This window comes from Rhodococcus sp. IEGM 1302, from assembly GCF_030056935.1.
GTDB classification, from domain to species: domain Bacteria; phylum Actinomycetota; class Actinomycetes; order Mycobacteriales; family Mycobacteriaceae; genus Rhodococcus_F; species Rhodococcus_F qingshengii.
This window is the reverse complement of sequence record NZ_JASHKY010000005.1, coordinates 42,619-100,289: the sequence shown is the minus strand read 5'-3', so window position 1 is coordinate 100,289 and position 57,671 is coordinate 42,619. Positions and strand designations below refer to the sequence as shown.

The 57,671-nt window shown below is 63.1% G+C and carries 51 protein-coding genes and 1 riboswitch (1 of these 52 running past the window's edge); of the genes, 20 read left to right on the top strand and 31 right to left on the bottom strand.

Translation table 11 applies throughout. The annotated features are described in order from the left end of the window. The 5 genes from QM609_RS11330 to dacB all read right to left on the bottom strand — a co-directional run. On the bottom strand, positions 1-595 hold the 5' portion of the coding sequence (locus QM609_RS11330) for a DUF4190 domain-containing protein (protein ID WP_020968343.1). 71 nt of this gene lie to the left of the window's left edge; only the first 595 of its 666 coding nucleotides appear in the window; it begins with the start codon at positions 593-595; its stop codon lies off the left edge, out of view. A gap of 122 nt (positions 596-717) precedes the next feature. Beyond that, positions 718-1,272: a hypoxanthine phosphoribosyltransferase gene (gene hpt, locus QM609_RS11325; protein ID WP_003941159.1), complete on the bottom strand. Its 555-nt coding sequence runs from the start codon at positions 1,270-1,272 to the stop codon at positions 718-720. A gap of 3 nt (positions 1,273-1,275) precedes the next feature. Beyond that, positions 1,276-2,253, bottom strand: a complete 978-nt coding sequence (gene tilS / locus QM609_RS11320; RefSeq protein ID WP_050656872.1) for a tRNA lysidine(34) synthetase TilS — start codon at positions 2,251-2,253, stop codon at positions 1,276-1,278. After that, positions 2,254-3,327 (bottom strand): Rv3626c family coenzyme F420 biosynthesis-associated protein, encoded by a 1,074-nt coding sequence (locus QM609_RS11315; protein WP_054187886.1) that lies wholly within the window; start codon positions 3,325-3,327, stop codon positions 2,254-2,256. Further along, positions 3,327-4,736 carry a D-alanyl-D-alanine carboxypeptidase/D-alanyl-D-alanine endopeptidase gene (gene dacB, locus QM609_RS11310; protein WP_054187885.1) on the bottom strand — a complete coding sequence of 470 codons (1,410 nt, stop codon included), beginning with the start codon at positions 4,734-4,736 and terminating at the stop codon, positions 3,327-3,329. The genes QM609_RS11315 and dacB overlap by 1 nt, the downstream gene beginning before the upstream one ends. Before the next feature lie 103 nt (positions 4,737-4,839). Between dacB and QM609_RS11305 the strand changes: the two genes are divergently transcribed. Next, positions 4,840-5,331, top strand: a complete 492-nt coding sequence (locus QM609_RS11305; protein WP_054187884.1) for an inorganic diphosphatase — start codon at positions 4,840-4,842, stop codon at positions 5,329-5,331. A gap of 106 nt (positions 5,332-5,437) precedes the next feature. Here QM609_RS11305 and QM609_RS11300 read toward each other — a convergent pair whose 3' ends face one another. The 3 genes from QM609_RS11300 to QM609_RS11290 all read right to left on the bottom strand — a co-directional run bounded on the left by QM609_RS11300 (position 5,438) and on the right by QM609_RS11290 (position 8,184). Continuing rightward, the gene (locus QM609_RS11300) at positions 5,438-6,268 is read right to left on the bottom strand and encodes a crotonase/enoyl-CoA hydratase family protein (protein ID WP_003941098.1); all 831 of its coding nucleotides are present in this window, start codon (positions 6,266-6,268) and stop codon (positions 5,438-5,440) included. A 46-nt stretch (positions 6,269-6,314) separates the two neighbouring features. Next, entirely contained in the window at positions 6,315-6,521 is a 207-nt protein-coding gene (locus QM609_RS11295) for a hypothetical protein (RefSeq protein WP_124568973.1), read from the bottom strand. A gap of 133 nt (positions 6,522-6,654) precedes the next feature. Continuing rightward, the gene (locus QM609_RS11290) at positions 6,655-8,184 is read right to left on the bottom strand and encodes an LCP family protein (RefSeq protein ID WP_228232425.1); all 1,530 of its coding nucleotides are present in this window, start codon (positions 8,182-8,184) and stop codon (positions 6,655-6,657) included. Positions 8,185-8,306: 122 nt separating this feature from the next. Here QM609_RS11290 and QM609_RS11285 point away from each other — a divergent pair, with 122 nt between their 5' ends. The 5 genes from QM609_RS11285 to QM609_RS11265 all read left to right on the top strand — a co-directional run bounded on the left by QM609_RS11285 (position 8,307) and on the right by QM609_RS11265 (position 14,498). Further along, positions 8,307-9,125, top strand: a complete 819-nt coding sequence (locus tag QM609_RS11285; protein WP_003941121.1) for a polysaccharide deacetylase family protein — start codon at positions 8,307-8,309, stop codon at positions 9,123-9,125. 4 nt (positions 9,126-9,129) lie between these two features. After that, positions 9,130-11,109 carry an amino acid permease gene (locus QM609_RS11280; protein ID WP_078377438.1) on the top strand — a complete coding sequence of 660 codons (1,980 nt, stop codon included), beginning with the start codon at positions 9,130-9,132 and terminating at the stop codon, positions 11,107-11,109. Positions 11,110-11,543: 434 nt separating this feature from the next. Further along, positions 11,544-11,966 (top strand): hypothetical protein, encoded by a 423-nt coding sequence (locus QM609_RS11275; RefSeq protein ID WP_228232423.1) that lies wholly within the window; start codon positions 11,544-11,546, stop codon positions 11,964-11,966. Positions 11,967-12,108: 142 nt separating this feature from the next. After that, positions 12,109-12,708 carry a TetR/AcrR family transcriptional regulator gene (locus QM609_RS11270; protein WP_039972767.1) on the top strand — a complete coding sequence of 200 codons (600 nt, stop codon included), beginning with the start codon at positions 12,109-12,111 and terminating at the stop codon, positions 12,706-12,708. Beyond that, positions 12,705-14,498 carry an alpha/beta fold hydrolase gene (locus tag QM609_RS11265; RefSeq protein ID WP_054187882.1) on the top strand — a complete coding sequence of 598 codons (1,794 nt, stop codon included), beginning with the start codon at positions 12,705-12,707 and terminating at the stop codon, positions 14,496-14,498. The genes QM609_RS11270 and QM609_RS11265 overlap by 4 nt, the downstream gene beginning before the upstream one ends. 948 nt (positions 14,499-15,446) lie before the next feature. Here QM609_RS11265 and QM609_RS11260 read toward each other — a convergent pair. Then, entirely contained in the window at positions 15,447-15,911 is a 465-nt protein-coding gene (locus tag QM609_RS11260; RefSeq protein WP_136472130.1) for a hypothetical protein, read from the bottom strand. Between the two features lie 496 nt (positions 15,912-16,407). On the opposite strand from QM609_RS11260, the gene QM609_RS11255 reads away from it, so the two are divergent. Further along, a complete protein-coding gene (locus tag QM609_RS11255; RefSeq protein ID WP_007727034.1) occupies positions 16,408-16,929 on the top strand; it encodes a 2-oxo-4-hydroxy-4-carboxy-5-ureidoimidazoline decarboxylase in 522 nt (173 codons plus the stop codon). A gap of 56 nt (positions 16,930-16,985) precedes the next feature. Here QM609_RS11255 and QM609_RS11250 read toward each other — a convergent pair whose 3' ends face one another. The 9 genes from QM609_RS11250 to QM609_RS11210 all read right to left on the bottom strand — a co-directional run bounded on the left by QM609_RS11250 (position 16,986) and on the right by QM609_RS11210 (position 27,252). Continuing rightward, entirely contained in the window at positions 16,986-17,441 is a 456-nt protein-coding gene (locus tag QM609_RS11250; protein WP_003941110.1) for a tellurite resistance TerB family protein, read from the bottom strand. 84 nt (positions 17,442-17,525) lie between these two features. After that, positions 17,526-19,082, bottom strand: a complete 1,557-nt coding sequence (locus tag QM609_RS11245; RefSeq protein ID WP_083745009.1) for a TerD family protein — start codon at positions 19,080-19,082, stop codon at positions 17,526-17,528. Positions 19,083-19,122: 40 nt separating this feature from the next. Further along, positions 19,123-20,016, bottom strand: coding sequence for an SGNH/GDSL hydrolase family protein (locus QM609_RS11240; protein ID WP_042922710.1), 894 nt, complete (start codon positions 20,014-20,016; stop codon positions 19,123-19,125). A 157-nt stretch (positions 20,017-20,173) separates the two neighbouring features. Then, the gene (locus QM609_RS11235) at positions 20,174-21,583 is read right to left on the bottom strand and encodes a TerD family protein (protein ID WP_050655989.1); all 1,410 of its coding nucleotides are present in this window, start codon (positions 21,581-21,583) and stop codon (positions 20,174-20,176) included. 27 nt (positions 21,584-21,610) lie between these two features. After that, on the bottom strand, positions 21,611-22,468 hold the full coding sequence (locus QM609_RS11230) for a hypothetical protein (protein WP_007727039.1): 858 nt from the start codon (positions 22,466-22,468) through the stop codon (positions 21,611-21,613). Then, on the bottom strand, positions 22,465-23,574 hold the full coding sequence (locus tag QM609_RS11225; protein ID WP_003941082.1) for a cysteine protease StiP family protein: 1,110 nt from the start codon (positions 23,572-23,574) through the stop codon (positions 22,465-22,467). The genes QM609_RS11230 and QM609_RS11225 overlap by 4 nt, the downstream gene beginning before the upstream one ends. After that, on the bottom strand, positions 23,571-24,860 hold the full coding sequence (locus QM609_RS11220) for a phosphoribosyltransferase family protein (RefSeq protein ID WP_050655990.1): 1,290 nt from the start codon (positions 24,858-24,860) through the stop codon (positions 23,571-23,573). The genes QM609_RS11225 and QM609_RS11220 overlap by 4 nt, the downstream gene beginning before the upstream one ends. Further along, positions 24,857-26,014: an HpcH/HpaI aldolase/citrate lyase family protein gene (locus QM609_RS11215; RefSeq protein WP_042950575.1), complete on the bottom strand. Its 1,158-nt coding sequence runs from the start codon at positions 26,012-26,014 to the stop codon at positions 24,857-24,859. Before QM609_RS11215 ends, QM609_RS11220 begins: the two co-directional genes overlap by 4 nt. A gap of 92 nt (positions 26,015-26,106) precedes the next feature. Further along, the gene (locus QM609_RS11210) at positions 26,107-27,252 is read right to left on the bottom strand and encodes a hypothetical protein (RefSeq protein WP_082239047.1); all 1,146 of its coding nucleotides are present in this window, start codon (positions 27,250-27,252) and stop codon (positions 26,107-26,109) included. Between the two features lie 243 nt (positions 27,253-27,495). On the opposite strand from QM609_RS11210, the gene QM609_RS11205 reads away from it, so the two are divergent. From QM609_RS11205 to QM609_RS11185, 5 genes are all read left to right on the top strand, one after another. Beyond that, a complete protein-coding gene (locus QM609_RS11205) occupies positions 27,496-28,071 on the top strand; it encodes a TerD family protein (RefSeq protein WP_003941199.1) in 576 nt (191 codons plus the stop codon). A gap of 137 nt (positions 28,072-28,208) precedes the next feature. Then, positions 28,209-29,333 (top strand): DUF475 domain-containing protein, encoded by a 1,125-nt coding sequence (locus QM609_RS11200; protein ID WP_029254390.1) that lies wholly within the window; start codon positions 28,209-28,211, stop codon positions 29,331-29,333. A gap of 175 nt (positions 29,334-29,508) precedes the next feature. Beyond that, positions 29,509-29,985, top strand: a complete 477-nt coding sequence (locus tag QM609_RS11195; RefSeq protein WP_050655991.1) for a GNAT family N-acetyltransferase — start codon at positions 29,509-29,511, stop codon at positions 29,983-29,985. Between the two features lie 18 nt (positions 29,986-30,003). Next, positions 30,004-30,453 carry a GNAT family N-acetyltransferase gene (locus tag QM609_RS11190; protein ID WP_050655992.1) on the top strand — a complete coding sequence of 150 codons (450 nt, stop codon included), beginning with the start codon at positions 30,004-30,006 and terminating at the stop codon, positions 30,451-30,453. A 64-nt stretch (positions 30,454-30,517) separates the two neighbouring features. Beyond that, complete coding sequence (locus tag QM609_RS11185) at positions 30,518-31,879, top strand: lipase family protein (RefSeq protein ID WP_050656002.1); 1,362 nt, start codon at positions 30,518-30,520, stop codon at positions 31,877-31,879. Positions 31,880-31,897: 18 nt separating this feature from the next. On the opposite strand, the gene QM609_RS11180 is transcribed toward QM609_RS11185, so the two are convergent. The 3 genes from QM609_RS11180 to QM609_RS11170 form a co-directional block, all read right to left on the bottom strand. Then, positions 31,898-32,602 (bottom strand): MgtC/SapB family protein, encoded by a 705-nt coding sequence (locus QM609_RS11180; protein WP_003941187.1) that lies wholly within the window; start codon positions 32,600-32,602, stop codon positions 31,898-31,900. 9 nt (positions 32,603-32,611) lie between these two features. Continuing rightward, the gene (mgtA, locus tag QM609_RS11175; protein ID WP_003941089.1) at positions 32,612-35,305 is read right to left on the bottom strand and encodes a magnesium-translocating P-type ATPase; all 2,694 of its coding nucleotides are present in this window, start codon (positions 35,303-35,305) and stop codon (positions 32,612-32,614) included. A gap of 348 nt (positions 35,306-35,653) precedes the next feature. Next, positions 35,654-35,827: riboswitch (M-box (ykoK) riboswitch) on the bottom strand. 45 nt (positions 35,828-35,872) lie between these two features. Continuing rightward, positions 35,873-36,457: a TetR/AcrR family transcriptional regulator gene (locus tag QM609_RS11170; protein ID WP_050656003.1), complete on the bottom strand. Its 585-nt coding sequence runs from the start codon at positions 36,455-36,457 to the stop codon at positions 35,873-35,875. A gap of 126 nt (positions 36,458-36,583) precedes the next feature. On the opposite strand from QM609_RS11170, the gene QM609_RS11165 reads away from it, so the two are divergent. The 3 genes from QM609_RS11165 to dszD all read left to right on the top strand — a co-directional run bounded on the left by QM609_RS11165 (position 36,584) and on the right by dszD (position 38,963). After that, positions 36,584-37,687, top strand: coding sequence for a hypothetical protein (locus tag QM609_RS11165; protein WP_050655993.1), 1,104 nt, complete (start codon positions 36,584-36,586; stop codon positions 37,685-37,687). A 15-nt stretch (positions 37,688-37,702) separates the two neighbouring features. Then, complete coding sequence (locus QM609_RS11160; RefSeq protein WP_003941167.1) at positions 37,703-38,176, top strand: YbaK/EbsC family protein; 474 nt, start codon at positions 37,703-37,705, stop codon at positions 38,174-38,176. Between the two features lie 208 nt (positions 38,177-38,384). Continuing rightward, positions 38,385-38,963, top strand: coding sequence for an NADH:FMN oxidoreductase DszD (dszD, locus tag QM609_RS11155; RefSeq protein ID WP_003941189.1), 579 nt, complete (start codon positions 38,385-38,387; stop codon positions 38,961-38,963). Between the two features lie 52 nt (positions 38,964-39,015). Here dszD and QM609_RS11150 read toward each other — a convergent pair whose 3' ends face one another. Continuing rightward, the gene (locus QM609_RS11150) at positions 39,016-40,461 is read right to left on the bottom strand and encodes an NAD-dependent succinate-semialdehyde dehydrogenase (protein ID WP_042922728.1); all 1,446 of its coding nucleotides are present in this window, start codon (positions 40,459-40,461) and stop codon (positions 39,016-39,018) included. A gap of 1 nt (position 40,462) precedes the next feature. Beyond that, positions 40,463-41,827, bottom strand: coding sequence for a 4-aminobutyrate--2-oxoglutarate transaminase (gene gabT / locus QM609_RS11145; protein WP_283337279.1), 1,365 nt, complete (start codon positions 41,825-41,827; stop codon positions 40,463-40,465). A 128-nt stretch (positions 41,828-41,955) separates the two neighbouring features. Here gabT and QM609_RS11140 point away from each other — a divergent pair, with 128 nt between their 5' ends. Then, a complete protein-coding gene (locus QM609_RS11140; protein WP_007727079.1) occupies positions 41,956-43,473 on the top strand; it encodes a PucR family transcriptional regulator in 1,518 nt (505 codons plus the stop codon). Here QM609_RS11140 and QM609_RS11135 read toward each other — a convergent pair. The 4 genes from QM609_RS11135 to QM609_RS11120 form a co-directional block, all read right to left on the bottom strand. Continuing rightward, positions 43,450-46,641 carry an NAD-glutamate dehydrogenase domain-containing protein gene (locus tag QM609_RS11135; protein ID WP_050655994.1) on the bottom strand — a complete coding sequence of 1,064 codons (3,192 nt, stop codon included), beginning with the start codon at positions 46,639-46,641 and terminating at the stop codon, positions 43,450-43,452. The genes QM609_RS11140 and QM609_RS11135 overlap by 24 nt on opposite strands. Before the next feature lie 127 nt (positions 46,642-46,768). Beyond that, positions 46,769-48,457, bottom strand: a complete 1,689-nt coding sequence (locus QM609_RS11130; RefSeq protein ID WP_007727084.1) for a flavin monoamine oxidase family protein — start codon at positions 48,455-48,457, stop codon at positions 46,769-46,771. Further along, the gene (locus QM609_RS11125) at positions 48,454-49,299 is read right to left on the bottom strand and encodes a carbon-nitrogen hydrolase family protein (RefSeq protein WP_050655995.1); all 846 of its coding nucleotides are present in this window, start codon (positions 49,297-49,299) and stop codon (positions 48,454-48,456) included. The genes QM609_RS11130 and QM609_RS11125 overlap by 4 nt, the downstream gene beginning before the upstream one ends. Before the next feature lie 133 nt (positions 49,300-49,432). After that, positions 49,433-50,068 (bottom strand): helix-turn-helix domain-containing protein, encoded by a 636-nt coding sequence (locus tag QM609_RS11120; RefSeq protein ID WP_082239046.1) that lies wholly within the window; start codon positions 50,066-50,068, stop codon positions 49,433-49,435. A gap of 146 nt (positions 50,069-50,214) precedes the next feature. On the opposite strand from QM609_RS11120, the gene speB reads away from it, so the two are divergent. Next, the gene (speB, locus tag QM609_RS11115) at positions 50,215-51,171 is read left to right on the top strand and encodes an agmatinase (RefSeq protein ID WP_003941134.1); all 957 of its coding nucleotides are present in this window, start codon (positions 50,215-50,217) and stop codon (positions 51,169-51,171) included. Here the strand turns inward: speB and QM609_RS11110 are convergent. Beyond that, entirely contained in the window at positions 51,135-51,809 is a 675-nt protein-coding gene (locus QM609_RS11110) for a class I SAM-dependent methyltransferase (RefSeq protein WP_007727092.1), read from the bottom strand. The two genes, speB and QM609_RS11110, sit on opposite strands and share 37 nt — an antisense overlap. A gap of 91 nt (positions 51,810-51,900) precedes the next feature. Here QM609_RS11110 and QM609_RS11105 point away from each other — a divergent pair, with 91 nt between their 5' ends. Both QM609_RS11105 and QM609_RS11100 read left to right on the top strand, forming a co-directional pair. Beyond that, the gene (locus QM609_RS11105; RefSeq protein WP_283337278.1) at positions 51,901-52,356 is read left to right on the top strand and encodes a hypothetical protein; all 456 of its coding nucleotides are present in this window, start codon (positions 51,901-51,903) and stop codon (positions 52,354-52,356) included. A gap of 163 nt (positions 52,357-52,519) precedes the next feature. Beyond that, positions 52,520-54,121 carry an ABC transporter substrate-binding protein gene (locus QM609_RS11100; RefSeq protein WP_050655997.1) on the top strand — a complete coding sequence of 534 codons (1,602 nt, stop codon included), beginning with the start codon at positions 52,520-52,522 and terminating at the stop codon, positions 54,119-54,121. A gap of 129 nt (positions 54,122-54,250) precedes the next feature. Here the strand turns inward: QM609_RS11100 and QM609_RS11095 are convergent, their stop codons facing one another. The 3 genes from QM609_RS11095 to QM609_RS11085 form a co-directional block, all read right to left on the bottom strand. Next, positions 54,251-54,505 carry a hypothetical protein gene (locus QM609_RS11095; RefSeq protein ID WP_228232418.1) on the bottom strand — a complete coding sequence of 85 codons (255 nt, stop codon included), beginning with the start codon at positions 54,503-54,505 and terminating at the stop codon, positions 54,251-54,253. 7 nt (positions 54,506-54,512) lie between these two features. Further along, complete coding sequence (locus tag QM609_RS11090) at positions 54,513-54,890, bottom strand: metal-sensitive transcriptional regulator (RefSeq protein ID WP_020906032.1); 378 nt, start codon at positions 54,888-54,890, stop codon at positions 54,513-54,515. A 198-nt stretch (positions 54,891-55,088) separates the two neighbouring features. After that, positions 55,089-55,895 (bottom strand): DUF8832 domain-containing protein, encoded by an 807-nt coding sequence (locus QM609_RS11085; protein WP_007727104.1) that lies wholly within the window; start codon positions 55,893-55,895, stop codon positions 55,089-55,091. Positions 55,896-56,146: 251 nt separating this feature from the next. Here QM609_RS11085 and QM609_RS11080 point away from each other — a divergent pair, with 251 nt between their 5' ends. Then, the gene (locus tag QM609_RS11080; RefSeq protein WP_050655998.1) at positions 56,147-57,577 is read left to right on the top strand and encodes an MFS transporter; all 1,431 of its coding nucleotides are present in this window, start codon (positions 56,147-56,149) and stop codon (positions 57,575-57,577) included. Positions 57,578-57,671: the final 94 nt, after the last annotated feature.

The window sequence follows — 57,671 nt, the reverse complement described above, 5'->3', positions numbered from 1 at the left end:
TGGACGTGCCGCGGCTGACTACCCGGTGAGTGGCGCTGCTCGAGCTGCATGAGACCGGACTGACGTATGTCTCGCTGGTCCCGTCGCCCTTGTCTGCCCCGAGCCTTCGTACGACGCAGTCACCTACCGAGGCATTGGCGATGACCGACGCCGTGTCGCTTCCGCTGTACGTCGGCGCCACCGTCCGGGATGTGGTGGTCGCATACGTCGGATAAGTCGTACTCGACGATTCAGATGTGTAGTAGAGAGAAGACGCGCTGTCGTAGTCGTCGAACGCGCGGGTGACTGCATTGGCAATGAGAAACATCCACACGATCGACAGCACCAGAAGCGCGGTGAAGATGTAGCCGATGACCAGACCGGCGATTGCAAGTCCTCGCCCCTGCTCACCGGTTCGTTTGATCTGCGCCAGCGAAATGTGGCCGAGCACAATGCCGACCGGCGCCAGCACGAGCGCCCCGACCAGGGCGGCAATTGCGAGGCCGTTTGTGGTCGGAGGTTGGTACAGAACGCCCTGCGGTTGGGCACTCCAGTACTGCTGCTCCCCACCAGGCGGGGGCGGTGGTGGCGGTGGCGGTGGTGGCGGAAGGGTCACCGAATAAGCCGTCGATAGCGCATTCCGTGAATCTAGCGACGCCTCGGAGACCTGTCTGTCGTCCGTTCGGCGGACTGATGCAGAGGTGCCGAAATGTGAAGAGTTCTAACCGGCGAGCAGGCTCAGCCGCCGTAGACCTCGGGGTCCAGGGTGCCGATGTACGGCAGATCGCGGTACCGCTCGGCGTAGTCGAGGCCGTAACCGACGACGAACTCGTTGGGGATGTCGAAGCCCACGTCGCGGACGTCGACGTCGATCTTGACCGCATCCGGCTTACGGAGCAGGGTGACGACCTCGAGCGAAGCGGGATTACGTGTCTTGAGGTTGCGCATCAGCCACGACAGCGTGAGACCGGAGTCGATGATGTCCTCGACGATCAGCACGTGGCGACCGGCGATGTCCTTGTCGAGGTCCTTGAGGATGCGGACGACGCCCGAAGACGAGGTCGAGGATCCGTAGGAGCTCACGGCCATGAATTCCATCTGCGACGGGATCGGCAGCGCGCGGGCGAAGTCGGTCATGAAGAAGACCGCTCCCTTGAGGACGCCGATCAGCAGGAGATCCCCTTCGGGGGCGCCTGCCGGGTAACGCTTGGCGATGTCCTCAGCCAGTTCCGCCGTTCGTGCACGGATCTGTTCTTCGGAGATCAGTACCGATGCGATGTCGCCCTCGTACACGCGTCAAACCCTTCGTCGGTCTTCGAATCCGAGGATCAGCCTGCCACGTCGCCGGGCCGCCACCAACCTCGCCTCCGGTGTTCCGCCCCCGATCGCGACGCCGCCTTGCCCCCGCCAGTCGGTCACCAGGGCGTCGACCGCCCGTAACTGTTTGTCCGTCAATGCTTTTGCGCCGCCCTGCAGCAGCCAGGCGCGCAGAGCGCGTCGACGGATTGCGGTGGGCGCTTCGGCAAGTGTGTCCACTTCCACTTCCCCGTCGACGACAACCCGTAGGAGTAGGGCCTCGGCGTACTCGTCGAGCGCCTCACCGTCCTCACGCAACTGCGTCGCGGTTCGGGCCAACGCCTCGGCAACTCCCCCGCCGAGAATTTCTTCGAGCAGCGGCAACGCCTCGTGCCGCAGACGCACGCGAGTGAACTCGGGATTGTTGTTGTGCGGGTCCTCCCACGGCGTGATGCCCAGGTCGACGCAGGCCGCCCTGGTCACCGACCGACGGATGCCGAGTAGCGGCCGTCCCCAGGGGGCGTCGAATGCAGCCATACCCTGAATCGATCGCCCACCGGACCCGCGGGACAGTCCGAGAAGGACGGTCTCGGCTTGATCGTCGAGCGTGTGTCCGAGCAGAACCGGGAGGTCAGTCCTGGCGTCGCGCAGAGCGCTGTACCGAGCCTCACGCGCAGCGGCTTCGAGACTCCCACCTTCGGCTACGTCGACGGTCAGCACCGTCGCGGTCCGGCAACCCAGCGCCAGCGCCTGGTCTGCGGCCGAGCGCGCGACGGCATCAGAACCATCTTGTAGCCGATGGTCCACGATCAACGCGTCGACAGAATCGGTTTCCGCCACCGCTGCTGCGGTCAACGCCAATGAATCGGTGCCCCCGGACAGGGCGACGACCACACGGCGTCGTGGCTCGAATGCGACCGTCCATGCCCGCACGGCCTGTCGCAGCGCCAGGAGGGCAGGCGTCTCAGGCAGCAGCATCTAGCCGAGAACGCGCTTTACCCACGCGTCGGGATTGTCGATCTCGTCGAGCAACGGCAAGGTCTCGGGCCCGGTCCAGATGGTGTTGAACTGCTCCATGCCGACCTTGAGAACTACCGCGTCGACGAAGGCCTTGCCACGCACGTACTGCGCCATCTTGGCGTCCATGCCGAGAAGCATCTTGATGATCCGCTGCACGGGGTTGGACTTGCGCTGCCGACGCTTGTCGAAGGCCGCGCGGATAGTTGCCACCGACGGCACCACTGCGGGGCCGACGGCGTCCATCACGTGGTCTGCATGCCCTTCCAGGAGAGTGCCGAGTACGAGCATCCGATCCAGCGCGTCACGCTGGGGTTCCGCCTGCGAGGCGCGCAGCAGCCCGATGATGCCGCCCGCCGTCGCACCGTCACTGGAGTCGGGTTCCTTCCGCGAGCGCAGCTCTGCAGCAAGGCGCCCGACAACGTCGGTCATCGACTCGTCCACCGTCGCACCAAGCGTTTCGACGGATTCCTTCATGTACTCCGCTAGCCACGGCGAGGACGAGAACTGAACCCGGTGCGTGACCTCGTGCAGGCAGACCCACAACCGGAAGTCACTCGGGTTCAGCCGAAGGGACCGTTCGACGGAGACGATGTTCGGTGTGACCAGAAGCAGGGTGCCGTGCTCGCCGGTGAACGGGTCGTACTGCCCGAGGATCGCCGAAGACAGGTACGCCAGCATGGCGCCGGCCTGCAGGCCCGCCGGCTTTCCGACGATGAGATTGCCACTGCCGTCAGGGTCGGCGCCGGTGAGATGTGCCATCGACCGCGAGGCCGCCGTGATCCACCCGGCCCGGTCAAGCACGTCAGCAGCCGGGACCGGTAGACCGTCGGCCAGCCCGGTCACTTCACGAACTGGCAGTTCTGCGCGCTCGGACGCTTCGGCGAGTTCTGCGGTTGCCGTCTCGGCCGTGTAGCGAGACATCGCGGGGCCGCCGCGCGCCAGTTTTATCCCGGCTTTGGCGGCAAGACTCCAGTCGACGGCACCACCGAGCGGAGCCGAGGCGTCATCATCTTGTGGAGTCTTTTCGGCCACTATTGGCACCCGCAATTCCTCAATGCTCCGGCAATCGCGTCCAGGGCAGGACGGCTCACTTCTGGCGGCCGGTCATTGGACATCAGTGCGAAGGTGAGCACTCGCCCGTTCTGATCGACCACGAACCCTGACAACGCGCTGGCCGTTGAGAGAGTTCCCGTCTTGGCTCGCACCCAACCCGCACCGGTTCGGTTTCCGGACGCGTAGCGGTCGGACAAACTTCCTGTTCCGCCGGCCACCGGAAGGTAGTCCAGCAGGGGGCGCAGTTTCGGATCACCGTCACCGGCCGCAGCCGTCATGACGCGATCGAGTACCTGAGCGGGAATGAGATCGTCGACGGACAGTCCGCTGGAATCGTGCAGCGAAACTCCGGTGCAGTCGAACCCGGCCGCCTGCAGGGTCTTGCCGGTCGCGTCGACTGCTCCGGTGAACGAGGCTTCTATTCCGGAGGCAATTGCGACCTCACGCCCGATGGTCTCGGCGAGCACGTTGTCGGAATGTTCCATCATCTGCAGCAGCCGGTCGCTCAGCGGCGCCGACTGCACGGTGGCGATCGGCTTGGCACCGGCAGGCGCCGCGCCGAGACTCACGTTGGCGGGATCGACACCGAGCGCCTGAGCGAGCACCTTGCCCGCGTCCAACGCGGGAGTTTCCGAACGCGGCGACTCGTCTTGAGTGCCGTCGTACCGACCACCTTCGATCATCACCGATTCGATCGGGGTGATGTAGCCGGCCGCGATGTCCGCGGGGAACCAGCCGGTGGCCATGTTGTCGCCCTTGAACAAGCTCGAGTCCACCACGACGCTGGTCACCGGCGTACCGGCAGCCTTGATCTGGTCGACGAGATCCGCGATGTGAGCAGCATTGGCGTAATACCCGCTCTGCCCCTTCGGCGTGGCCGTCAGCGTCGGGTCACCACCGCCGACCAGAACGACCTGCCCGGGGCTCGCTCCGGGAACCACCGTCGTGGACAGCCGGTGGTCGAGCGGCAACTTCAGCAGTGCCGCCGATGCGGTCAGCACCTTCGTCGTGGACGCAGGCGTCATCGGCGTCGACGGGTCCGTGCTCCACAGAATGTTTCCGGTGAGCGCATCAGCGACAACTCCGGTGAACTTCCCCAGATCCGGGTTGGCCACAGCCGGGCCGATCGCCGCGGCGATTCCCGCCGCGCTCGGGATCGGTGCGTCCGTCGGGACGGGCACCACCTGAGGTGACGGCGTCACGAGCGCAGGCTGCGGCGACGTAGTCACGGTCGCACTGCCGGCAGTGTCGTTCGACGTACCGAGTTTCACGACGACAACTCCGGCGACGGCCAGTACAACCACTGCACCGACCGCCAGAAGGATGCGGAAGTTACGCCGTCGACTCTCTTCCAACGAGCCGATCTTCTTCTTTCCTTGGCCCGCCAACGCCCCTCCGTCTGTGCTCTGCCTACTGGGTGGTCAGGCAACCTTATCCTTGACCCGATATCCTTCCGACGAATCATTACCGACACGACAGCGAGGAATCGGCGTGGAGTTCGACGTCACCATCGAGATCCCCAAGGGTCAGCGCAACAAGTACGAGGTCGACCACGTAACCGGTCGCGTCAAACTCGATCGCTACCTCTACACAGCTTTCGGCTACCCGGCCGACTACGGCTTCATCGAAAACACCCTGGGTGAGGACGGCGATCCGCTCGACGCCATGGTCCTGCTCCCCGAGTCGGTCTTCCCCGGCGTCATCGTCGAGGCTCGCGCAGTCGCGATGTTCAAGATGGTCGACGAGGCCGGCGGAGACGACAAGGTCCTCTGCGTTCCGGCCGGTGACCCCCGCTGGGATCACATCCAGGATCTGGGTGACATCTCACAGTTCGAGCTCGATGCGATCAAGCACTTTTTCGTCCACTACAAGGACCTCGAGCCGAACAAGCACGTCGAGGCAGCCAACTGGGTCGGCCGCGCCGACGCAGAGGCCGAGATCGAGGCTTCGATCAAGCGTCTCGCTGCCAACGGCGGTCACTGAGCTCGAGTTCTCAGGCCTAACGAAAATCCCCGCACATCGGAAGATGTGCGGGGATTTTTGTGCTGTTTTTACTCGCCCTTGCAGTTCCTACTCACCCTTGCAGTTCCTACTCACCCTGGAAGACTGGCGGGCGCTTCTGGAAGACGGCGGTGATGGCCTCGGTCAGATCCTGCGAAGGCAGGAACGCCGCGTTCCAGGCTGCGACGTAGCGAAGGCTGTCGTTCACGCTCGCGCTGCGGGTGTGATCGAGCACGTCCTTGATCCCGTGGACGACGAGCGGCGGGTTGAGCGCAATCTCCTTGGCGGTCGCGCGCGCCGCTGCCAGTACCGCGTCGGCATCGTCGAAAACGTCGTTGACGAGGCCGATCTTCTCGGCGCGCGCTGCGTCGATGTCCTTGCCGGTCAGAGCCAACTCACGCAGGTGTCCGTCGCCGATGATCGCGGGCAGACGTGCGAGACTGCCCATGTCTGCGACGATCGCGACCTTGACCTCTCGGATGCTGAACTTGGCATCGGCACTTGCGTAGCGGATGTCCGCCGCCGTGATCAGGTCGACGCCGCCGCCGATGCACCAGCCCTGAACAGCTGCAACGACGGGCTTGCGGCAGTCTGCGACGGCATTGATGCCCGACTGCATGCGCTTGATCATGTCGTGGAACTTGGTGCGCGGGCCTGCCTGAGCCTTGTCCGCGAGGACGGCACCGAATTCACCGCTCATCGCCGGCAGGTCCAGTCCGAACGAGAAGTGCTTGCCGGAACCGGCGATGACGATTGCACGCACCTCGGGGTCGGCGTCGAGGTCGGCGAAGATTTCGGGGAGTTCACTCCAGAAATCCGGCCCCATCGCGTTGCCCTTGCTCGGCCCGATCAGCGTCACCTGGGCGATGTTGTCTTCGCGCTCGACGGTGAACGCATTCCAGCTCTTCTGTTCAGTCATTACTCAAGAGTAACTAAAGGTCGGGCTCAGCCGAAGACCGCTGCCTTCATCCGAAGATTCCTGCCTCGTCAAGTACCAGTACGACGAGGGTGACGGCCATCAGGGCGAACATGATGAGCATCGCCATCCTGGCCGCCCGCTCACTGGTCGGTGGGAAAACGCGCTGCGCCGGATGCTCGGCCACGTACTCGGACAAGGACATGGTCCTGGCACGTGAGCGTGTCGGATTCTGTACCGCTGCTGTTGTAGCCATGTCGGTAATCCTTTCAACTACGCAATCTCAGTCAGGTACCCCAAAGGTGAAGTACCCGACTGAGTTCGACTTCTCCAATGTAGACCCGCAGATCGAAGAAGTCAGCGTGAGTTTGGTGCGAATTACCTGAGAGTCAGTCCACACAGGGAATGCCGCCATTCGCGTCGGCCCGGATGGGTGATCCCTGCGCTCCCGTATCGGGAACGGTGCCGGCGGATACCGACGAGTCCGACTGCGCCGGAGCGGCCGAGAACACGGTCTGCGCATTGTCCTCACCGATCAGTACAGACACTGATTCGGCCGCTGCCTGCTCGTTAGGCACTGCGGCCACGCCCAACTGCTCGGCCAGCGCCTCTGCGACGGCTTTGGCGCCGACTCCATAGCTGACCACCGACTTTGCCGTCGCAGCTGCGGTGCTCACCTCTCCGACTTCGACTCCCGACGCTTTCATCGCCGCTGCCAACGCGGCACCCAACCCGTCCGTCGCGGTTCCGTTGCGGATGTCCACAACTTCGTTCCCGGTCGAGACAGCAGTGTCCATCGCAGGTGCAGATGCCGAGTCACCTCCCGCGAAGATCCGCGACACTTCACTACGCAGACGCGCCGGATCGACCATGTTGACGTCCTGGCCGTCGACGGTCTCGTATCCCTCGATGGGCAGGGTGTAGAAGTCGATGTTCCCACCTGCGAGAGCGCTTGCCTGAGAAGCGAATCGGACGGGATCCATGGCAGAATCGATCACCACGTCCTTCTTCACCACGTCGGCCAGTGCCGTCATCTTCGGAATGTTTCCGATGACGCCGGAGCCCTTCAAGTTGGCGATCACCGCGCTGATGAAAGCCTGCTGCCGGTGGGTGCGATCCAAGTCCCCGTTGTCCAGGCCGTGGCGTTGACGGACAAACGAAAGTGCCTGTGACGGATCGAGAGTCTGAACTCCGGCCGGGAAGTTGGCGCCCGAGAAGTCATCCTGCACCGGATTGTTGAGGCACACCTGAACGGGGCCGATAGCCGAGACGACGTCGTAGAAGCCCATCAGGTTCACTTCGGCAAAGTGATCGATCGGAACCTTGAGCAGATTCTGCACGGTGGTCAGTGTCGACCGTCTTCCGACTTCACGCGCTTGTTGCTCTCGTGCAGCAGGATCCGTCACACCGTCCGCTATGAGTTTGGCGTCCGCATCAGCCTTCGCCATTCCGTACGCTTCCTTGATCTTGGCCATTCCGTAGCCGGGTACCGCGACGTAGTCGTCGCGTGGGATCGCCACTGCACTGGCCTTGCCGCCATCGCCCGGAACATGGAGCAGGATAAGCGTGTTCGTGTTGTATCCACCCACATCACTGTCCCCCGCATGCAGCTTGTCGGTGACGAACTCAGCCGGCAGGTCGCTGCCGTCCATCGCTTTACGACTGTCGAGCCCGATCAACAAGATGTTGGTATCCCCGTCGAGCGAACTGCCGGCGTCGTCACCGAGGGCGGAGAGCGCGTCCGATCGATACAGCCCCGACGTGAGATCCGACTGCACGTACCAGCCGATTCCGACGCCCACCAGAATCGTCGTCGACAGGGACGCCGCCGCCAGCTTGCGCCCCACCGAGAGCGTCGACCGCTGCGGTTGACGCCTACGCCTGTGTCTGGTTGCCGAGTGTCGAGGTCGCGGTTCCACGGCCGACACGCTATCCAGCGTTCCTGAGTAGAACCTGTCGATACCGGACACGGCTGGTCATTGGCTGAAAAAACGCTGAGAATGAAGTCCGAATAGGGCAAATCTGCTCTAGGCTCCGCCCTGTGGACCGCCGACGCTTCCTCAGTGCCCTCGCAGCAGCAACTCTGACCGGAACCGCCGCGGTGACCATGGGAACCGCTTGTTCGTCACGTTCGGTCGGGACGGCAATCGCTGCAGCCGACGAACCAACCGACCCCGTCCCTGTCCCGGATCTCCCGCCTGCCTTGTTGCCGCCTCCACCGCCGTCTGCCCGGGTGCCGCTGCCCGCCGGCGGATCGTTGACCGCGTTACCCGGCGGTGGGGATCTGTTTGCCCTGACGGTTGACGACGGAGCCAGCTCCGAAGTCGTGCGCCTCTACACACAGTTCGCAAAAGACACCGGCATCCGTTTGACGTACTTCGTCAACGGGCAATACAACTCGTGGACCGAAAACGCCGGACTTCTCAGACCGCTGGTCGAGAGCGGACAAATTCAGCTCGGCAATCACACCTACTCGCACCCGGATCTGACGTCCGTGCCGAAGCAGCAGATCGCAGACGAGCTGACGAAGAACGGCACGTTCCTGCGCAACACCTACGGCGTGGACGCGGCGCCGTACTTTCGGCCGCCGTATGGAAGGCACAACGCGACAGTCGATTCCGTGGCCGCGAGCGTCGGCTACACCGTGCCCACCCTCTGGTACGGATCACTGTCGGATTCTTCGTTGATCACCGAGGAGTACATCCTCCAAATGGCGAACCAGTACTTCAATCCGGGGGCCATCGTGATCGGGCACCTCAACTATCTGCCCGTGACCCACGTGTATCCGCAACTGGTGGACATCATCCGGAGCCGAAACCTGCGGACTGTCACGCTCAACGATGTTTATCTGAAGCCGTGACGCCGTGGTGACCGCAGCCGACAACGAGGTCCCGGCCGACAACACGGCTCCGTCTGTGAAACAACGCACCGAGGCCTGGCTGCTCGCGGACATCACCGAGGAACCAGCCGGACATCTGGGGCCACACCGGATGGCGCCGAAGAAGGAGAAGCGCCACCCGTGGTGGAAGGTGATGTGCCTGACGGGTGTCGATTACTTCTCCACTCTCGGTTACCAACCCGGTATCGCGGCACTGGCGGCCGGCACGTTGGCTCCCATCGCGACAGTCGTATTGATCCTGCTGACACTCTTCGGCGCTCTACCGGTCTACCGGCGAGTGGCTCGCGAGAGTCCGCACGGCGAGGGTTCGATCGCCATGCTCGAGAAGCTGCTGCCCAAGTGGCGCGGCAAGATCTTCGTTCTCGTGCTTCTCGGCTTCGCGGCCACCGATTTCCTCATCACTATGACGCTCTCGGCTGCCGATGCCACGGCGCACCTCGTCGAGAACCCTTTTGCTCCAACCTTTCTCTCCGGACACACCGTCGCCGTCACCCTGGTTCTGCTCGCGCTCCTCGCTGCGGTCTTCCTCCGCGGATTCACCGAAGCGATCGGTATCGCGGTCGGATTGGTCGCCGTCTATCTCGCCTTGAACGTGGTGGTCATCTCCGTAGGTCTGTGGCACATCGCGACCGCGCCGTCGTTGGTCACCGACTGGACGCGCGCCATGACCACCGAGCACGGAAACCCGGCGATGATGATCCTGATCGCGCTGATCGTCTTCCCGAAGTTGGCTCTCGGTCTGTCCGGCTTCGAAACCGGCGTCGCGGTCATGCCGCAGATCAAGGGCGATCCGCACGACACCGAACAGAATCCACGTGGCCGCATCAAAGGTGCGCGGCGCCTGCTCACCACGGCGGCGCTGATCATGAGCGGATTCCTGCTGACGTCGAGCCTGGTCACCACCATCCTGATCCCAGAAAACGAGTTCCAACCCGGAGGCGCTGCCAACGGTCGCGCGCTTGCCTTTCTCGCCCACGACTATCTGGGTGAGATCTTCGGAACCGTCTACGATCTCAGCACGATCCTGATCCTTTGGTTTGCCGGTGCATCGGCAATGGCAGGGTTGCTCAATCTTGTTCCAAGGTATCTCCCCCGCTACGGCATGGCGCCGTCGTGGGCCCGCGCCGTGCGTCCGCTGGTCCTCGTGTTCAGCGTCATCGCCATCACTGTCACGATCTACTTCGACGCCGGTGTCGACGCTCAGAGTTCCGCGTACGCAACCGGTGTCCTCGTGCTCATCTCGTCGGCGACCGTCGCCGTTGCACTGTCCGCTCGTAAGCACGGTCAGCGAAAACTGTTCGTGGGGTTCAGTTTTGTCGCAGTTTTGTTCGTCTACACGACGATCGCGAACATCTTCGAACGTCCAGACGGTGTGAAAGTGGCGTCGTTCTTCATCGCCGCGATCATGGTGGTGTCCTTCCTTTCCCGGATCTCGCGAGCCTTCGAACTACGGGCAACCTCCGTCGAATTCGACGAGACCGCGCTGCAATTCATCGCCGAGGCAGCCGAGAAGGGTTACCTCGCGATGGTGGCGCACGACGTCGACCGTCTCGACGAGGACGAGTATCGGCAGAAGGAATCGCAGCAGCGCGCCGAAAGCAACATCCCGGAGGCGGAGTCGATCATCTTCATCGAAGTCAACGTCACAGACTCCTCCGAATTCAGCACCGACCTCCTCGTCCACGGCCGACAGCGCGGTGAGCACCGGATTCTCTGGGTCGACAGCCCGGCCGTCCCCAACACCATTGCGGCGGTTCTCCTGCGGACGAGAGACATCACCGGCGTGATTCCCGACGTCTACTTCGAGTGGACGGAGGGAAACCCGATCATGTACCTGCTCCGCTTCCTGTTCATCGGTGAGGGCGAAACCGCTCCCGTGACCCGTGAGGTCCTCCGCCGCGCCGAACCCGACCAGTCCCGCCGGCCACACGTCCACGTCGGTTGACGCCCACTCCCACTAACCGCTCACAAGCCCGCTCGCGATTGCTGTCGAACATCGCTGCATCCAGGGCTGTGGTGGCCGAGGTGGCAGGCGACCAATGCGGGCGCGATGGTGAGGGGCGTCGTTCGTCATGGCGACCTTCCATTCGTGTCTGGGGGCCAATCTCGGTCCCCTTCATGGATTTCGCCTTCTGACAACGGAAATTGCACCGGCAAGAGGGACTGGCGTGCAACTGGTGAGCGAAAAGTCTGTCCGCACGCGCGAGTGCAGATTGAAAGGCCTTTCGACCCGCAGGTGGACGGGACGATGCGACGGAGATCGAGAATGACCGCGACATACAATCGCGATCAGAGCGAAGCTCCAGGCCGAGATTCCGGCGCCGCTGTGATGGAGGGGTCAGGATGTTCGGTTGGAAAAAGAAGCGCAACGATTCAAAGATGACGCTCGACGATGTGATGTCGAAGCTCAGGCCTGACCTGAGTCGGGAATCACTCGGCGTCGGACCCGACTTTCCGGGCGTCGCCCCGAACCCGCTCATGAGCAGTGATGCACGCAAGCGCAATGCGGAACTGCGGACGGGGGTGCTTGCGCTCGGCGTTCTCGTCGACTGGCGGGAGGTCAACAGCAATCCACGCGTGGTCCTGATGTTCGACGTGGAGACCTCCGACGGCATCTTGTTCCGCGGTATCGCAGACGAAGACCTCACGATCACCGAGCTGACACGACTCGCCCCAGGACAGACGTTGCCCGTGCGCTACCGGCCGGCCGTCATGGACCACTACGTCGCCCTTGCCCGGGACGCGGACGCCGCCCACGTTCAGCAGCTCTCCGACGAGATCGCGACCCGCAAGCGGACCTGACCCGAAGCCTTGGCCGGATCCTAGGTCGCCGGCACTCCGATGATGGCGTCGGCGGTCACACGCATGTCGATCACGACGAGACTGGTTGGTAGACGGATTCTCTCGGTTGAAAATAATATGTAGACCGGTCTATTGTTGGCTCATGGCATCCAAAGGAGACCTGACAAGGGCACGGCTCGCAGAATCCATGCTCGAGCTCATCCAGACCAGCGGCTACAGCGGCACGGGCCTGAACGCCGTGATCGAACACGCCGCAGCGCCGAAAGGGTCGATCTACTTCCACTTCCCCGACGGGAAGGAAGGCCTGGGCGTCGCAGCGATTGAGCTCGCCACGAAGGCATTCGGGACGCTGATTGCAGAGGCCGCGATTTCCCGGGTCGATGCGGCCGAGGCAGCACGCGCCGCGATCGAGGCCCTGACGACCATCGTCAGCGAGAGCAACTTCCGGCGGGGTTGCCCGGTCTCTGTCGTCACCCTGGAGATGGGCGCGGAGAACGAGCGTCTGCGGCAGGCGTGCGCCGCTGCCTTTGAGTCGTGGATCGCCCTGACAACCGCGTTTCTCGAGGCCAGCGGCGTTGTCCCCGACGAGGCCCGATCCCTGGCGACCGTTGTTGTGTCGACGATCGAGGGGGCGGTCATCGTCTCTCGCGCTACGCAAAACACGCAACCCCTGATTTCGGCCGCTGACATCGTTGCGGAGCTCATCAACCAGCGCTGCCAGACCGTTGGCGGAACGCGATGACTCCACGCGACGTCTCCCGTCACGCCCTGGTCTTCGGGGCCTCAGGTCTGGTCGGTCGGCACCTCGTCCTGACCCTCGCCGAGGCTGGTACGAACGTCACGGCGGCAGTTCGGACCGCCGAGTCCGGGGCCCGTGTCGAGCGATGGGTCAGAGAGCATGGCCTGACGCGGAGCATCAGCACGACGATCGTCGACTTCGACGCTCCTGAAATCGTCGCGGGTGGCCCATCGGCGTTCCCTTTCATCACAGAGATCCACAACTGCGCCGGGTCCTACCGATTCGGAATGACCGCCCAGGAGGCACGCAGCGCGAACGTCGGCATCGTCGAGAAGCTGATCGACTTCGCCAAGGACCTCCCCAACCTGCAGCGCGTGATCCACGTGTCGGGCTACCGCGTCGGCGGACAAGACCCCACAACGGTTCCATGGCCCGACGATCACCGCACCGCGGTTTACAAGGACCTTGGCGCCTACGAAGCGTCAAAAGTGGAATCCGACGCAATCTTCCAGGCCCGAGCCCTCAAGCACGGAGTTCCCTGGACCATTGTCAATCCGTCCAGCGTGATCGGCGACAGCGCCACCGGGGAATCCGACCAGCACATCGGGCTGGCCAGCACAGTCGAGCAGATTTGGAACGGCACCGCAGCAGCGTTGCCTGGAAACGAATCGACGTTTCTCCCGATCGTCACGGTCGACTATCTGGCGGCCTTCATGACGGCAGCTGCGGTCGATCCCGCTGCTGAGGGCATGGCCTACTGGGTTCTCCACGACGACACCCCACCGCTAGCGGACCTGCTCACACACGTCGGTCGGCATCTCGGTGCGAAGGTCCCGCGGGTCAGGATTCCGATCGGCGTCATCAAGCGGCTCCCGCAGCAGATCACCAAGGCCGATCCCGAGACCCTCACCTTCATGTCCGCCGACCGCTATCCGACAGAGTCCGCCGTCGAGTTCGCCGACAGACACGGGATCCTGATGCCCGACGTGCTGGTGTCCCTCGAACGGTGGGCCGACTACCTGGCAGCGCATCGGTTTGGTGCCGTCATGTCCGCCGACCGTCGATTCGTCGACGTCGGCGGCCTGAGGACATTTGAGCTCGGCGTACCAGGATCGAGTCGGGTGATTCTTCCCGGCATGCCCGTGAACGCGGACACGTGGGCAGAGGTAGCTGCCGGCATCGAGGGGCGGGTCGTCGACTTGCCCGGCCTCGGCCTCAGTAGCGGGGCCGGCGTTCAGGACTGGGATGAGTGGCTGCCGGCGGTAGTAGCTGGTGAACCTGCTGACCTCGTCGGCCACTCCATCGGTGCGGCTGCTGCAGTAGTTGCGGCTGACCGGTTCCCGGCGCAGGTGAAGTCCCTCACGTTGATCGCACCGTTCTTCCTCCAGGCCCCGATGGGTTCCTCGGCCAGACTGAAGCCGCTCGTACGCGCCTACTTGCGACACGCAGACCCGGCACGGCTCTCACGCAAACTGACCGGATCAGAAGCGAGCGCGGATTCTCTCGTTTCCAGTCTCAGTGACCTCGAGCGAAGCAGTTCCAAGAGCGTGGCCGAGCATCTCGCCCGTGCGGGATCGAAGCGGTGGCGTGCTGAACTCCAAGAAGCGCTTAGGCGATTCAGTGGCCCGGTCCGCATCATCACAGGAAGCAAAGACCCAATCGACCCGGCCGCGGTTGCGCAGCTCGAGTCACTTCCGAACATCAAGCTGATCTCGCTGCCGGGTGCCGGGCACCATCCGCAACTAACCCATACCGATGCTCTCGTCGATCTGCTCGAGGGATCGCTCGCGTGACATAGACGCCTGCGGTTTCAGCAGCTGACAGAGATACGGGCATCCAATCTGTAGCTGGCCAGTCTGTCGGTGACCATCACACTCAGCACAACTCCAGTCCTTTGAGCAGTCGACGTAAGAGCTTCATGGCTGCCGAAGTGTTCACCAAGGCGTCAGTAAAACTGCGTTCCGCTTGAGCTCGCATGGAGTCACCTAGGAGAGCGCTATCCGCCATTCCCACGGCAATGGAAGCCACCGAATCCCACCCCAGCAATCATCTGAAGCCTCCTCGAATGCGTTGTTGCTCCGGATCAGTGACAACCGGGGAGGTCGACGGGCCGTGCAGTATTCGAATCGCGCAGTGTTCCTTCACTTCAATTGCAACGGAGGGGAGCGTTGAGTGGCTCGAGGCCGCATCACCGGAACCCGATACGAGTAGCGAGGCAACATGATCGGCGGGGCCGGCGCTGCAGCTTCGAGGGTGCCCGCCGCGAGCCTGGTGAGCAACACCCCATCGCCGACGGCATCAACCTCGTCGGCATCAGGCGGGTCCTCGAACTCGAGGACAGCACCGCAGCACTACGCCGCGACAACGCGCAAACAACACTGAAATCCGCACAGCCAGAAGGACACACCGCACAGTAAGGACCACCGCCATGGAAAACGACCGCGTACCCGCAGCCGTCGACGCGACACCCGACGCCGACTACATCGAACAATCAATACCCGTCGTCCAGGACGAAAACCTCTGAGTGAGTCACGGCACCTCATGGAGAGTTCGCCGTTCACACACCAAACGGCGCAGATAAACCGTGGAAGATCGTGACGTCTACGAGCTACTTCCGAGGCAGCGAGCGCTTGCGTCGCCCCACAAAAAGAATCGCCGAGCTACTTGCGTTCGAATGGCGTAGCCGCGAGGACGGTTACGTGAAATTCCGGTTTCCCTGCCACCGCCGCCGCCATACGGACTCACATGTTCAACGTCCCCACATCACTACGCCCCTTCCGTCGAGCCGGCCACGCCCGAACTGCCTTCCGCCCGGAGAAAACCGCCAACGCTCCCGTCGCCAATGACAGCGAACTGCTCAAAGCCACGATCAGCGTCGGACTCGATCCGACCAAGTGACCACTCGAACCCCGCCACAACCTGACCGTCTGCCCCACAGCGTATTCGTGCGCGCTGGAGCACTCGACGAACGATTCGATGTGGTCCACCTCGTCCTGCGCCCATCCCACCGTATAGGTGCGCGGATGCACACAACGGCCCAGCGTGGCACCGTCCTCCACGTCCAGCACCCTCGCTTCGACAGCAGGACCCATACCACCGGAGATCGACTGCACAGCAATGCTGAACGTCACCACCGCGCAGATGAGTGCTGCCAGAGCAAGTATCGACAATGCGGCGACGATCCACATCCCCCTCCGCTCGCCCACCGTATCCACCCTCGACCTCATAGATTCTTGATATGACATCTACGGCCCGATACAAAATCGAGCCAACCGCGAACTCGCGCGGAGCCTCCACGACTGCCAGCGAACGAGACACACTCCCTGCCCATTGCAGGGGCCGACGCCGAGAGCCTCAAACGAGAGCCGACCCTGTCAAGCCGCTGGTCGCCTTTCGGAGACGGCGGGATCGCCAACCGATCTCCGTGAAGTTGCATCAGACGCAACGTTATTGGCCTCTTTTCGGGACAGATTGCTCGCCATCTCCTGTGGTCATCGGCGCCCGGTTGAGTCGGCTTCGTCAGCGAACCTTGTCGGGTGGAGACCGTGTGGGTCAGCTCGTTACGCCGCGTTAAGAACCTGAAAACTCGGTGAGCAAACCTTCCTTTCCCAGGTGAAGCGGCGGATTATCGAAGTGGCCGCGCATCTGGTTACCGCGCGGCATGTCGAGCGCGCCTGAAGGCACAACGGGCCGGGAGGTCACATGCTGCTACATCAATCGATCGGGTTGGAGCGCTTCAACGAACTACCGCGGCAGAAGGCAGTTCACGCATTGTTCGAGTGCTGCTGCTCGCTGACGTGGGCCGGGTGGGTCAGCGACGGACGTCCGTTCGCCGACCACGCGGAGATCCTCTCGCGCGCCGAGGACGCGATTCTCAACCTCTCGGACGAGGACGTCGAACGCGCCCTGCAATGCCATCCACCCGTAGGCGTGCGCAAGAACAGCGTGCCGTCCCACCTCGAGCAATGCTCGATCTGGGTTCCGGACGACGCCGTCATGGCAACCATCTATCGCGCCGGCGAGGAGTACGAGCGGAACTTCGGCTTCCGGTATCTGTGGTGTTCGCACGGCCACGACGCCGACGACCTGCTCGAGAACATCGGCCAGCGCATGTCCAACGAACGGTCCGTCGAGCGCAAGGTCTGCGTCGACGAGCTCGCCAAGATCACGCGGACGAGGATCGAGCGCATGCTGGGACCCGAGGACGGCTATCCCGAGTACTGAAAAGAAAAGCGGGTGCAGCGCTTTCGCGCCGCACCCGCTTTCATGCTCTGAATCGATCAGAGATCGAACTCGGCCGGAGAAATTCCGACTGCAAAACACATGTCGCGTACGACGCCGCGCTCGTGCTCGTCGAAGTTGCCGTCCGCGCCGCCGATGATGATGCCGATCTGGATGACCGCGCGGGCCTGATCCTGCTTCGACTTGAGCTTGGCGATGGTCGCGGTTGCCTCGACCTTGCCGAACTCGTAGTCCGAGGACAGCTTGCTGCAGTACCAGTCGAACTGCTCACGAAGCTCGTCCGGCGGGAAGACCGCGAGCGACTCGTTGCTCATGATCAGCGCGGCGGTCTTCTGACGCTCCGACGGATCGATCGAACCGTCTGCGGCGGCGATCAACGCGCACATTGCCATGCTCGCGTTCTTGAATTCCTTGTTCTGGAACTGGCTGGTCTTTGTCTTGAGCTGGCCGTTCATCTCCTGAGCCTTAGCCTTCAACTGATCCCAGAATGCCATGAGTCTCCTCGAGTATTGCCGCCACACACCGCGCGTGGTCGTACCACCACTCTGCCTGTGTGCTCGGCAATCCGCCATCGGCCGCTAGGTGCGGTCGAACACTGCCAGAATTCGCGACTCGGAGATCGGGTCGAGCACGTCCGGGGTGAAGTGCCATTGCGTGCGGGTCCACGGATCGTGAACCTCCGTCTGCCCTGCTGCCGAAAGATGTTGGCACCCCTCGGACAGTGCGGCGACGGATTCTTCCGCGAAGTTCGACTCGTCCTCTCCGACAATCAGTATGGACAAACCGATTGCCGGCCCGCGTTCGGCGAGGAACATGATGGTCTGTGCGTCTTCGGCGGAGTATCCGTGCGGGAAATCGCTGAGGATCAACAGGCGCAGGGAACTCGGCCCGTCGGCGACGCCACTCATTCGCGCGAGTTCGCCCATGTCGACGGCCTCGGCCAGTGCCCGCAAGCGCGCCGAGATCTCGGTGTGAGCGGTGATGACCGGCCCCGCGAGCATCGGTGCCAGTCGGTCGGTCAGTGGCGTGAGCGAGCCGGTCAGGTCGACGACGTCGAGTAGCGGCATCGGGCCGGCGGCCATGACGCGCACGGTGACGGCACTGATCAGACCGAGCGCTGCTTTGCTCGACGTACTGTCCACCCAGATCGGCCGGCGCAATGGCAACGGGACGCAGTACGGAACGGTGAGTGTGCCGCGGTCCGGAGCCGACAGCTCGCCAAGACGCATTCCGTCGCTGACGGCTGTGATCTGGGCCGGATCGGTTGTACCCGCCCACGACACCGACTTCCACGACGCCATCGACCGTGGGAGCACGCCGTCGATCACGCCGAGTTCGTGCGCAAGCTGAGCGCTGTCGCGGGCGTGATTGTCCCGCGCGAGTGAGACGAGGTCGTCGTGACGCTTCTGTGCGGCATCGCGCGCCGCCACTCCCGCTGCCGAGTTCCGCAACGACGGATCTGCGACGGCAGCGGTCAGATCTTCGTCCAAACGGGCAAGCGCGTACTCGCTGCTGGAGACGAAGGAAGCGGCAGATCGTGAGGCATCCTCGAAGATCATCCACGCGCGCTCGAGGCCGCGGCCCACCTCCAACGGCTCCACCGCGGAGTCCCACGCGGGCGCGGCTGTCGGGGCTGGTTGTGCCGGCTCGTCGTCCACCTCGACGCCGTGCACCGAGATCAGTTCCGCCAGACCACCCGCATAGCCCTGCCCGACGGCCCGGATCTTCCAGGCACCGGACTTTCGGTACAGCTCCCAGCAGATGACCGCTGTCTCGGTACCTGCGGTGGGGATCGCGAATTCGGCCAGGACCGAACCGGATTGATCGCTCAGGGTGGCGGAGAGCCCGGCCGTGCGAAAGGCTCCCGCGGCCGTCGCTGCCGGATCCACGCTCACGATGCACAACACGGCCGCCGCATCGGGGTGAAGTCGATCGAGTTCCACCCGGATGCCACTCTCGTCGAGTTGCACTCCAGCGGTGGACGGTTGGTTGTAGAAAACGAAGTCCGCGGACGTCAATGCCCGCAGGTTCGCGTCCGCTACCAGCGCCGACACGTCGAACGGCGTCTGGCTCTCGGCTCGAAACGTCACCACGGGCGCCTGCAGCGGCGCGTTCTGTCCGGGAACAAAAGTCATACCCACAGCAGCGAACTATGCCATGACCGGGCTCTCTCGGTCAGCCTTGCACGTCCGCCACCACTAGATCGGCCACCGCGGTCATCCCAGCGTCCGTGAAGTGCAAGCGCTGCGCCGTCGACTCCGAGAACAGGCCTTCGAACCAACGCTGATCTGCACTCGCACATGCGTCGTGCCCGCCGGCGATGCTCGCCGCCGCAATGTCGACAGTGCGCACACCGTGGGCGTGGGCGACCTCGTCGAACTTCGTGTTGTAGCGAGCGAAGTAGTCCATGAACCAGGATGCGTCGGCGTCTGAGAACGGAATGTTCGGCCAGCATCCGCGAGAGGAGATCATGCCGCCCTCTCCGATCAGGTAGATGCGAGCGTTAGGCGCGCGCTGCGTGACCGCAGTCAGGATGCGATCCAATTCTCCGGCAGCCCGGTCGATTCCGGATTGGGCGACGGAATTCGCGAGCGGGTCGTACCGGCATCCACGATCGGTTCCTGGCCCCGGAGCGACGCACAGGGGACCGAGGAAGATGCTGTTGGAGTCGTTGCCGCCGATCGAGATGGTGATCAGGTCGGTGTCCGGGTGAACGGCATCGAGTTGGACAGGCCAGTAGTTCGGAATCAGCTGTGGAGTGTCGATGATGTTCTCGGCGCGTGCCGCGCTGCAAGAGACGTCGGTGAACTCCGCGACCTCGAGTGCCCGAGAGATCTTGCCCGCGAAGTTCTCGTACGAACGCGAACAGGCGTCGGGGTACATCGGTTCCAGCCTTGGACCGGAGGCACGGGAGTCACCGAGGGCGACGTACTTGATCCCGGTGCCGGATACTCCTGACCGAGTTTCCGACTGGGGCACCGAAGCCTGCGCGATTCCGGTGCTCACGAGCGCCAGCACAACGCCTGCGACGGCCGCCGCCCGACCGAGAAGTTTCCCTCGAATGATCATCTACTGTGCCAAGTCCTCTCGCGCACGGCCGCTCGACTGACGGCTCGACATGCCGCATGAGGTTAACGCACAGAGGGGAAACGATGTCCGGTTCGACGGACGGCGATCGAAATCACCTACCGCCGAACCGGATTCATCTCGACTATGCAGTCTCGACTCAAGCAGTGAGGAAACGGCCCAGCTGCGGCGCAGCTTCTCCTGCGTGCTTGGCCTGGATACCTTCACCGATGGCCTGCAGCTTCCATTCACCGTTCACGCGGTACACCTTTGCCATCACCATTCCGGTGAAAGCCATGCCGCCCTGGAGCGTGTATCGAGCGAGCTCGGAGTTGGTGGTGCTGTCCACGAGACGGCAGAAAGCGTTGGAGACCTGCTCGAACGTGTGTCCGCGGTACGAGGTCACGGTGAAGATCACGGTGGTCACGTGAGCCGGGACCCGCTGCAGATCGACGAGCATGACCTCGTCGTCGCCGTCTCCGTCGCCGGTCAGGTTGTCACCCATGTGACGGACCGAGCCGTCCTTGGACGTCAACTGACCGTAGTAGCAGACGTCGACGAGGTTGCCGTCGGCGTACAGGAGTGCCGAAGCGTCGAGGTCGACGTCGGCGGTACGGCTTCCGAACAGGCCGCTCTTCTTGATCGGATCCCAACCCAGACCCATCTGGATCATGGTGAGCGCGACGCCGCCCTCCTTGCGGAGTGTGACCTTCTGTCCCTTGGTCAGGCTGACGGGGCGTCCCTTGACCAGGCTCACCTCGGGCTGCTGCGCCGGCGGCTGGTTCTGCACGGGAGGCGCCGGGGGTGCCTGGTTGTACGTCGGCTGCTGGTTGTACGTCGGCTGCTGGTTGTACGCAGGCTGCTGCGCCGGCGGGTAGGCCGGCGGCGTCGGTCCCTGGTTGTAGGCAGGCGGCTGGTTGTACGCGGGCGGGGCCGGCGGAACCGGCGGCGCGTTGTACGAAGGCTGCTGCTGCGGCTGGTTGTACGCCGGCGGTGTAGGAGCGACGGACGAGGGCGGGGTGATCGGCGCCGGAGCCGCGACCGGAGTGGGCGGCGGCGGCGCGGGCGCATCGTCGACCGACACACCGTGATCGGTGACCAGCGCGGCAAATCCACCCGCGTACCCCTGGCCGACGGCGCGCACCTTCCACGCACCCTGCCGTCGGTACACCTCGAGCGCGATGACGATGGACTCGGTGGTGAGGCCGTCGATCACGTACTCGTACAACACATTCCCGGCCGCATCGGAGACCCGAGCGGTCGGTGCAGCAGTGCGCCCGAAGTTCGACGAAGCGTCGTCGAGCGTGATGACGGCGCGAACCTGCTCGATATCGGCGGGTACGCCGGCGAGTGAGACTCGGAGTGAGGCAATGCCACCCGGGTTGGGTACCAATTGCACGCCGGGTCCGGTCGGCTGGTTGAAGAAGACGAAGTCGGCGTCGGAACGAACTTTTCCGTTGCTCGTCACGAGGAGTGCAGACAGGTCAGCGGCCGCAGCCAGCTGAACCGAGACAACTACATCCGAGACGTCCAGCGGGCCGTTCTGCCCTTTGGCAAGCGATACAGACAACTAAATCCCCTTCATAGAGAGCGTGTATTACCCGAGCGCGGAAGAGAACCACCGCAAGATCTCCGCGCTCGCTGCGATACCGGACCTTTCTGTCACAGTAACGGTCGGCCGTTGCCAATTCAGTTCTTCCAGCTCACCGTGCCTGGGCCTGATCGCGAAATCGGAGTATTCGAGCATGTCCGCATCCAATGCGCCGTCACCAGCCGAGATCACGACGGCGGACTGATCCAGATCACCCGACTCGACCAGTCTGCGGCGCACCTCTGCCAGCGCTCGTGACTTCGAGACCGCGTCGGGCATCGTGTAGATCTTGCGGCCTTGACGCGAGACGTTCCAGCCCCGCGTCACGCACCACCCATTCCATTCGGTTTCGAAATCACTCGGCATCACGGCCAGATCGACGACCAGGTATGGAAACAGGTCGTCGGCAACACGAATGGAGCTGACCCAACTCGAGTCGATCCGCGATTCCAGTTCCGCCTGAACCTGCGGCAACTCGGCGCCGGACTTACGGGTCGAACGGTCGATCTCGTTTCGCCAGTCGCGATCGGCTTCGCCGTCTACGAGGATGTTTCCGCCGTTGCTCGTGATCGCGTACTTCCACGGTCCGCCGGGAAGATCGATCCGCTGGAACTGCGCAATGGTCCTGGTCGTCGTCGGAATTACCGGAACCCGCGAGCTGAGCGCGGTCAGCAGTTCGATCGATTCGACGCTCATGTGCGAGAGCGGACCGCCGTTGTAGTACTCGACGCACAGCGGGCTCGGTGCCGAATCCAGGTCGGAGCCACTGGGATCGCCGCCGATCGCGGCCTGCGAATAGATCATCGTGCGATCCAGATCCGTGGCGATCAGGACCTGGGACGCAGCGGTGTCCACACGGCTCACGTGATGTCCTTGATCAGGCCGACACACGAGTAGGCGAGATCCGGGACGACCTCGACCGGGACCCCACGGGCCTGTGCCAACAACCGGATGTGTGCGTGCTCCGGGGCTTCGAGTTCGCGCACCAGAACCTTCCAGGGAAGCCGGCGCAGCAGCACCCTGGTTGTTTCTCCGACACCGGGTTTGACGAAGTTGACCGTCGAGATCCCGTACTCGGCCTGCACCTTCTCCACCGACTCCCAACCGGCCCAGGTCGGCGTCCGATCGGAATCGAGCACTGCAGCAAGAGAATCCGCTGCGTCGCCGCGAACCGAATCGAACTCGGCCGAGACCACGTCGAGCAACCTGTTGGAAACGTCGACGTCGGCGAGGTCGGCGTAGAACTTGGCGCCGTGGAAATCGCCGGGCCCGATGAGGGTGTCGTTGAGGACAGTTCGTGAGACCAAGCCGGACACCGTCGAATTGAGGCACGCCGACGCGATCAGGAAGTCGTCACGGGTCCCGTACGTTCGCACGCAGTGTCCGGGGTCGGCGAGAACAGCCAGATCGGAGTCGAACTTCGCTCCGCCTGCCTCGTGGTACTCCGTCAACGCTGCGTCGAGTTCGCGGGCGATGGCGCCCTTGCCCGTCCAGCCGTCGACGAAGACGACGTTCTCCGAGTCGTGATGGTGCGCAAGATAATCGAGTGCGACGGAATCGATTCCTTTGCCACGGACGATGGACACCGCATAGTGCGGCAACGTCAACCCGCGGGTCTGCTGGGCCCAGCGCCGCATCAGAATCCCGATCGGTGTTCCGGCCCGGGCGAGTGAGACCAGCGTGATGTCACTCCCCCGCTCGGCCAAGACCAGGTCCATCACGGTCCCGACAGCGCGCGCCAACCGTGGAGCGCTCTCGGCGAGCACCGTCTCGAAAAGATCCCGGTATGCCTGATCGGGTTGGTACTCGATGGGGAGAGACTCGGCATAGTGCGCCTCACCCGACTGAATACGCTTCTCGCGCACGGATACATCCGCTTCGAGATCCACGTGCGAGAGATCCTTGAGCAGCCACTTCACTTCGCCCGGCGCGTACGAACCGAATTCGGGCCCGACCAATGGTTCGTTCATGACGAGCTCCCTGCTCTGGAATCTCGCAGCGCCGACGGATCGGCCCCGCGAACGGTGGCGACCAGGACGTCGGTGCCGGAGTTCCGCAACACCTCGACCACTCCGTCCATCGCCGTCAACCGATCGGTGTCGGCGGGCTCGTCGATGACCAGCAACGCAAGGGCGTCGACCGCCGCATCAGGCCACTGCGCGTTGTAGACGTATCGGGGTTCGTTCTCGCCCAGTTCGGGCGCCGAAAAGGTGAACCCGCGACGCAGCGGGTATCCCGGCACGTCAACGACGTAGGCGGGTGAACGCGTCGTGGTCTGGTAACGAACTGCTCGCCCAGAGCTTTCCAAGCCCGCAGCGATGCGCAGTGGCAGGTACATCAACTCCTCGTGACCGATCACGATCACAGCACGCGACGCGTCGATCGACGATCCGAGAATGGACACCGCTGCCTCGACGGCTGACTCGAATGCCGCGGTGTCGCCATCGAGAAAGCCATGCCTGCCACCGTCGGGGACATGTGCCGGCCACGGCAGATCGATCCGTGCCAGCGTGCCACGGCGGTCACCGATCGGATTGAGATCCGGAGCATCCAGCGCCGTGACGCGCTCGGTCAGGCCGTCGGGCAGGACCGTCGAACCCGAAGCGAGAGAGACGTAGTCGATTCGTACATTCAACTCTGCCGCCGCGGCTTCGCCGGCGACTCGGTGTTCCTCGGTTCTCATGTCCACCAGCGAGGCCACGACGTAGCGGCTTCGCGGGCATTGCCCGTGCAGCGCCCGGATGGCATCGATCGCGGTGGCGCCGGTGGAGATCTCGTCGTCGACGAGGACCAGAGGCAGGTCGTTCTCGAACAGTTCGGCGGACGTCGGCTGCATCAGATGGCTCGTGGCGTGCGAGTGCCCCTCCTCGAATCCGGCGAGCGTCGTAGCCCCTGGTACGTCTCGGCGCGTGGAGTGCAGGTAGCAGTGAGCGTGCAGGCGAGCTGCGACGCAGTGGCCCAAACCTGTTGCGGTTTCGGCAAACCCGAGAACGACGACGTCGACACCCTCACCGAGGGTTGTCCGCACCAGATCGCCGAGGTCGTCGGCAGCGCCGATGACCACGGACGGCTCGGTGGGCACGTGCTTTCCCAGCACGGTGGACACCAGCAGATGAGCGCGACGCGGATTCCGCCGAAGTCCCGGGATCACCAGATCGGGCACCGAATGCCCGAGTGACGAATCACCGTGAACGAGGTCCAAGCCGAATTCTGCTGTAGCCCAGGGAACGTCCTTGGACTGGACAAGCTCTGTCATCGATCGACCAACGCCGTCAGCAACTCGACGAACGTGATTCCCTTGTTGGTCACACCGAACACGTGAGCTCGGAGCGCAGTCTGATGGGCCCAATTGCGGTGCGGCTTCATCTCGTTCATCTTGTTCCGGTAGCCGGACGCCTGAACTCCCCCGGCGTCGGCACCGAGAATGTCGAGGGCATCGTGATATTCCTCGTGCGTGACAGCGGACAGTGCATTGACCGCTGCGACGTGCGACGGGTGGATGACCGTCTTGCCCTGGATTCCGTTGGCTCGGTCCAGCGCGATCTCACGGAGCAGACCGTCGAGGTCGCGGCTGACGAGATGCTGACGGAACCGGACGGCGTCGTGTTCCTCGAACGGGGTGGCGCGCAGCATCGGCCGGAACATGCGTTCGTGATCGGCGAAGTACTCCCACACGGGCCCGGTGATGACAAAACCCGAACCGTCCGCGCGCCCGAGATAGTTGACGATGTCGGCGATGACGTCGACCACCACGCGCACGTCGTAGATGGTCAGATCGCGGTCACGACGGATGCCGAAAGTGCTGCACATGTCGGTGGCGCCGATGCGGACGGCAAGGATTCGATCGCGGTGTTGCGCGAGAATCCCACTGATGGTGCGCAATTCGAGATCGCGAGTATCGCGGTGCACAAGCGCGGGTGATTCGAGTACCGGCATCGCGTAGAGATGCTTGCCCAGCAACTCGGATGCGTCCGCGACGGCGTCGAGGAACACAGGGCCGGACTCGCTGCCGAACTTCGGGATGACGAACCCGGTGAGCGCGGCGCGCCCCTCGGTCAACGACGCGGCGACCTTGTGGATGTCCGCGACTTCACGAACCCGCACGAACAGCAGCATGCCGACGGCGTCGGTGGACGCGATCTTGTCGAGAGCGTCAACCGCGTTCGCTCGCGCTGACTCCACCTCGTGATCCGCGACGGCGTCCTCGAGATCGAGCACCATCGAGCTGACGCCCTCGGACGCACGCTTGACCACGATGTCGGCCAACCCGGCCCGGGTGGCAGGAACGTAGAGAGTTGCACCCAGAGCAATCGCGAGCAGATCCCTCTCGTCGGAATCCGCGAACGATCGAGGCGCATGCAGGAACAGTTGCTCCCGCACGTCATCCTCGAGATGTTGAAAGTGCTGCATTTCTCTTCTCTCTGTAACCGCAATCAAGTCCATGAAACGACCCCCTGTGACAACGCGTCGGGCAACTCCGATCCCCCGATCGGCCCGACCATTCAGTTTTTGCCGGCTCGCGCCCGCATCTTCTCGACAACTTCGGTGATGAACGTCGATACCGAGTCCAGCTGTAATACATACGACCAGTAGTCCGGATGAGTTCCCGACAGTGACGCACTCGCTCGCTCGATCCTTGCTAGTTGAGCATCGAGTACAGAGCCCCACTCCGCCACCAACCCTTGGTTAACAGCGAACATCTGGGCGTCTTTCAGCCGGAAACGAACCTCACGTTCCTTTTGGCTCGGATCTGCCCGGACTGCACGCAGAGTAGCGAGACGGTCCGTCACGGCGTCGGCACACGCTTCGGCGTCGGCGAGGTGCACGCGGGCTTCGGCCATCAAAGCCAGTGCGTGTTCGGGGTTTCCCGCAGCCAACGACTGCTTCGCTTCCTTGAGATCGATGTCGGCCTGATCGATATGCGCTCGGCTGCGACTGCTGTTGTCGACGAGGTCAGCGGAACTCGCGGCGTTGAACTCGCGCAGCAATGCGGAGTACGCCGGATCCAGGCGGTCCACTCGAGTGCGCACTGCCGACAACCTGGTCGAAACGGAGGAGATCGTCATCTCGGCACGGTGCTGGGTCGACGGGGCTTCTGCCAATGTTTCTTCGAGCGCCGATACCGCTTCGCGGACACTCTCGGCCCGCGTGCGGACTGCGTCGGCGCGACCGGATGAGCGCGCATTGTCGAGCGCTGCAACCGCGTCGTCGAGGTGTTCGGAGGCCGTCACCACCGACGGGTACTCGCGATAGCGCTGATCGGTGGCAGCCAGTTTTTCCCGGACGGCGTTTGCCAGGGTTCGGGCCTGCTGGCCGAGGACGGGAATGGCGGACATCGTGACCGTCGCCTGCTCGAGGTGCGCACGATGCCCGTTGTAGAAGGCGTCGACGCCCTTTGCCGCCTCGACGAGTTCGGCTACCGACTTTTCGAACGCCGCCCGAGCACCGTTCGGGTTCTGGTGGAGTACCTGATCGTTTCCATAGCGCTCGGATGTGTCGAGGTAATCCGACGCAGCCTGGAAGCACCGATCCCGAACGGGTTCCCACGCAGCGCGCAGCCCTCGCTCGGGGTACAGCTCGGCGGAAGCGTCGACTGCTGCCGACGCGATGGTCTGCCGCTTGTCCATGTCGAGGAACGCCGAAACCATGGCCGTCTGCGCCTCCCGCGCACGACTGACCGACTCCCCCACTCTTGCCCCCCGATTGAAGCGCTCCGACCATCTTCCCACCACGATTGAATCCTACGGGTCCAGCACTTCGCTTCTCGGTTCGTAATTCTGCTGTTACGGCGAACACACCGGAACTGCGGTTAGGGTGGTGGAGGTAAACACACTCCCAAGACGACTTCGCGTCGTAGTGGGCCTTGTCTCTCCTCTTGAAAGGACCCCTGAATGGGCGTCAGCTTGACCAAAGGCGGCAATGTCTCTCTCACGAAGGAGGCCCCGAACCTGACTGCAGTGGTCGTCGGCCTGGGCTGGGACGCGCGTTCCACCACCGGAGCTGCTTTCGACCTCGACGCCAGCGCAATCGGCGCAGGCTCGAACAAGAAGGTCCTCTCCGACCAGCACTTCATCTTCTTCAACAACCTCCGTTCGCCCGACGGCTCGATCGAGCACAAGGGTGACAACACGGACGGCGAAGGCGAAGGCGACGACGAGCAGATCGACGTGAACCTCGCAGCGGTTCCCGCCGAGGTCGAGAGCGTTGTCTTCCCCGTCTCGATCTACGACGCAGAAGCTCGCTCGCAGTCCTTCGGCCAGGTCCGCAACGCGTACATCCGCGTCGTCGACAAGTCGAACGGCAACGAGCTCGCTCGTTACGACCTCTCCGAGGACGCTTCCACCGAGACCGCCATGGTCTTCGGTGAGCTGTACCGCAACGGTGCAGAGTGGAAGTTCCGCGCAATCGGCCAGGGCTACGCGTCCGGCCTCGCGGGCATCGCGCGCGATTACGGCGTCAACGTCTGATCTTCGCTCTCGACGAGCTGACTCGGGGAAGGTTCCGCAGTAGTCTGTGGAACCCTCCCCGTTTTCACGTTCGGATGCGGTGAGAGACCGCTTGCAGTAACCACTCTGCATTGACCAACTAGAAAGGGCCACGCTCCGTGGTACTGCGAATATTCGGTTTATCCATCGCAATTTCGATCCTCGCGATGATCGTTGCGTTCATCTACGGCGGACCCGAGGCACTGTTCCTCGTCATCATCCTGTCGATTCTGGAAATCTCGCTTTCCTTCGACAACGCCGTCATCAACGCCACTGTTCTGCAAAGAATGAGTGAATTCTGGCAGAAGATCTTCCTCACCATCGGCGTCATCATCGCCGTCTTCGGTATGCGTCTGGTGTTCCCACTCGTGATCGTCTGGGCTGCATCCGGTCTCGGTCCCGTAGCTGCACTCGACCTCGCGCTCAACCCGCCGCCGGACGGTGCAGCGTACTTCCCCGGCACGAACGAGCCGAGCTACGAAACCATCCTCACGGACGCTCACCCGCAGATCGCTGCCTTCGGTGGCATGTTCCTGCTGATGCTCTTCCTCGGTTTCATCTTCGAAGAGCGTGAGATCACCTGGCTGTCTTGGCTCGAGAAGCCCCTCGCTCGCATCGGCAAGCTCGATCAGCTCTCCGTCGTCGTGGCCGGCATCGTCCTGGTACTGAGTGGTTCGTTCCTCGCCGCTGACGACAAGGTCTCCACCGTCATGATCTCGGGCGTTCTGGGCATGATCACCTACATCGCGGTCAACGGCTTGGGTGAACTGTTCAATCTGCCGGAAGAAGGCGAAGAGGAAGAAACCGCCAAGTCCGGCGGCCCCACGCAGCTCGCGAAGGCGACCGGTAAGGCCGGCTTCTTCCTGTTCCTCTACCTCGAGGTCCTCGACGCGTCCTTCTCCTTCGACGGCGTCATCGGCGCATTCGCCATCACGGCAGACCCGATCATCATCGCCCTCGGCCTCGGCTTCGTCGGCGCGATGTTCGTCCGTTCCATCACGGTCTTCCTGGTCCGCAAGGGCACGCTCTCCGATTACGTCTACCTCGAGCACGGTGCGCACTGGGCCATCGGCGCTCTGGCCGTCATCTTGATGGTGTCCATCGGCGTTCACATCAACGAGATCATCACCGGCCTGGTCGGTGTCTTCTTGATCGGCGCTGCTTTCATCAGCAGCCTCATTCGCAACAAGCGAATCGCGAACGAAGATCCGAAGTTGGACGAGAACACTCCGGCAACTGTCTGACGTTCTTTTCACGAAACGCCCGCGACCAATTGGTTGCGGGCGTTTTGTTTGTTATGCCGGAATTGAAACTCTCTGCATTCACAGCCGCGCGCCAATTGCTCAGCCGCGCGCCAAATTCAGCCTGCGGGTGAACAATTGCCCTGCGGGTGCGAAGAACCTATTTGTAAGGGAAACCATGAACGAGATAGTCATAGAGCGCGCAACGGACGAGGACGCCGCGGAAATCCTTGTTCTACAACGCTGTTGCTGGGTCTCGGAAGCAATCTCCAACAACAGCATGGACATACCCCCGCTCCACGAGGACCTACCCACGGTCCGAGCCTGGGTTCAGCAGTCGACGGTCTGGGCCGCACGACGCGGCGGCCGGCTCGTCGGGGCCGTGCGAGGAACCGCGGACGGAACCGCATGGCAGATCGGTCGCCTCATGGTGGCACCGGACTTGGCGGGCAACGGCCTCGGCCGACGCCTCTTGCAGCACGTGGAACAGAACGCTCCGGAGCACATCACACGTTTCGAGCTGTTCACCGGAAGCAGGAGCCTGCGGAACATTCGCCTGTACACCCGAGCGGGCTACTCCCAATTGCCGCCGGACCCCAGCCACATCCCCGGAGTCGTCTACCTGTCCAAGCCGAACGCCATCAACTCCGACTGAACGGCGATACTGACTTCTGTGGTGAACATTCGCGTCGCAGCGCAGACAGACTTGCCGTTCTTACGTGAGCACGACTCACACATCGCAGCCGAGGAACTCGCGTCAGTGATCCAACGCGGCCGGATACTCGTCGCCGAGGACAACGGTAATCCAATCGGCTGGCTGCGCTGGGGCTTGTTCTGGGACGAGATTCCGTTCATGAACATGCTGACCGTCCTGTCTTCGAACCGCGGCCAAGGCATCGGGCGCGCTTTGGTCACAGATTGGGAAAAACGCATGAGCCGCGCGGGACACTCGCAGGTCCTCACCTCCACACTCGCCGACGAATCAGCCCAGAACTTCTATCGCGCAATGGGATACACCGACGCGGGAGTTCTGTTACTCCCAGGCGAGTCCTCCGAAATCTTCCTACGTCGAGACCTCGATACGACGACCGATCTGACCGATCCCCACATTACCCACGAGTAATATATGGTGGTCGTCACACCACGATCTCAGGGTGGGGCGTGGCACACCAATGTGGAGGACGAGTATGTCGTCAAGGGTCTTATCTCGCGCAGTTGTCGGAGTACTCGCGCTTGCACTGACAGGCGTCGGCGCACCGGTAGCGCTCGCGCAGCCAGTCCTTGCCAAGTCCCCCGATGACGGTTTCTACAGCTACGAGGGCGCGGCACCCCTCTCGTCGTACGCCCCGGGTGCGGTACTCGAGACTCGCACCGTGCCGTACACCGTGCTCAACATCCCGACCCCGATACAGGCAGTCCAGGTTCTCTACCGATCAACCGACGCCCTGGGACAGCCGTCCGCCAACGTCACCTCGATCCTGCGCCCGGCCAACGCCCAACCGAACAAAGTTGTTTCGTACCAGTCCTTTTACGATTCGCTGAACCCCGACGACAGCCCGTCGCGGGCCATCGCGGGTAACACCCCGATCGGCGACTGGACTCCCAGCGGACGCAACTTCAACATCGGCGGTACCTTCACGTCCATCGAGGCAGCCTTGTTCGGGCCGCTCTTCGCATTGGGCTACACGATCGTCGTCCCGGACACCGAGGGCCCGGATGCAAACTTCGCTGCCGGACCCGAATACGGGATGATGACACTCGACGCTCTGCGTGCCGCCCGCGATGTCCCGGAAACCGGAATCACCGACGACGCAGAGATCGCGCTGATGGGTTACTCCGGCGGAGCGATCGCCACCAACTGGGCTTCGATACTCGCTCCCGCATATGCACCGGAGATCAACGACAACTTGATCGGTGCCGCGCAGGGAGGCGTGCTGGTCAATCCGGCCAACAACCTTCGCTACGCGAGCGGAAGCATCGGGTGGGGCGGCGTTGTCGGCATGGCAGTCGTCGGCGTTGCGCGTTCGTACGACATCGATTTCGGGAAGTACCTCAGCGACCGTGGACGCGACGTCATGGCTCGACTCGAAGACGCGTCCATCGGCAATGTGCTGGCACAGTATCCCGGACTGACCTGGCAGGATCTGGTCAAACCCGAGTACGCCGATCCCAATACGGTTCCCGAGTACGTCGATGTCGTGAACAAGATCAACATGGGCACCGCGGCGACACCGACCATTCCGATGTTCATCGCGCAGGCGGCCAACGGCACCATCGAGGGCACCCAACCCGGCGGCCCCGGTGTCGGAGCGGGAGACGGCGTGATGATCACGGGCGACGTCCGCACCCTCGCACGCAAGTACTGCGACGCCGGCCTGGCGATTCAGTACGACCAGTACGACACCATCAGCCACTTCCTCGGCGCCATGCTCTGGCTCCCCGGTGCGCTCGCCTGGGTCGACGACCGCTTGAACGGCAAGCCTGCACCGTCCAACTGCGCGAACATTGCACCGGGGAACTCACTTGCGCCGCAAGAACATGCGCGCTGACTGACAGCGAGCCTGAATCTACTTCGACGGTTCCACCTCCCACCGAACGTGAGTCACCAACGGTTCAAGGCTAAGTCGGCTGACGGCGGATTCCAGGAGTCCGTCGTCTCGCTCCGCGGCAGCCAGTTCGGCCACCACCCGCACGCGGTCGCTGTCCGGGATGTCGAAGGACTGCACTGACCGGAGCTGAAACTCGGGCCTCGAAATGGACTGCACGGTAAGACCTCTGATGTGAGCTTCGGCGTCGCCGTGACAGGTCACCTCGAAGGTGTAGTCCGCGGGTGGTTCTTCGCGTCCGGTTCGGGCAGGCTGGTGATCCATCATCCGGCCCAACGGCCTCAACAGCGTGTTCGCCAACATGATTGCGCCGGCACCGAACACCGCGACCCAGTACATTCCGCCGCCGGCCAGTGCGCCGACGGCGGCAGTGGCCCACAGAGTGGCGGCAGTGTTCAGGCCGGTGACCGACGCACCCTGCTTCATGATCACTCCAGCACCGAGGAAACCGATCCCCGAGACGATCTGCGCTGCGACGCGCGTCGGATCGGCGTCCGGGCCCTGAAACCCGTACGCGCCCATGATGACGAAGAGCGTCGCACCCAAGCTCACCAACGCGTTGGTTCGCAGACCCGCCATCCTTGCGCGCCATTGCCTTTCGATCCCGACGGCAGCGCCGAGGACGAGCCCGAGCGCTATCCGCACAAGGATGACGTGGATTTCCACGGTGAACTCCTAGAGCCAGGTCGCGAATCGACGAATGAACATTCCCTTGGCCACCTGCGTGACGACGCAGTATGCCCCGAGGGTGAGGACCAGCCACGGGAAGTAGTTCCACGGCAGTGAAACCAACCCGAGGGAATGACCCCAGGACGTGAACGGGAACACCAGCGCGAAGACGCAGGCAGCGCCCGTGCTGAGCAGTACCGGCAGCGATGCACGCGACTGGATGAACGGGATCTTGCGGGTGCGGATCATGTGAACGATCAGCGTCTGCGAGATCAATGACTCGATGAACCAACCCGATTGGAACAGCGCTGCATGCTCGGGAGAGTTGGCGGCGAACACGAACCACATCAGCGCGAACGTCGAGATATCGAAGATCGAACTGATCGGGCCGATGAACACCATGAACCGGCGAAGGCTCTTGGTCTCCCACTTGCGGGGCTTCGCGAGGAAGTCGTCGTCGACACGGTCCCACGGGATCGTGAGCATCGAGAGATCGTAGATCAGGTTCTGCAACAACAGAACTACGGGAATCATGGGGATGAACGGCAGCAGGGCACTGGCGACGAGCACCGAGAAGACGTTCCCGAAGTTCGACGACGCAGTCATCTTGATGTACTTCTGGATGTTTCCGAAGGTACGACGCCCTTCGATGACTCCTTGTTCGAGTACACCGAGGTCCTTCTCCAGCAAGATGATGTCCGCGGATTCGCGGGCGATGTCCGCCGCTGTGTCAACGGAGATGCCGACGTCCGCAGCCCGCAGTGCGGGTGCGTCGTTGACACCGTCACCGAGGAAACCAACCGTGTGGCCGACCCGGCGCAGCGATTCGACAATGCGTGCCTTCTGCATCGGATCCGTCTTCGCGAATACGGTTGTCCGCTGCACCAACTCGTCGAGGGCGTCGTCGCTCAACGCTTCGATCTCGGCGCCGGATACAACAGTTCCCACGTCGATACCGACTTTGCCGCAGACGGTTTCGGCGACCAGTTCGTTGTCACCCGTCACTACCTTGACCGCGACTCCGTGGCTCGCGAGGGCTTCGATCGCCCCGGCCGCAGATTCCTTCGGCGGGTCGAGGAAGGCCAGCAGTCCAACCAGGGTCATGCCCTCTTCGTCGGCCGTCGAGTACTCGCGGCGCTGCTCTTCGACGACTGTCTTGGTTGCCACCGCAAGCACTCGCTTACCTTGACCGTTCAGCTCCGCGACCAGACGGTCGACTCGGGCCAGCCATCCCGGTGTCAATTGGTGGGTCACCCCGTCCAGTTCCACCGATTCACAGACCGAAAGGAGCTCTTCCACTGCACCTTTGGTTACGATCAGATCGGCGTCTCCGTGGTCGACCACCACGGAGAGTCGACGGCGCTTGAAGTCGAAGGGAATCTCGTCCACCAACCCGTGGCGACGCGAGATCTCCTCGACCACTTCGGGACCGGCGGCCTCGATCACCGCGTCGTCGAGAAGACTGCGCAATCCGGTCTGATTCACGGAATTGACCGCCGCTAGCCGCAATACGTCCTCGGACTTACGTCCGGCAGTATCGAGATGCTCACCGAGAACGATGCGGTCCTCGGTGAGAGTTCCGGTCTTGTCCGTGCACAGAACGTCCATGGCACCGAAGTTCTGAATCGCGTTGATCTGCTTGACGATCACCTTCTTGCGCGACATGTGGAGCGCACCCTTGGCCAGGTTCGCCGTCACGATGAGCGGCAACATTTCCGGAGTCAACCCCACCGCGGTGGCGACGCCGAAGAGTAGTGCTTGGCTCCAGTCCTTGGTCAGTCCGTTGATAATGAACACCGCGGGAACCATGATCAGCATGAACTTGATCAGCAGGTAGCTGACACTGCGCACCCCGACGTCGAAGCTGGTTTCGGGTCGCTTGGACGCCAATTGTGCTGTCATGGCACCGAAGTAGGTCCGCTTGCCGGTGTGTACCGCAACGGCGGTGCCACTGCCCGACACGACGGAAGTACCCATGAACCCGATGTTCTCGGCTTCGAGCAGGCGATCGACGTCGATCCCCGACGACGGGTCCGCCGACTTCTCGGCCGGCATCGATTCACCGCTGAGCATGGACTGATTGACCTGTAGATCCTTGGCCCGGATGATGCGGACATCGGCCGGGATCATGTCGCCGGCGGCAAGCTGGACTACATCCCCCGGCAGTAACTGCTCGATCGGAATCTCAGCCGTGACCACGGTGTTGTTGATCTTGCGGGTGGCCGCGACGGTCGTCGTAACCATCGCCTTGAGCGCCTCGGCGGCGCGGCTCGAACGGTATTCCTGCCAGAACCTCAGTGAGACACTGACAAAGATCATCAACCCGAGAGTGATGATGCCCTCGTAGGAAGGACCGTCCTCGGGGTCCGCCCAGACCACGTCGGTCCCGACCATGATCAGGGCGAGGAATACCAGGATCAGGATGAACGGGTTCTTGAAGGCCCCCGCGAACTGCACGATTGCCGGCGCCGGGCGGTCGTGGCGGACATCGTTGCGCCCGTATTGCCGACGAAGATCGTCGATCTGATCGTCGCGAAGGCCGTTGGCCGTCGTGGTCAGATCGGCGAGGACGGTGCGCGTGTCCGAGGCCGAGTAGTCGACCAATTCCTGTGCGCTTTCCTTTGCCAGGACTGTTGAATGTGTTTGTTGTGCACTGTTTCTCGTGGGCCGTGGCCGCAATGCGAGAACGGAAAATGACATGACGAACCTCCTCGGCTGCCCGAACACGCCGGACCATGCCAGTGCATGAGGGCAGCAGAATGCGCTGAGCGACAATGGAAGTCGTCAGCGGACGCGGCAAAGCCGCGCAGATGAAGCCGAGGATGCAAAGAGTCAGTGACTGAAGAGCAAAATGCCGGGGTGAGCATCGTCGGCAAGAACAGAAGGATGGGTCGAATATCGACTCGGCGGGTCGTCCACGATGGTCACCTCCTGAAAGTTCGGGGCGTCCGATGACGCCACACAAAGTACATGCGCACAGCACACGCCAGGAGAACCGAATATCGACGTACTCTCGCCTTCGCCGGAAGAAACCGGCATCAAGCTGCGAAAACACCTCCACGTCCGAGTTTTGGCACTGCACGACGTGTCCCGATCAAGACCGGGAAGCCACTTTGGATCACCCCTTAAGCCGGGGAGATCTGTCCTAACCTTGGGCGTCTCTCGACGTCGTGAGATCAGTGGCCTGTGTTCGTGCAGAAGCCTCACCTAACGAGGTACTGCACCCAGAGGGTAGTTCTCAAATCTGTTGCCTGTCAACCGAGCAACTCAGACGGAGGGCAATCCTGCCCGTGCGACGGCGCCGGCGAAGAGTGCCGTCACGGCGGCACCCATGACACTCTGATCAACCTCTTCCGGATCCACGGAGTGTTCGAGAACGAGCCCGGATATCAACGCCATCAACGAGATTGCGGTTGTCCGCACGTCAAAGGAATCGTCCACTCCCCATTCACGGGCACGTTCGCCGATCAACTCCACGAGTTGGCTGCGCAAGTGGCGACGCTCACGTAAGTACGCCTGAGCGATCTGCGGATCACGCCCGGCGAGCACTCCGAATTCGAGGACGAGAAGCGACCACCCCGGGTCGTCGACCATCCACGTGGCAATGGCCTCGCCACCTTTGCCCGCCGCGTCGGACGGGTTCATCCCGGCAATCTCGGCGAGCACCCGGCCGGCCAGTTCGAGAGACCGTTGCGCGAACAGTTCGGCGAACAGATCTTGTTTCGACTCGAAGTTGGAGTAGACAGCCCCCTTGGTGAAGCCCGCTCGGCGAGCAACTTCAGTGAGACGTGCAGCACTGAATCCGCGCTCCGCAAACTCTTCCGCCGCAGCGTCGAGCAGTCTTTGCCGCACCACGTCACGTCCGGGGCGGGTTACCGGAGTCCAGTCCGGTTGACGAGATTCAGTCACGATACCTAGAGTATTCAATACCTCGGGTATTGACAAGCTCTTTACTTTCGACAAGATCAGGACTCTTTCGTGACCACTACGCATCCGGCACACGCCGCACCAGACAACAGCTCCACCCACGACGAACACCACCACGACAATCTGCTCGTGAAGTACGGCGCACCCAAGGTGATGGCCGCGTTGTTCGTCGGCGTGCTCCTGCTGCAGATGGGCTTCATCCTCAGCTACGTCGCCGCCTTCCATCAGCCGACTCCGCGAGACATCGAAATCGCGGTCATCGCCGATCAGGGCACACCCGACGGCATGGATCAGCAGATCGCCGACAAACTCAACGCCATCGACGGCAGCCCGCTCGACGCTCAGGTGGTCGACAGCACGGCGACCGCTCGCCGCATGATCAACGACCGAGAGATCCAGGGCGCGTTTGTCGTCAACCCGGCCGGGCCGGACACCCTGATCACCGCGAGCGCGGGCGGCAGCTCCATCGCGACGTCACTCGAAGCGGTGTTCACGAAGGTCGAGGCGACACAGGACCGACAGTTCGTCGTCCGCGACGAGATCCCCGTCGGAGCCCACGACAACCGCGGCCTCTCGGGCTTCTACCTCTCGGTCGGCTGGGTCGTCGGCGGCTATCTCCTCGCGGCAGCCATCGGACTGTTCATCGGTGCGCCGAAGACTCTCCGCCAGGCAAGCGCACACACGGGCGTGATCGCGATCTACTCGATCATCTCGGGAGCTCTCGGCGCCCTCATTACCTCACACGTACTCGGAACTTTCGCGGGCCACTGGTTCCCGCTGTGGATCCTGGGAACAGCCGTGGTGTTCGGCACCGCCATGTTCACACTCGGATTGCGCGCTGCCATCGGCGTTCTGGCAGTCCCGCTGGCTATCGCCGTCTTCGTGATTCTCGGCAATCCCAGTGCGGGAGGCGCATTCGGCTCCAACGTGATTCCCTCGTTCTATGCCGCCATCGGCCGATGGATCACACCTGGCGCCGGCACCGAAGGCGTGCGGAGCATCGTCTACTTCAACAACGTCGGCGTCGGCCAGCCTGCTCTGACGCTGTTCCTGTACGCGCTGATCGGTGCGGTCATGCTGTTCGGCTTCACGATCCGTCGTAACCGAAAGTCCACCGACACGACGCCGACTCCAGCTGTGGCGAACGCCGACTAGTCCTAGTCTGAACTCATGACGAGCCTCCTCCACCCCAACGCCTCGCACGTCGCCGAAACACTGATCTCGCGGGGTCACCACGGCGTCATCGTCACGCAGCCCGACGCCACGCACACCGCGGCCGAGGCAGCTGCGGCCGTCGGGGTGGAGGTAGGCGCGATCACCAAGTCACTGGTGTTCCTTCTCGACGACGATCCGGTCCTGCTGCTGGTCTCCGGCGCGCATCAGGTGAATCTGAAGGCCACCGGCGAACGCCTCGAAGGCAAGCTCACGCGGGCGCCGCTGGAGATGGCGAAGTCCGCGACGGGCCAGCCGATCGGTGGGGTCGCTCCGCTCGGGCATCCCACCAACCTGCCCACCTACATCGATACCGCCCTCGAGCAGTACCCCGAGTTGTGGGCAGCCGCCGGGCACCCCAACACGGTCTTTCGCACGACGTACTCCGAACTCCTCCGAATCACCGCCGGCCTCGCCGTCGACATGGACTGAAGCACTTCAGCCAACCCGGTCCGAAACCACTCAGACGTGCGTCCACCTATAGTTGGACGCACCATGTGCACTGCAACCAGGACCCCGGCCGGCAACCACTGGCGTCGACGGCACGTAGATCTGTGCCGCACCGACGCCTGTCTGTGTATGCCGAGCGCAGTCACCTCGACCACACCGCACACCTCGAGTTCCAGCCGGAGAGTTCCCGTTGTCTGACAAGCCGAATGCCGTTTCCAGCCACACCACCCCCGACGTCCCCGAAGTAGCGGCGACGCCCGAGTTGTCGACCGGCATCTGCGCCGGTGACTACCGCGCTGCGCTTCGCCGCCACCCCGCCGGTGTCACCGTCGTGACCCTCGATTCGGGTACCGGCCCGGTGGGTTTCACCGCCACCTCGTTCTCGTCCGTCTCCCTCGAGCCGCCGCTCGTCTCGTTCAACATCGCGGAGACGTCGTCGAGCATCAATGCACTCAAGGCAGCCGAGTCCTTGGTGATCCACCTTCTCGGCGAACATCAGCAGCATCTGGCCCAGCGCTTTGCGCGTAGTGCCGATCAGCGTTTTGCAGACGAGTCACTGTGGGCAGTGCTCGACACCGGGGAACCGGTGCTGCACGGCACCCCCAGCTGGATGCGCGTCAAGGTCGACCAGTTGATCCCTGTCGGCGACCACACGCTGGTCATCGGACTCGTCACGCGGGTTCACGCCGAAGAAGACGACGAATCCGCTGCCGCACCGCTGCTCTACCACGAGGGCAAGTACTACCGCCCGACTCCGTTGGGTCAATAGACAACTGTGCGCCTTTATTAACCGCCCGCGGTTAATAAAGGCGCACAGCAAGTTAGAGCGCTACGTACTTTGTATCGAGATACTCGTCGATACCCTCGGTTCCGCCTTCACGGCCGAAGCCCGATTCCTTCACCCCACCGAACGGCGCGGCAGCATCGGAGATCGCGCCGCGGTTGACGCCCACCATGCCGGTGTCCAGCTTGGCCGAGACGCGCATCGCACGGTCGATGTCGCGAGTGTAGAAGTACGCCACGAGACCGTACTCGGTGTTGTTCGCAGCCGCGATCGCTTCGTCTTCGGTGTCGAAACCGACCACTGCCGCAACGGGTCCGAAGATCTCTTCCTTCAGCAGGCGCGCGTCGGCGGGCACCTGGTCGAGGACCGTCGGGGTGAAGAAGAACCCGGGGCCTTCGGGTGCCGATCCACCGGTGCGAACGCGAGCACCCTTGGACACGGCGTCGTCGACGAGTCCGGTGACGGTTGCGAGCTGCTTGGTGTTGATCAGCGGTCCGATGTTGGTGCCCTCGGCGTCACCGGCGCCCACCTTCAAGGCCGCAACCTTGGCGGTGAACTTGTCGGTGAACTCCTCGCGCACCGAGTTGGCGACGTAGATGCGGTTGGCCGCGGTGCAGGCCTCGCCGCCGTTACGCATCTTCGCGAGCATTGCGCCGTCGACAGCTGCGTCGATGTCGGCGTCGTCGAAGACGATGAACGGCGCATTACCACCGAGTTCCATCGACGTGCGGAGCAGCTTGTCAGCAGCATTGCGCACCAACAACTTTCCGACGCCAGTGGAGCCGGTGAAGGTGACCTTGCGCAGACGCGCATCTTCCATCAGCGGCCCACTGATGGAGGCCGCGTCGGACGTCGGGAGGATCGAGAGCACACCGTCGGGCAGACCGGCATCGGCGAACACCTGACCGAGGAGCTGCATGGTCAGCGGCGTGTCCTCGGCGGGCTTGACGATGATGGTGCAACCGGCAGCCAGCGCCGGTCCGATCTTGCGTGTGCCCATGGCGAGCGGGAAGTTCCACGGGGTGATCGCGAGGACCGGTCCGACGGCTTCCTTGGTGACCAGGATGCGACCGTTGCCGGCCGGAGCCTGCGTGAAACGTCCGCCGATGCGTACTGCTTCCTCGCTGAACCAGCGCAGGAATTCGCCGCCGTAGTTGACCTCACCGCGGCTCTCTGCCAACGACTTACCCATTTCCAGGGTCATCATCAGCGCGAAGTCCTCGGCGCGGGCGTGCAGCAATTCGAAGGCGGTGCGCAGGATCTCGCCGCGTACACGTGCCGGAGTGGCCGCCCAGTCTTCCTGCGCCGCAGCGGCGAGGTCGAGCGCACGGATACCGTCGGCAGCGGTGGCGTCGGCTACCTGGGCGAGTTCCTCACCCGTTGCCGGGTTGTAGACCGCAAAGGTCTTCTCGGCCGGGACGAGCTTGCCGCCGAGCCAGAGACCCTTGGGTACCGAGTCGAGAAGATCCGAGACGTTGGACATGTCAGTTCCCCTGTGCTGCAGTGCGGATGGCGGTCTCGAGGACGGTCAACGCGTCGTCGAGCAGCTCTTCGGAGATGACCAGCGGCGGGAGCAGACGGATGACGTTGCCGTAGGTACCGCAGGTGAGGATCACGACGCCGGCAGCGAGGCATTCGGCGGCGATCTTCTTGGTGATGTCGGCGTCCGGCTCCTGCCCACCGGGCTTGACCAGCTCGATGGCGAGCATCGCGCCGCGACCGCGAACGTCACCGATGACGTCGAGTTCCTTTGCCAGTGCGTTCATTCGGCCGACGACGGTCGACTCGATGGTGCGTGCGCGGCCACAGAGGTCGAGCTCACGCATCTGGTCGATGGACGCCAATGCAGCGGCGCAGGCGACGGGGTTACCGCCGTAGGTGCCACCGAGGCCGCCGGGGTGGACGGCGTCGATGAGCTCGGCGCGGCCCGTGACAGCGGCGAGCGGCATGCCGCCTGCGATGCCCTTGGCGAGCGTGACCAGGTCGGGAACGATGCCCTCGTGATCGCTGGCGAACCAGGCGCCGGTACGAGCGAAGCCTGCCTGCACCTCGTCGGCGATGAAGACGACGCCGTTCTCCTTGGCCCACGCGACGAGCGTCGGGAGGAATCCTTCTGCGGGAACGATGAATCCGCCCTCGCCCTGAATGGGCTCGATGAGGATGGCGGCCGTGTTGGCAGCACCGACCTGCTTCTCGATCATCGTGATGGCGCGTTGTGCGGCCTGCTCACCGGTGATCTTGGAGCCGTCGACGTTGAGGCCCTCGCGGTACGGGTAGGACATCGGGACGCGGTAGACCTCGGGGGCGAACGGACCGAAGCCGCTCTTGTACGGCATGGACTTCGAGGTCAGTGCCATCGTGAGGTTGGTGCGGCCGTGGTACGCGTGGTCGAAGACGACGACTGCGTCGCGACCGGTTGCGTGACGGGCGATCTTGACGGCGTTCTCGACGGCTTCTGCGCCGGAGTTGAACAGCACGGAACGCTTCTCGTGGTCACCGGGGGTGAGCTCGGCGAGACGCTCGGCGACCTCGACGTAGCACTCGTACGGAGCGACCATGAAACAGGTGTGGGTGAAGTGTGCGACCTGATCCTGAACGGCGGACACGACGGCCGGGTTGGAGGCGCCGACGCTGGTCACCGCGATACCGGCACCGAGGTCGATCAGCGAGTTGCCGTCGACGTCGACGATGACTCCGCCGTCTGCGTCGGCGACGTAGACCGGGAGGGTGGATGCGACGCCGGCGCCGACGACCTTCTTACGGCGTTCGGCGAGCGCAGCCGAGCGCGGGCCCGGGAACTCCGTGACGATGCGACGCTCCTGCGGAAGCCGGTATTCGATTGCACTCATGTGACCACCCTCTCGGTTGTGTATTGCATTCGAGTATGCGACGCGCGAAGCATCGCAAGCACTGCCGAAATGGATACCCGGAGCTCCAGGGCTACTCCATATCGGCAACGACAGCTAGCCTTGATCAGGTGACGGTTCCGATCTCGTGGCTCTTGCGCCAGAAACACCTCTCGCTGGCTCTGCTCACCGACCGAGCAGCTGCCACCCACCCCGTCACGTTTGCGCAGGCCACAGAGCTGACGGACCCCACCCCGTGGCTTTCCGGCGGCGAATTGGTGCTCACCACCGGGCTGGCACTGGTGGGCGCGGACGCCACCGACTACAGCGAGTACATCGACCGTCTGGCCGCCGCAGAAGTATCGGCTCTGGGTTTCGGGACCGGCCTTTCCCACGAGAGTGTGCCCGCAGACCTGATTGCCGCCGCCCGCAGTCGCGGGCTCCCTCTGCTGGAAGTGCCGTTCACGACCCCGTTCGCGGCGGTCACGCGCGCGGTGATGACCCGTCTGAGCCAGCAGGAATACGAATCGGTACTCCGCGCGGCAGAAGTACAGACGCGCATCACCCGCGTTGCACTGCGCGGTGGCGTGTCGGCGATCGTGCGTGAACTGGCCACGGCCACAAAAACTTCGGTGGCGTTTGTCGGTGATCGGATCACCGCGGTGCATCCGGCAAACCAGAAGTCGTTGATCACCGAGGTTCGCGCGGTCGCGGCCACCACCCGCGATCCCAACGCTCCGGCGTCGATCTCGCAGAGCACACCCGAACGGACGCTGACACTGTCCCCCGTCGGCGTCACCGACAGTTGGCACGGCTACCTCGCCATGGCGGGCGCCGGGCCCCTGAGCAATATCGACAGAGTGTTGCTCGGGCATGCGGTCTCGCTGCTCACTCTCGAACTCGAGAAACCGGTTCGACTACGGGCCGAGCGAACTCGACTCAACGCCATGGCTTTCGGGCTCTTACTCGACGGCCGAATCCCCGAAGACAGTGTGCCGTCGTACTTGGACGAGGCAAGCGACACGCACGGCAACATTCGTGTCGTCCACGTTCGCGGATCCGGACTCGGCCCAGTTCTTCGCGAACTCGACAACGCTCTCGCGCGAGCAGGCCGGCCGTTGTTCGCGCAATCCGAGGACGGTTCGCTGACCGTCCTCCTCCGCGGAACCGACACAATCGACACCGCCAAAACACTACTGGCGCAGCTCTCCCCCACCGAAGCGAAAGCCGTGCGTGCCGGAATCAGCACCCCTCACCGTCTTCTCGACGCACCCCGCGCACTCGTCCAGGCCCGCGCCGCGGCCAACCTCACGACGGCTACTGCGCGCATTCTCGAGTTCGACGCTCTGAGTGGTTCGACGATTCTGGCATCCGAGTCTGCCCGTGAGGCATTGATCGCCATGGCTGCGGACACCATCCCGGTGTTGACGGAACACGACCAGGCACACGGAACCGCACTGGCCGCGTCTTTGCGCGCCTATCTCGAGGCAAACGGCCAATGGGAATCGGCCGCAGCCGAACTCGGTGTTCATCGGCACACCCTCCGAGGTCGCATCGCACGCATCGAGGAACTGCTGCAATGCGACCTCGGACAGGCCAGGGTCAGAGCCGAACTGCTGCTATCGCTACTCGCCTGGGAGGGCCGCTGAACCCTCCTCCGCGTGCACCGAAGCGAAGCTCGACGCACCGCGGACGAGTAGTTCGAGTTCGGCGTCGACCGTGCAGAGACGGGCGGTGTCCAGCGCTCCACTGCGGCTCACACTCGACATCAAAGCCGTGAACCGGCGCACCGCTTGCGGATTGGCGGCGGTCCACAACTCGACGACCTCCGGATTACCTTCTCCGAGCGCTCCGGACACGAGGTCCGCGAAACGCGCCGTCAACCTGGCGTGGACGGCAGCGCTGCCCATGACCTCCCAATGCGAGGCACCGACGGCGACGTCGACGCCGCCGAGAACATCGCCCAGGTCGAGAGCGTCGGAGAGTTCCCGATAGATCGCGGCTGCGGCCGCGGCCGTCGTATTCTCCTGCAGTGCAATGTCTGCCAGGGCGAGCGCTCCGAAAGACGCCTCGATGCGCTCGCTGGCCGACAAACCGTCGGTGAGTTCCCGCACCGGGGCTGCCCACCGATCGATGTCGGCGCGCGGGTTCACGGTGAACCGGCCGGCTGCTCCCGGACGACGCAACACCCAGCTCATCTCGGATTCCAACAACTGCTGCAAGCGATCGAGAGCCTGCAACTGCTCGGTGGCGCGCAGCTCCGAGTTCAAGATCTCGCGCCGAAGTTCCTCGGTGCCGAGCACTTCGCTGACCACTGCGTAGGCCAGAGCCGCTTCCGGACTGTGGACTCCGAGGTGTTCCTCGAGCCGGAACAACACGCCGGGGCCGACGCGGTTGACCAGTTCGTCGACAACCGAGGTGATGATGATGTCGCGGCCCAACCGATGTGCGCGGACTGCGTCCGGTGCGGCCTCGACGACGGAGAGCGGGAAGTACTGCGGGAGACGATCGGCGAAGATCTGATTGTCCGGGACCGTCGATGCGCCCAGTTCCGCAGTCAGTACGTTCTTCGACTGCGCCACCAGCACAGCAAGTTCCGGCCTCAGGAGACCCTGCCCGGCACGCGCCCTGACCGCCAGCGCCTTGGCGTCGGGCAGAGATTCTTCCAGTCGCTTCATGGCGCCCGCCGAGACGAGGTTCTCGATCAACCGCTCGTGCTGATCGAGCAGGGCCGGTGCGCGGTGCTCGGCCAGGCTGATCGCGAGGGTCTGATCTTCACTGGCCTCGAGCACCGATGCGGCCACCTCGTCCTGGGCCGCCGCGAGTAGTTCATTGCGCGAGGTCGAGTCCAACGCTGCGAGTGCGATCTTGATGTTGACCTCACGGTCCGAGGTAGCCACGCCGGCCGCGTTGTCGATGAAGTCGGCGTTGATTCGGCCTCCGCCAGCGGCATATTCGATGCGGGCACGCTGGGTGAAGCCGAGGTTGCCGCCCTCACCGACCACCGTCGCACGCAACTCGTCAGCGCTGACGCGAACTGCGTCGTTGGACGGATCGGCCGCGTCGACGTTGCTTTCGGTCGACGCTTTCACGTAGGTACCGACGCCGCCGTTCCACAACAGGTCCACCGGAGCACACAGGATCGCTCGGATCAGTTCCTGCGGGGTCAAGTTCTCCTCGGTGATTCCGAGGGCCGCACGCGCCTCGAGCGGAAGGCGGATCGACTTCGCGCTCCGCGGCCAGACGCCACCGCCCGGCGACATCACGGTGCGATCGAAGTCGTCCCAGGACGAGCGCGGCACGGTGAAGAGGCGAGCGCGTTCGGCAAAGCTCGTCTCGGTGTCGGGGTTCGGGTCGATGAAGATGTGGCGGTGATCGAATGCCGCGACCAGACGGATCTTGTGCGAGAGCAACATTCCGTTGCCGAACACGTCGCCGGACATGTCCCCGATACCCGCGACGGTGAACGGATCGGTGTCGACATCGAGGTCGCGCTCGGCGAAGTGCCGTCGAACCGCTACCCAGGCGCCGCGAGCGGTGATGCCCATCGCCTTGTGGTCGTAGCCGGCCGAACCGCCGGAAGCAAAAGCGTCGTCGAGCCAGAAACCACGCTCGACGGCGATGCCGTTCGCGACGTCGGAGAACCGCGCTGTCCCCTTGTCTGCTGCCACGACGAGATAGGAGTCTTCACCGTCGTACTCGATTACTTCTGCCGGGTGTACCGCAGCGCCGTCGACGATGTTGTCCACCACGTCCAGCAGGCCGCGAATGAAGGTGCTGTAAGACTCCTGCACCTGCGCCGGAGTCGGTGACGACGTGCCCCGAACCACGAACGCGCCCTTGGCTCCCGAAGGAACGATCGGCGAATTCTTCACGCTCTGGGTCTTCATGAGACTCAGAGCCTCGGTGCGGAAGTCCTCGTATCGATCCGACCAACGCAGGCCACCACGGGCGACGGAGGAACTACGCAGATGCACGCCTTCGACATTGGGTGCGCTGACGTAGATCTCGCGGAAGGGAACGGTCTTCTGCGGAGTGGAGAGCAACTGCGAGTCGATCTTGAACGACGCGTACGGTAGCGGTTCGCCGCTCTCACCGCGCAGGTACCAGTTGGTGCGCAGAGTCGCCTGCAGGAACGAACGCACGCCGCGCAAGACGCGATCCTCGTCGAGAGTGTCTGCACCGTCGACTGATTCGTCGATAGCTGCCGTTGCGGTAGCCACAGCTGTCTCACGCACACCCGCCACGGCGGGGTCGAAACGCGCGGTGAAAAGTTCGATCGCCTGCCGTACGAAGAGTGGCTTCGCTGCCAACACTCCGACGATGTAGCTCTCGGACAAACCGATACGAGCCTGAGCGAGGAAACGGCACGCAGCGCGCAGCAACTCTGCATCGCGCCAGGTGATGTCTGCTCGTCCGATCAGACTGGAGAACGCATCCATCCGGGTCTCTCCGGCGATGACGGCTTCGAAGGCGTCCGCCATCTTCTCCAGCGCACTGCCGTCGAAGGTGCTCGGCTCGAAGGTGAAGTAATGCGCCGAACCCAGAACGGTCGGAAGCGGGCGGTGCGTCGAAACTCGGAGTCCGAGAGACTCGAAGTTCTCGCACAGATCGGAGAGGGAGGGCTCTCCGGACGGCCACAGCACCACGCAGGTCAGATCGTCACTGTTCAGGTTGTCACCCTGACGGAAGACGAGTCGCTGGCCCGCTGCTGCCAATTCGGCGACCAGTTCGAGCGCCGGGTCACCGGATCGATCACCGCCTGCCGGTCTCGATTCTGCAGCTGCGGTCTTGGTCGCCGATGATGTGCTCGCCATTGAACACCCTCCTGGAAATTATTGGATCCGAACACTTTCCAGTGTTGCGTGGATCACCGGAAAGAGGTCGTGCCCGATAGGAGTACCAACCCCCATCGGGCACGACATTTCGGCAGTTGCGGTGAGCTCAGTCGCCCAACCTGATCGGAGCAAGCTCCTCGAACACGTCGCCGGGTCCGGGATTCTCGGCAGGCGCAGCGCCGCCGAGATGGTTGACGACGCCCCATACCGCGTTGATCGCGGTCTGGATCGCGCCCTCAGCCCAGCCGGCGGTCCACGACACGTCGTCACCGGCGAGGAAGATTCCCCGATGACGCGGTTCGAGATCATTCTGCACGAAGTGGGAGAACAGGCGCTCCTGGTAGCGGTAGTGCCCCGGAAGGTTCGCCTTGAATGCGCCCATGAAGTCGCGCTCGGTTTCCCACGACAGCGTCACCGGGCTCGAGATGATGTGGCTGCGGAAGTCAACGCCGGGGTAGATCTCTTCGAGAGAGCGCAGCATGATGTTCATGCGCTCGGTGGCGTCGAGCGCCAGCAGCTTCAGCGAATCGTCCGACCAGGTGTACGACAAGCAGATCAGGCCTGGCTTGCCCTCGCCTTGATCCAGCAGGTAGGTGCCGCGACTCATACGGTCGGTCAGTGTCATCGACACCGAATCACGGCCGGTCACGGGGTCCTTGTCCTTCCAGAACGGGCGGTCGACGAGAACGAACACCTTGGTCGAACCCATGTAGTGAGTTCGCTCGATCGCAGTCCAGTGGTCGATCGGGAACAGATCGTCGTCACACCTGATATTGTTCAGCAGCATCCAACTCTGCACTGTCACAACGGCACTCGCATACGTGCGAATGAAACCTTCGGAGTCGGTGACCGTGATGTTGCCGGGCTCGGTACGCCGGAGTTCGGTGACGCGGGGACGCGTCTCACCGTCGTTGAGCGAAGCGACCGTAGTACCGGCAGGCCAATGCGCCATGTGCGCCGGGGCGCGGTTCCACAACCGCATCGGCAGCTGCTGCGATCCACCGACGATGCCGCGGTGGTCGTCGTCGGCGGCCGTGATGACCACACGAAGGATTTCGAGGATCGAATTGGGGTAGTCGGTATCCCAACCGCCCGTACCGAATCCGACCTGTCCGAACACTTCCCGCATGTGGAAGGACTTGAAGTGCTTCGACGCGGCGAGGAATCCGTAGAACGTCTGGTCGTCGTAGCGCACCACGAGGTCGTTCCAGATCCGCTTGATTTCTGCGGTGTCGCGGTCACGAATGGCCTGCTGCAACGGAATCAGATCGGCATGCTCTTCGAGAGTGCGCTGCCAGGCCTGCGCCACCTCGGTGTAGATCGGCGGCAGATCCTCGAGAGTGTGCGCGTAGTGGCTCTCGCCCTTGAGATCGATGACGGTGCTCGGCGTGACCTCGGCAAGGGGATTGGGGAACTCTTCGGTCTGCAGACCCAGTTCGTTCAGGTAGTGGAACAACGTCGTCGACGATGGTGGGAAACGCATTGCGCCCATCTCGGCGACCACCCCGGGGTGCCCGTCGAACTCGACCGACCGCATCCGGCCACCGATCTGATCAGCTTCGTAGACAATCGGTTTGAGACCGATCTTGAGCAACTCGTAGGCCGCGATCATGCCGGAGAGTCCGCCACCGATCACGGCAACCTCGGTACCCAGTGCCAGGTCGGGCACCGAGCCGAGTCCCGCCGGACTGGAAACGTAGTCGTCGTACGGGAACGGAAAATCCGGTCCGAACATCGTGAGGGGCGGCTGCTTGCCGGGTTCCGAGGAACTGTCCGGAGCTACTGGGATGGTCATCTACGGTTCTCCTTGGAGACAGTCGTGACAGGAAGGTCTGGATACAGATCGAGGCGTCGATCGTCGAGATGTGTATTGAGAGTGCGCGATTGCGCGACGGTGGCGGCGGCGATGTCCGCGAAGAGCAATTCCTGGTCGCCGCCGGCCCTCGCCAACTCGGCACCGTCTGGTGCGATGGCGCACGAGAGACCGCAGTAGGTCAGCTCGGTTTCGGCACCGCAGCGATTGACGTAGGTGACGAACATCTGACTCTCGTAGGCGCGGGCCGGAACCACTTGCTGCGCAATGTGTTCGTACGGAGTCATCAAGCCTGTCGGCACGATGAGCCATTCGGTACCGGCGTCGGCATGGGCCCGAACCGCTTCCGGAAATTCCACGTCGTAGCAGATCAACAACCCGCAGCGGATGCCCTCGAAATCGAACCCGACCACTAGGGTCTCACCTGGCCGGAAATGTTCGCGGTCGAGCGTGCCGAACAGGTGCGTCTTGCGGTAGTGCGCAAGCGAAGTGCCGTCGCGGTCCACCACCTGCACACTGTTGTAGACATCTCCCCCGTCGAGTTCGGGGTAGCCGTAGACGACTGCGATGCCTGCACTTCGAGCAATCGCGGCGACGGAATCGAAGATCGGGCCGTCGGCCGGTTCCGCGCGTAGCGACACCAGTTCGCCGATGTCGTAGCCGGTTGCGGACATCTCCGGCGTCAGCAGGATCTTCGCACCGGATGCTGCAGCCTCGCGGGCAGCAGTGTCGATTGCAGCGAGGTTGAACTCCACCGACGCAAAGGTGTCCGGGGTGGTGAGCGGACCTTGGAACAGGCCAACTCGAACTGAATCGACATGCATGGTGCGCTCCTTCAGGAGTTCCGTGACGCCAATTTTCGACGGTGTGTGTGACGGGGACAACTACCAGCGTGACGGGTGCCGCCAATCATGTCAACTCTTGTTTCCTAAGAATCAACATTCGCGGATTCGAGTCTCACGAAGACGACGCGCGGGGCCCTTCCGGCAATGCCGGATTCAAGACCCACAGAACCTTCGCCAGAACCGAGCCTTCGGCCTGAAAACTATGGTTGTGCGTCGGCGTGAACGTGAAGGAATCGCCCGCCGCAAGTACGACGTCTTCGGCATCGACGGCCTCACCGTTCGGATCCGTCCGACCGCCCTCGAACGAGACCCGCAAGCCGCCCTCGAGCACGTGCACGAAGTTCACGTCGATCGGCAGACTGTAGAACTCCCGACCACTTCCGCCGCCTGGTTCCAGCTCGCCGAGCAGCACCTGAATTCGACGCTCGTTGGTAGGCGTGAGCAGGTACTCCGTCATCTTTTCGCCACCGAAGCTGATTTGCGGCATGGCGTCGGCGCGGACTACTTCACCGGCGGACGCATTCTCGAACAGGGATCCGACGGGGATCTCGAGCACCGCGCACACCTTTATCAGGGTCGCCACCGACGCGTTGACGTGATCGCGCTCGAGTTTCGAGAGATACCCCTTGGTCACACCACAGGCCCCGGCCAGGTCGTCGAGGGTCAACCGCTTCGATTGACGTGCCGCCTTGAGCCTCGCCCCGATGCGCGGTCCGACCGGCTCGACCGCTTCCTTCGCCTTGGCCACTGAACCCACTCCTTCACGACCGCCGTGTCCCTTTCAGGAAACAGGGGTTGACAACCGAGCCTCTTGAAGAAACCATACTTGCTCAGAGAGCTACATCACTGAAGGGCGCCCGGTGTGCGCCGAATCGAGAGCAGGGACCTCTGCACATGGCTACCAACAACCCCGGATCGTTCATCGGACCCGTCGACGCCACGCGCGTCCCCCGCTACGCCGAGCCGACCACCTTTGCGCGTCTCCCGCGCCTGGACGAGGTCTCGCGCGCCGACGTGACGATCCTCGGCATCCCCTTCGATTCGGGTGTCAGCTACCGCCCCGGTGCCCGGTTCGGTCCGGGCCACATCCGCGCTGCGTCGAAGCTGCTGCGTCCGTACAACCCGGCGCTGAAGGTCTCGCCCTTCGCCAACCAGCAGGTAGCCGATTTCGGCGACATCGGCGTCAACCCCTTCGACATCCAGGAAGCTCTCACGACGGTTCAGTCCGCCGTCACCGACCTGCGCGCCGACGGTTCCTCCGTGCTCACGCTCGGCGGCGATCACACCATCGCACTGCCGATCCTGCGTTCACTGGCCCGCGATCACGGCCCGATCGCCGTCCTGCACTTCGACGCTCATCTCGACACCTGGGACACCTACTTCGGTCAGCCTTTCACCCACGGCACCCCCTTCCGCCGCGCCAGCGAAGAGGGCCTGATCGACATGGAGCGCTCGCAGCACATCGGCATCCGTGGACCGCTCTACAGCGAAAAGGACCTCGAAGACGACCGCGTCCTCGGCTTCCAGGTGATCCGCAGTGACGACTACGAGGTCGACGGTGTCGCCAGCATCGTCGAGCGCATGCGTAAGCGCCTCGACGGTGGCCCGGTGTACGTCTCCGTCGACATCGACGTACTCGATCCCGCCCACGCTCCGGGCACCGGAACACCCGAAGCGGGCGGCATGACCTCTCGCGAATTGTTGAACACACTGCGTGGGTTGGTGGGACTCAACGTGGTCGGCGCCGACATCGTCGAGGTAGCGCCGGCGTACGACCACGCCGAGATCACCGGTATCGCAGCGGCCCACGTCGCTTACGAGTTGCTGTCGGTGCTCGCACTCAATCGCTGAAGCAGCACAACGGTATCCGTCGTGTGATGCATCTCGGGGTTCGCGGGAAGATCACGTTCCCGCGACTCCGAGACCAACACCTTCCAACCATCGGTGAACAGCGACTCCACGTATTCGGGTGTATGGAGCATGGCCCGATGGTGCTCGGTCGGCGACTCGTGAGGTGAGTGGCCCACGATCAGCAAATGCCCACCGGGCGCGACCAGATCTCCGAGAGCACGGAACAATTCCCCGCGCGCGGGTTCGAGCATGTGGAAGAACTGCGCGGACACCAGATCGAACGAGCGCCCCTGCGGATCCCACTTCGTCAGGTCGGCTTCCAGCCATTCGATGTCGACGCCTTCGCCCTCGACGTGAGCCTGAGCGCGACCGAGCGCAACCGACGAGATGTCGGTGCCGGTGACCTTCCACCCGCGACGCGCCAACCACAAAGCGTCGGCACCTTCGCCGCAACCGACGTCGAGTGCCGTGCCCGGTTCCAGGTCGGAGGCTTCGGCAATCAACTGTGGGTTGGGATTTCCGCTCCAGCGCGCGGGGCGTTCCTCGTACAGCGAGTTCCAGAACTGTGCGTCCGCCTTGGCGTACGGATTCTCGGTGGTATCGGAGTTTTCGTGGTGATTGTGGTGTTCGTGGCTCATGCACCCAGGATGAACGACCCTCCACAACTCACGCAACCATCTTTGCTGAAACAGCAACTTCTCCATTTCGACGCCCTGCTAACGTCACGTCGTGGCCGGTGGATTTCCCGTGTTTCGTCTCTACTGCAGCTCAGCGGGCCCATACGTTTTGTGTTGTGCGCATTTCCCCGAGTTCGCCGGTTCGAACTCGGACGAAGAGTTCAGCGTCCAGCAGAGCTTCGACCGCGCAGTCGAGAAGATTCTGCGCGATGCATCCTTCGAACCGACTACCTTGACTTTGGTCGGCGAGCAGCAGGGCTATCCCGTCGGAGACCGACTGTTCGATACGACAGTTCCGCGTACCGGAACCGTCTCGTACGCGTTCCAAGGAGCCGGACCGCCGTGGATCGTTCTCGGCCTTGATGTTTCGGCGGACGAATTCTGGTCCGAAATCGACGACGACGCAGACCTCCACGGTCTCGGCCCCACCTCCCCGTTGAGGTCAGTTCCAGCAACCGTGCTCACGGAGACCGGGTGGCCACGACGAAGTGACCTCGACTCCCCGTGAACTGAACCAGAACTCCAACCTTCGTGAAATCGAACAAAAATCCGCCCGATTTTCGTGAGGATCGACCGAGATGCCCGTCACGTCCTACGCCAAGATTTAGCGGTCACACTCGACTGCGCCCTCACGATTCACTCCCGGGCCCCGGCTCCTTCACGGAGGCACAATGAAACACCGCTCCTATTCGACGCTTGCCGCGACCGCGGGGCTCGCGCTCGTATTGTCGGCTTGCAGCTCGGGAGGCACGTCCTCGGGCTCCGGCGGCGGTGAGCCTCTGACTGACGGAACCTTCCGGTACGCGTTGCAAGGCGATCCGGGTGCACTCAACCCGATCATGTCCGGCTCTGCGGCAACCGCGGAAATTTCGAAGCTGGCGTACGACTCCCTGGTCTACCAGGATCCTGAAACCAGTGAATTCAAACCATGGTTGGCCGAGAAGTGGGAAGAAACGCCGACCTCCGCGTCCTTCACCATTCGTGAAGGCGTGACCTGTACCGACGGGTCGACGCTGACTGCACAGACCGTCGCGAACAACATCAACTTCGTAGCCGATCCAGCCAAGGGTTCACAACAACGCGGCACCACAGTTCCCATCGGCGCTTCGGCCACTGCCGATCTCGCCACCCGCACCATCACGGTAACCACTCCGGCGCCGACCCCGTTCCTCCTCCTCACCATCAGTCGCCTCCCGATCATGTGCGATGCCGGTCTCGAAGATCCGACCGCCTCGAACAACAAGTCGCTGGGCTCCGGCATGTTCGAAGTCACCGAAGTCTCGGCCAATGACCACTACACGTTCGAGCGTCGTGACGGTTACAGCTGGGGGCCCGACGACACCACCTCCGACACACCGGGTGTCCCCAAGACAGTCATTGCTGTCATGGCACCCAATGTCAGCACCGCAGCAAACCAGCTTCTCTCAGGCGAACTGAGCGCATCTCCGATCGCCGGTCCGGACAAGGATCGCATCGATGCCGCCAATTTCGACTCGGTCCAGCGCCCACTTCCCGCCGGTCAGATGTACTTCAATCAGATTGCGGACAATCCGACCAGCGATCCCGCCGTTCGAAAAGCTCTCGTCCAGGCTGTCAATCTCGACGATCTCGCTGAAGTCATCACTGGCGGCCAGGGCACCCGTGCAACAAGTCTTGTCTCCGTCGAGCCCCGAGCCTGTGTGTACGACTCTGTCGCAGGCAACATTCCGGACTTCGACCTCAGCGCAGCAAAGGCAACACTGGACGCTGCAGGTTGGACCGCCGGCTCCGACGGCAAACGAAGCAAGGACGGAAAGCCGCTGACCCTCCGCCTCTTCTACGCTGCCGGCGAAGATGCGCGCAGCGCGGCAGCCGAGCTCACCCAGTCGGCATGGTCCGACCTCGGTGCGACCGTCGAGGTGACAGGAGCCGACCAGACCAAGGTTGTCGACGTCATGCTCAGTGGCAAGGACAACAACCAGTGGGACATCGCGTGGATCCAGATCAACAATTCGGTTCCCAGCGGGTTCGTACCGTTCTTCTCCGGTCCTGCTCCGGCAGCAGGTAAGAATTTCTCTTCGATCAACAACCCCGCCTACGAAGCAGCCGTTGCCAAGGCCTCCGGTTTGACCGGCGACGCAGCATGCGCGGAGTGGGCGGACGCCGAGTCGCAGATCACCAAAACGGTGTCAGCAGTCCCGTTTGCAGATACGGTCTTGAGCTTCTACTTCAACAAGGCCGGACTCGCATTCGGTAAGACCTTCATCGGTTCTGCGTTGCGCCTCTACCAGTAGGCCGGTCGACCGAACGCGGTGCGTCAACGAGATACGTCAGATCAGTGCGATCTGACGTATCTTGTTGCCACACCGATCGTCTCGTTGTCGAGTTCGCCGTAGGTCAGCTGAGGAATGCTGGACGCAAGTTCAGTGAAAGCCCACTTCGCAACGTTCTCGAATGACGGACTCGTCCAGAGCGTCCGTGTCGACAAACCATCCACGTTCTCCGAGTTGGTCGTCCTCGAACGAGAACGCCACTCGCATCGTCACGCGAAATCCCTCGGCGGGCATCAGCGGCGGCAAGTTCTTCGCGTCCCGCACCGGTGCCGGAAGCCCTTGCCTCACAGCGAATGTACGACGGATCTCGATACTGAACATGCGCACAAAGGTATCAATGTTCATCACAATTCTATGAGCGGACCAATCGCGCAATCGCGTCGTTCGCTTCTTTGATCTTCGCGTCCGCCTCGGGCCCACCGGCAACAGCGGCTTTGACGACGCAGTGGCCGATGTGGTCCTCGAGCAGGCCCATGGCCACCGCCTGGAGGCCCTTGGTCATCGCCGACACCTGCGTCAGGATGTCGATACAGTACTTGTCCTCGTCGACCATGCGCTGCAGGCCGCGAGCTTGACCTTCTATGCGACGCAGACGCGCCAGGTAGTCGCCCTTGGCGGTGATGTAGCCGTGCGAATCACTCGTGCAGCATGCATCGCCGGTCGCATCACTGCCTTGGGCACTGTTTGGAGCACTGCTTGGCGCACTGCCCACTTCTGTCGCTTCCGACATTCGATGTCCTCCTGTTCGTCAACGCGTGACTTCGCAACAATTCTCGTTACCGGGGCGATGTGCGGAGACTCTTCGACTTCCGTTGTCTTGCAGAGCAATCACTGCGCACATCGCCACGCATTTCGCTACGGCACGAACAGATGGATGCATGGCGATTGCCCATGCCCGTTTTCCCGTTGCTGCGAAACGCATTCGGTTTCAGTGCCCGTGGTGCGCGTGGCTCGAGTGTTCGGCCCCAGGCGTGGTCGCATTGTCGGCCGTCAGCGTGAATTCCGCCGTACGCACCACTCCGCCGTGCTTGAAGTCCAAAAACAACCGGTAATCCTCGGCGCTCGGCATGTTGGCGTAGAAGGTGATTGCCGGTCCAGCCGGCGTGACACCGTCACCGGGGTAGCCGTCCGGATGGACATGGAGATAGGCGAGGTCGGAGGCACGCAACGCGACCAGATGCCCGTATGCGGCAAGGTAGGGCTGCAAGTCCGTGACCGGGATTCCGTCACGACTGACCGAGAGCGTGAGCTTCGATGTCTGGCCGGCATGGGCCGCGCCTTCGAGGGAGACGGTATAGCCGTCGACCGTCGTGGCGGCAGCAGCAGCGGGCAACGGCCGAGGATCATAGGGTCCGGCGACGCGCACATCCGCACTGAGCGTGATTCCGTCACCACCGTCCGGAGTGAAATCAGCGAACACTCGATAGTCTCCCGCATGATCGAAATCGACTGACACATGCCAGTTTCCGTTCTCGTCCAATTCGGGATGCACGTGCTGGAATCCGGTCAGGTCCAGGCCGACCACGATCAGATGCAACTGCTTGTCGTGGGTGTCCGTGTACCGGATCAACGGAGTTCCAACCGGATCCAGGATCCGGAACTGCAAGGGGACATGGTTGCCGACGGTCGCCTCCGACGTTGCCAATTCCAGTGTGTAGCCGTTGTCGCTGAACATCTTGCCCTCCAAAGTTTGGGTCGGCAGCACTTTCGTTGCCGTCTGCGTCAGGTTCTGCACTCCTTGACATCGAACCTGTTGCAATTTGTACCATACCCCCCTAGGGTATGCAACGAACTACTCGAACACCCTGAATTCACTCGAAGGAGATCCGATGCGCATCTACGCAGAGCGCCGGCCGAATGAGTTCCAAGAGCAGCATTTCCCCGTGCACCCCAACGAAGCGCTGCGCCGATGTCACCCAGGCCCGCTTACGACACCCCTTGACCACACAAGCATCACCTATACCCCGTACAGGTAAGGAACTCAGAATGTCCACACAACCGAAATCCACCCGTAAGTGGTGGGCGTTGGCGTTGATCGCCGCCGCTCAGTTCATGGTCATCATGGACACCTCCATCATCGGCGTCGCTCTCCCCCAGATGCAGAGCGATCTCGGCTTTTCCCAAGAAGGCCTGACCTGGGTCTTCAATGCGTACGTCATCGCGTTCGGCGGGCTACTCCTCCTCGGCGGCCGCCTGTCCGACCTGTTCGGCGCCCGCAGAGTGTTCTCCGCTGGTTGGCTGATCCTGCTGATCGGTTCCGTTGTCGCCGGTGCCGCCGGTAACGTCGCCGTCGAACTTGCGGGCCGCGCAGTTCAGGGTGCCGGTGCCGCACTCATCGCGCCGTCGGCGCTCACCTTGCTGATGATGCTGTTCGGCAGCACGCAGAAAGAGATGACCAAGGCGCTGTCCATCTACGGCGCTGCCGCCCCGGCCGGCGGTACGGCCGGCGTGTTCCTCGGCGGCGTCATCACCGAATACACCAGCTGGCCTTGGGTGTTTTACCTCAACATTCCCATCGCTGTCATCGCGCTGATCGCTACTCCCCTCCTGATGCCGAACGCACCGGCACGTACCGGGTCGATCGACTTCCTCGGCGCACTCGCTGTCACCGCAGGTCTTGCTGTCGGAGTCTTCGGCATCGTCAGAGCACCTGATGTCGGATGGGGATCCGGGCAGACGTGGCTGGCGCTCGCCGTTTCGGCCGCTCTGTTGGGTGCATTCGTGTTGATCCAGTCCAAGCGTCGGGAACCTCTGGTGCGTCTGGGAATCTTCAAGGCGCCCAACCTCGGTGCCGCGAACATCGCTCAGCTCGTCCTCGGCGCTGCCTGGATACCGATGTGGTTCTTCCTGAACCTGTACCTGCAGCAAGTGCTCGGATACAGCGCCTTCCCGGCCGGTGCGGCGCTGCTGCCGATGACGATCTTCGTCATGCTCGGCATGGTCGTCGTGGCACCACGGGCCATGGCACGCTTCGGTGCAAAAGCGATGATCGTGACCGGATTGCTTGTACTGGGAATCGGTTTGGGTTGGATGTCGTTGATCCGGCCCACCGGCAACTTCTGGGTCGACGTACTGCCGGCATCGCTCGTGGCTGCGGCAGGTATGACGCTGGCGTTCATTCCCTCACTCGGTACGGCGATTTCGGCTGCGCGCCCGGAAGAGGGCGGATTGGCTTCCGGCATCGTCAACGTCAGCTACCAGGTCGGCTCGGCTGTCGGCCTCGCGGTGATGACCGCGATCGCAGCAGTGTTCGGCGCTGATCAACTCGGTGACCTGACGGAGTTGACGAACGGTTTTTCCGCCGTGTTCCTCGGAGCAGCTGCCATCGCAGTGGTGGGCGCAGCAATCACCGCGATCGTGATGCGGTCGACCAAGGTCAACGATCCTCGACCCGTTCAATCCACCGTCAATTCTTGACCAACTCCGGTGGTGGGGGGGGGGGGGGGGGGCCCCCCCGCCCCCCCCCCCCCCCGCCCCCGCGGGGGGAAAAAAAGAAGGAACCCCCCCCCCC

Bases quoted from the DNA above. Each gene is read 5' to 3' on its own strand.
- tilS (WP_050656872.1), bottom strand. From the start codon at position 2,253: ATGCTGCTGCCTGAGACGCCTGCCCTCCTGGCGCTGCGACAGGCCGTG.
- QM609_RS11300 (WP_003941098.1), bottom strand. From the start codon at position 6,268: ATGACTGAACAGAAGAGCTGGAATGCGTTCACCGTCGAGCGCGAAGAC.
- QM609_RS11295 (WP_124568973.1), bottom strand. From the start codon at position 6,521: ATGGCTACAACAGCAGCGGTACAGAATCCGACACGCTCACGTGCCAGG.
- QM609_RS11275 (WP_228232423.1), top strand. From the start codon at position 11,544: ATGACGCTCGACGATGTGATGTCGAAGCTCAGGCCTGACCTGAGTCGG.
- QM609_RS11270 (WP_039972767.1), top strand. From the start codon at position 12,109: ATGGCATCCAAAGGAGACCTGACAAGGGCACGGCTCGCAGAATCCATG.
- QM609_RS11265 (WP_054187882.1), top strand. From the start codon at position 12,705: ATGACTCCACGCGACGTCTCCCGTCACGCCCTGGTCTTCGGGGCCTCA.
- QM609_RS11255 (WP_007727034.1), top strand. From the start codon at position 16,408: ATGCTGCTACATCAATCGATCGGGTTGGAGCGCTTCAACGAACTACCG.
- QM609_RS11250 (WP_003941110.1), bottom strand. From the start codon at position 17,441: ATGGCATTCTGGGATCAGTTGAAGGCTAAGGCTCAGGAGATGAACGGC.
- QM609_RS11245 (WP_083745009.1), bottom strand. From the start codon at position 19,082: ATGACTTTTGTTCCCGGACAGAACGCGCCGCTGCAGGCGCCCGTGGTG.
- QM609_RS11240 (WP_042922710.1), bottom strand. From the start codon at position 20,016: ATGATCATTCGAGGGAAACTTCTCGGTCGGGCGGCGGCCGTCGCAGGC.
- QM609_RS11225 (WP_003941082.1), bottom strand. From the start codon at position 23,574: ATGAACGAACCATTGGTCGGGCCCGAATTCGGTTCGTACGCGCCGGGC.
- QM609_RS11220 (WP_050655990.1), bottom strand. From the start codon at position 24,860: ATGACAGAGCTTGTCCAGTCCAAGGACGTTCCCTGGGCTACAGCAGAA.
- QM609_RS11215 (WP_042950575.1), bottom strand. From the start codon at position 26,014: ATGCAGCACTTTCAACATCTCGAGGATGACGTGCGGGAGCAACTGTTC.
- QM609_RS11210 (WP_082239047.1), bottom strand. From the start codon at position 27,252: ATGGTTTCGGCGTTCCTCGACATGGACAAGCGGCAGACCATCGCGTCG.
- QM609_RS11205 (WP_003941199.1), top strand. From the start codon at position 27,496: ATGGGCGTCAGCTTGACCAAAGGCGGCAATGTCTCTCTCACGAAGGAG.
- QM609_RS11195 (WP_050655991.1), top strand. From the start codon at position 29,509: ATGAACGAGATAGTCATAGAGCGCGCAACGGACGAGGACGCCGCGGAA.
- QM609_RS11185 (WP_050656002.1), top strand. From the start codon at position 30,518: ATGTCGTCAAGGGTCTTATCTCGCGCAGTTGTCGGAGTACTCGCGCTT.
- mgtA (WP_003941089.1), bottom strand. From the start codon at position 35,305: ATGTCATTTTCCGTTCTCGCATTGCGGCCACGGCCCACGAGAAACAGT.
- QM609_RS11160 (WP_003941167.1), top strand. From the start codon at position 37,703: ATGACGAGCCTCCTCCACCCCAACGCCTCGCACGTCGCCGAAACACTG.
- QM609_RS11150 (WP_042922728.1), bottom strand. From the start codon at position 40,461: ATGTCCAACGTCTCGGATCTTCTCGACTCGGTACCCAAGGGTCTCTGG.
- gabT (WP_283337279.1), bottom strand. From the start codon at position 41,827: ATGAGTGCAATCGAATACCGGCTTCCGCAGGAGCGTCGCATCGTCACG.
- QM609_RS11135 (WP_050655994.1), bottom strand. From the start codon at position 46,641: ATGGCGAGCACATCATCGGCGACCAAGACCGCAGCTGCAGAATCGAGA.
- QM609_RS11130 (WP_007727084.1), bottom strand. From the start codon at position 48,457: ATGACCATCCCAGTAGCTCCGGACAGTTCCTCGGAACCCGGCAAGCAG.
- QM609_RS11125 (WP_050655995.1), bottom strand. From the start codon at position 49,299: ATGCATGTCGATTCAGTTCGAGTTGGCCTGTTCCAAGGTCCGCTCACC.
- speB (WP_003941134.1), top strand. From the start codon at position 50,215: ATGGCTACCAACAACCCCGGATCGTTCATCGGACCCGTCGACGCCACG.
- QM609_RS11110 (WP_007727092.1), bottom strand. From the start codon at position 51,809: ATGAGCCACGAACACCACAATCACCACGAAAACTCCGATACCACCGAG.
- QM609_RS11100 (WP_050655997.1), top strand. From the start codon at position 52,520: ATGAAACACCGCTCCTATTCGACGCTTGCCGCGACCGCGGGGCTCGCG.
- QM609_RS11095 (WP_228232418.1), bottom strand. From the start codon at position 54,505: ATGAACATTGATACCTTTGTGCGCATGTTCAGTATCGAGATCCGTCGT.
- QM609_RS11090 (WP_020906032.1), bottom strand. From the start codon at position 54,890: ATGTCGGAAGCGACAGAAGTGGGCAGTGCGCCAAGCAGTGCTCCAAAC.
- QM609_RS11080 (WP_050655998.1), top strand. From the start codon at position 56,147: ATGTCCACACAACCGAAATCCACCCGTAAGTGGTGGGCGTTGGCGTTG.